Below are 47,810 nucleotides of genomic sequence, written 5' to 3'. Positions count from 1 at the left end.
CGACCGGGCCTTGTTCGTCGTCCTCCACCCTCGGTGGTTTCGCTCCTGGTGGGAGCAGAAGGTCGAGCACCTCAACGCCAAGAAGGTGCGCATCCCCTGGATGAACGACCGCCTCGTCCTCTACTCGCTCGACGCCCCGCTCCCAGAGAGCCCGGAACCGTCAAGTGCTCCCTCGACGGCCCCATCGGACGTTCGGTGCTAGTGGAGTGTCCACGAAGTTTTTCGACATAGTCGCGGAGCGAAGAGTCGGGCTGCTTCCGGGGGCGAACATGAGCAACTGGTCCGATTGTCGGACCAGTCGGAGCATCTCGCGGAGGGAAGGTGTTCCCATCGGGAGTTTTCGGCCTGAGCGCTGAGCGCTCCCCTTGCAGTATCTTCGGAGCGCCGACCTACAAACAGGCCAACACTTCCCGCCTATAGCCCCGCGCGGGATCCTGTTTCGACTATGTCCAAGGACTTCGTGGACAGTCCACTAGTACTACTGTGTCATAAACGTCTGCCTTTCCCTCTGGAACGACCGGCTCCAACAGTTCTACCAGCACGCCCGAGGAGAGGTCCGAGGCGTATGTCCCCTCGTGCGTGGGGGCGTGCGAGCAAAACTAGACGTTTATGACACAGCAGTACTAGGTAGCCATGAAGATTCGATGGGAACCCTACTTGTGGACCGCCCCCCGGGGCTCAGCCCTCACGGTCAATGGTCACCTCGAAGCTCTGGAAAGTATACAGCTCAGCAGCGTTGTTCGCAAAAACGACGAATGAGATAGCCTTGGACCGGTCGATGGGCAGGCTCTCCTGGTGTCGTCCGGCTAGAAGGCCGATGCGGCTGATGAAAAACACCGGCGTATTGGACCCGGCAACCGGTCCCAGTCGAATGAGGATCTCGAAATTCTGGGCATTCTGACCTGGGCCGCCAAGGGGTATTATAGCACGAGAGGCAAGGTTATCGCCATACATCCCCAGCAAGACCCATGCCGCGCCGTCAGCGTTGACCTCATCACCCTTCTGTATTCCAATGAACCTTGTTCCGTCTGTGACTCCGAAACCCGGGTCGTTATCGCTGCTGGCAACCACTTGGTTGACAACGATTCGTACCAAGTAGGTCTCGTCAGGTTTGAAGGTGTTGGGAGGCAACAGCGGGACTGTGAGCAGACGCGTTTGTTCGTTTCCAGTATCAGCGGGGCCGAAAGAAACCTCTGTATCGGTGATATCGAAGACGCGCGCGCTGTGAAAGTCGGCGTTGGCCTGCAGCCACCTCGGAGTCATCAGCCGCGAGTAGAGTCGTGCGGGGCCAGCGAGGTGATCGACGGTGATACCACCGCTCGTGACCTCAAGTGGACTGGCCGCAGTGCCGCTTCCCGAGAGCCCTCCTCCCGCCGCCAGAACCAGCGGCGCTGGCTCGCCCTGAGGGCCCACCGGTCCTCGGGGCCCGGTCTCTCCTTGCGGACCCGCGGGCCCTTGAGGCCCCGGAGGACCAGCAGTCCCCTGTGGACCCTGCTTGCACCCAATCAGAAAGCATACCGCCAACGTGAGCATCCAGTAACGCAAGAGTCTCCCTCCTGTAGTAGTCAGCAACGGCCAGGAAGCATGAGCTTCAATTGCTCCACAGGCAAGCGCTATCTGCGTTAGCGAAAAACGCAAGGAGGCTGCATCTGTTTCGGTGGTTTGCAATTGGGGGACTGCTGGAGGAAATATCATCCCTGGCGAGGGTTTTGATGGCGCTCTGCTCAGGAGATCATCCGTCAGAGGGATACGAACTCGATTCATCTATACTGGCGCTCTGCCTGGGCTCTCTTCCCAATTCAGGCCCCCAATTCGGCGTCCCTCTGGAGGCAGGATTGATTCAAAGTCCGCAGGAGAGGATTTGAAGAGGCGGAGAGCAGGCCCAGACATTCACAGACAAAAAGGGGGCATCCCTCCGGACGGCGCTTGAAAGAAGGGCGCCGTGGAAGGACAGCGGTGAGGAGCACAGGCCGAACAGCCAGGGGAGATGAGGCGCGGGGGACCGTAGAGGCAGTGCCATAGCGTGCCAGCAGGTCCCCGAGCCAGCGCTTGCGGCGCGCATCCCTGGACAGGTCCTGGAGCTGGAGCCGGTACAACCGGCGGAACAGCTCCACGTCTCCGGCGCGCTCGACGTTCTGGAGCCACTGCTCGAAGAGTTCCGCGGAGGGCCCCTTGAAAACGGACTGGGGGCGGCCTTGCGTGTCGAAGGTGAACTGCGGGAACCGGGCGAGGACTGCGGACTCTCCACGCGACCCCTCCCGGTACGAGCGTACCCGAAGGGCTCACGGCGGAGACCAGCAACCTGGACCCGTCCACCCCTCGCGGCCTCCCGCGAGCACCACCTTGCGCCACCCGCCCTCCTCCTCCACCACCTCCAGCCGGCTTCCCGCCGTCAGCCGCTCCAGTACCGGAGCTCCGGTGGTGGCCTCCTCGCGGGCCAGACAGTCCAGGGGCAACACCGCTACCTCGGCGGGCTCCTCGGGCGCCCGCGCCACGGGAGGCGGTGCCAGCTTCACCGGCTCCACCGTGCTCGTCGTGGCCCGGTTCACCAGCCCCACCACGCCGCCCAGCATCACCGCCAGGACCATGGCCAGCAGGACGCGCCGGTCCTCCCACACCGGAGGCTTCAGCGCCGCCTCCACCGTCGGCCGCGCCGCGGGCATTCCCAGCGTGGCCCGCATCACCCCCTGCCGCGCCTCCTCCAGCTTCGCCGCCAGCTCGCCCGAGCGCTTCGTCATCTCCCGCGACCACGTCCGCAGCGGCGCCACCTCCGCCTCCAGCCGCGCGCGCAATGACGCCTTGCGCTGCAGGAAGTGCGACACCAGCGCCCGCCGCTCCGCCTCGCTCACCGCCAGCCCCGGATCGAACCGGAAGCCCTTCTCCACCTCCTTCGCCCAGGCGATCAGCTTCGTCGTCCGCACCTCGCCGAAGCCCGGCACCTGCCTCACGTCTTCCTTCAGCACGTCGTACGCGGACTCGATGCCCCAGCGCACCAGGTTCGCCTTCAGCACCTGCTTGATGCCGTCGATCTCATGGTCCTCGATGAGCGCCGCCCGCAGGAACTGCTCGCGCTGCATCGACTCGCGGTGCTGGAGCTGCCGCCGCTGCTCGGCCTCGAACTCCGGCTGCAGCTTGCCGTACTCCGCGCGCAGCCCGTGCAGCAGCTGGCGCGCCCGATCCGCCATCCGCTGCAGCTCGTCCTTGAAGCGCTCGCCCTCCGTCTGCGCCGCGGCCAGGGCCGCCTCCGCCTGGCGCAACAGCCCCTGCTGCTCGGCCACCTCCACCGGAAGCCGCTGATGCTTCCGGCTCAGCCACCACACGACCGAGGCACTGCCCAGCAGCGTGCAGCCCGGCACCAGCAGCAAGCCGCCCACCTGGAGGGAGGCCAGCATCACCACCCACCAGCCCACCGTGGCCAGCACCCCGCCCACCAGCATGGCCACGCTGGCCTGCCGCACCCGATCCACCTCGGCCTGGAGCTCCGCCGGCAGCCGGTCCGGAAGCGCGGGCATCGGCGGAGGCGTCACGGGCGCGAGGAGGTTCGGCGCCAGCAGCCGTTGCGACTCGGTCCACAGCGGCTCCAGCTCCTGGAAGGTGCAGGTGAAGCCCTGGGGCCCCGGCGCCGTGTTCTGCGGCGCGCCGAAGAAGGCCACCCCGCGCGTGGCCATCATCTGGCACCACGGGCAGGACGGCAGGTGCTGCGGATACTTGTGCGTGGGCTCCTGGGCACAGCTGCGCAGCGAGCGCGCCAACGCCTGCAGGGCCCGGTACCACTCGGTGGCGCTCGGCCGCCCCACCCGTGGCGCATCCGGCGCGAAGGCGTCCTCGAAGAGCCGGGCCAACTCCGGCGTCAGCGTCTCCAGCGGCAGGTGGATGGCCGGCGGCGTCATCTGCAGCGCCCGCGCGTTGCGGCCATACGCGAAGCGGAACTCACGGATGGCCCGCTCCGGCGTCATCTCCCCCTGCCCCGTGAAGACGCCCGTGAAGGGGTGGCGCCCCAGGAACAGCAGGTGGAAGAGCAGCACCCCCAGGCTGAAGCCCTCGTGCGACGGCGTCCGCTCCAGCCCCCGGAAGGGCTGGCCCTGCAGCTCGGGCGGCGTGAAGAGCGGCACGCCCACCTCGCAGCGGTACACCCGGTTGCCCGCGCGAATCTGGAACGAGTCACAGTCGATCAGCCGCACCGTGGCATCCCGCGGCGACACCAGCAGGTTGCTCTCGTTGACGTCCCCCACCAGGTGGCCGACCGCGTGCAACTCCTCGAAGACGCTCGCGCAGTTGAGCGCCGTCTGGACGAGGAAGGACCAGTCCGCGGTGGGGAACTCCTTGCGGCGGCTCGCCGTGGAGTACAGCAGGTGGATGGGCTTGAGGCCGCTCACCCGGGGCATGGTGAAGCCCCGCACCGGACCTCCCGCCCGGCCCTCGTGCAGCACCTCGTGCGGCCAGGCCGCCAGCTTCTCCACGCCCGGCGGAGGATGGGCCGCCATCCACGCCAGCTTCTGGCCCTGCTCGGCCGGCGGCGCCGTCAGGTACACCTTCGCCACGCGCTGGGCGTCCTTCGGCAGCACGTACACCACGCCCTCGCCCCCGCGCCCCACCTCCGGGCCCAGGGCCACCCGCTCACCCCGTGAATTGAAGAGGACGGGCTGGGACACGTGCTACCCGGGTTCTGGCGAGGACTCGCGCCCCGCTCCAGCGCCCACCCTCACGGCGAGCACGAGCGTCTTGTCATCATCCGTGCGCTCGTTCACCGCGGGCGAGTCCAGGAACGAGCGCAGGGGTACCACCAGATCCTCCGGATTCGCCGCCCCGCGCAGCGCGGTGAACAGCGGCTCGAAGAAGGGACGGTGCACCGAGCGCGAGGCGAAGTGCAGCGCCAGCATCTGCAAGCCATCGGTGAACAGGGCCACCTCGTCCACCGGCTCCCGGCCCGCCACCTGCAGCACCTGCTCCAGGTCCGCCGAGGTGACGAACCACGTGGTGTTGGCGTACTCGCCCGCCTGCGGCCAGAAGATGGGCACGTAGCCCTCGCCCTCGCGCACCACGATGGCGCCATCCCCCACCTGCGCGAAGACGGCCGCGTGCTCACCCACCACCGCCGTCAGCAGCGTGCAGGACAGCTCGCGCAAGGGCACCTCCCGCCGGGCGGCCTCCTCCTCCAGCGCCCGCCGCACCTGCCGGTACCAGTCGCGGATGCGCTCCGGATCCTTCACCGCCTCCGCGCCCTCGCGCTCGAGCGCCTCGCAGGCCACCTGCACGAAGCGGCGGCACGCCAGCGCCGAGCCCTCCTGGCTCAGCCCCGCGCTGCCCGCACCGTCCGAACACGCCACCACCAGGAAGGACTCCTGCCCGGGGCTCGTGGCCGTCCCCTCGCAGCTGTCCTGACAGGGCGTGGCCGAGCGCCGGTGCGAGGTCCCCTCCAGGGACTGCTGGAGCAACCTCCACATCGCCATCCCCGTCCTATACGGAAGCCCAGCCGCCGGGTGCCGCCGGGTTGGCCAGCCGCACCTCGTCCGTCGTCTGCGAGCGCGAGACGGCCTTCTGCGAGTTGGACAGCCACTGGAACAGGTCGCGGAAGCGCAGCCCGTCCAGCTTGAGCGGCTCGCGCACGGAGATCTGCTTGAGCACGTCCAGGTTGGCCCCCTCCACGCCCACGGCGAAGAAGGAGAAGGCCTTGCTGGCCTCGCCCTGGCGCACGCGCTCGGCGGCGGCCTGCCACCCGTCCGTGGGGCCTCCATCCGTGATGAGGAAGATCCATGGCCGGTAGAAGAGGATGCCGTTCTGCCGGTAGAGGCTCTTGCGCGCCGCCAGCATGTCCGTGGCGCGGAGGATGGCCTCGCCCATGGGGGTGTTGCCCTCGGCCATCAGCGCGTTGGGGAAGAAGGCCTCGGCGGTGGAGAAGTCGTGCAGCGTCTGCACCTGCCCCCCGAAGGTGACCACCGCCACCTCCACCCGCTTGGACGCCAGGCTGTCGGCGGCCAGCTCGTCACGGTACTGGAGCAGTCCCGCGTTGAGCGCCTCGATGGGGCGCCCATTCATGGAGCCGGACGTGTCCAGCAGCAGCACGCACGGGCAGCGCGGCTCCGGGTTCTCTGCGAACGACAAGGCTCCAAACGGTACTTGCTCGGCCACGAGGCTCCCTCTCGGGTGCGCGGGGCGGGTCTCCCCCCCAAGGTGGACGGTGGATCTACCAGGGCGGCCCCGGGTTGAACAGGCACGGTTCGTCCACACCCCTCACGGGCGGCGCTCCTCCACCGGGGGCCCTCGAAGCAGTTTGAGGCGCAGGTTCGCCGCCGGCAGGCGCACCTCGCCCCGGGCCGCCTGGAACCGCTCGCCCGGCGACAGCTCGTACGCATAGCGCCCCGGCGCCAGCCCATCCACCTCGAAGCTCCCATCCCCCGCCGTCGTGGCGCCGCCCCCGCCCCGTCCGTCGAGCGCGGTCAGCACGATGCGGACCCCTCCCACCCCGCGGCCTCCCGGGTCCACGATGCGCCCCTTCGCGGGTGCCGCGGGCGGAAGGACGGCGTCGGCCGGGAAGGTGTCTCCCGCCTTCAGCTCCCCAGAGAGGGGCTCCGGTGGGGAGACGTGGCCCCGGGCCCTGAGGGAGAGCCGCACCTGGCCCGGCTCCACGCACTCGAAGCGGAAGCGCCCCTCGGTTGAGGTGGTGGCGAGCAACTTCCGCCAGGTGCCCTCGCGGCCGAGCAGCAGCTCCACCTCCGCCCGGGGGATGGGCTCGCCGGTGGGACGCGAGACACGCCCGGACACCTCGGCGCAGGGCTCCAGGGTGAGCCGGACGTCCGTGAGGTCCCGATCCTCGGGGATGAGCACCGTGGCCGTCGCGAGCTCCCGCCCCTCGCGCACCGTCAACGCGTAGGAGCCGGGCGGGAGGCCCGCCAGGTGGAAGTCGCCCTCCTCCCGCGTCTGGATGAGCCCCTGCAATCCCTCCCCCTCGAGCCGGACGCGGAGGCCCGCCCCGCCGTTCCCGCCCGCGCGGAGCACCCGGCCCGAGAGGCTCCGGGGTACATAGAGGTGGAGGGTGGTGCCCTCGGCCCCCACCGGGCCCGCGTCCGCGAGGCGTCCGGGCAGCGAGGCGACCACGTGGTACTCGCCCGTGGGCACCGGAGGGAAGGTGGCCTGTCCTCCGGCATCCGAGACCGTCAGGAAGGCCTGGCCTCCCACCTGGGGCAGCAGTGCGACCCGAGCCCCGGACAGTGGCCGCCCCGAGCCTCCGTCCTCCACGGCCACCTGGATGTTCCTCCCCTTCTCCAGGGACACCCCGACCACGTTGGCCCCGGCGGGAACGGCGGCCAGGAAGGCGGTCCCCTGCGGGCCACTGGCCCAGAGATCGTAAGTGGATGCCCGGAGCTGGGTGAACTCGAACCAACCATCGGGACCCGTCACGGTCCGGGCCATGGGCGCCTTGAGGCCGAGCCACTCCGCGGTCTGCGCCAGCTCGCCCTTCATCGCGCCGCACCCGGGGTCGAGGATCGTCATCCCGGGCACCCCGGAGGAGCAGGCCCGCGCGGACAGGGGCACATCGGCATGGGGGACGGCGCTCACCGTCACGCCGCCCACGGGCTTGCCCTCCCACGTCACCACGCCCCGGAGGACGAGCGGCCCGCTGGGGAGCGGCTCCCGGGGAGGCTCGGCCGGCCCCTGGGAAACGGACTCCCCGGAGGACGGGAGCGCACCGGCCTCGTGCGCACAGCCCGAGGCCCCGAGCACGAGGACTCCCACCACCACTGCTGCCAACAGGCGCGACACACCAGGCTCCCGGACGTTCATGAGACGGCGGGGACTCTACCCTGCCCGCACTCCCTCGGCGTCCAGGAGCCGTTCCCCGTAGGGGGCTGATACCTGCCCCCGAGCAACATGCCACCCGGACCGGGATTGCCCGCGAGGCCTCGACAGGCACCGCCGGAGCGAGCGCTCCGAAGCAGGTAAAAAAAAAGAACCGGCGAGGATTGCTCCCCGCCGGTTCCGGCACTCTCCGCTGGCGGAACCGCCAACGGCCAGTGGCCCTCGACGAGAAGCACTGTAGCATCTTCGTGGCCCCACGTCAGGGTGCCCCCGTACGGCTGTTGTCCTGGGAGGTCGCCCCACGTGGGATGACCTGTCAGGACCAGTCCCAGAGGAGAGACTGTCGCTCGGCGACTCGTCGGACTTGCAACCGCAAAAGTCGTGTGATGGGGACATACTTCCCAGACCCACCATGCTGCGTGGGGTATCCCACCTACTACTCCGAAGGTTGTTTGACCCTACGTGACAATTCACGTAGTCTCCGGAAGTACGCGGCTGGGGAGCCGCTGACGGCTGGTGGCCCTCGACAAGCTTCACCTGCCTTCAAGAGCCCCCCACCGCGTGCATCAAGCGAGGCCGAGAGCCGCCCGGCGGTTTGATGCACCCACGCGGCGGCAGGGAGGGCTCATGCCCATTGAAACACGTGTGCCCGAAGAGGGCTTGAATCGTCGGAGTTGGACAGGGGAGTGCCGTTCAATGGCCAGCAGAGGGGGGCCGCTCGTCCGCGGCAAGTACCGGACAGCCGTGAAGGAGTGAGGGGATGAGCCCCCTCACCTGTGGGAGGTGCGGCGCCGTCGAGCCGCCCCGTCCCCATTTCGGCGGCCAGGTCTGCCGCGCGAGGCGCTTCATTCAAGCGATGGAGCGTCGCGGTTTCGCTCGCGTTCCAGCCCGGCGTTGGACGCGCGCACTCCGGAGAGCGGGAGCCCCGGTGGTCCACGGTCCCGTGTCCGTCGGCCGGACGGGCAACTGGGTACCGGCGGAGTACCTCACCGCGCTCGTTGAGCACCGCCGGAACGACGAGTTCCGGAGACTGCCCTTCCACCTCCAGGTGGCCGCGGTGGTGTGGTGGGTGCGGAGGGGCAGTCGAGCCCTGTACTCCGCTCCCGCCTGAGAAAGCCGGCCACGGCCCGGGCACTGCTTGGGGTGCCCGGGCCGTGGTGTGCCGCTGAAACCGGGGCCGCTCGGGTTCAGCACCCGTCATTCATTCCGGAACCACTCCGCCGGGATGCCCAGCGCGGAGAGAATCCGAGCCGGTGAGCGCTCGCCCTTGATGTCGCTAGCAACTCGCAGACGCGGAAGGTCATCGGCTGGCTGGGCGAACTCTTCGATGCCCTCACCCCCTCGCCTCACGGTCACAAAAAACTCCTTCAGGTCGGGCGAGGCAATCACCGCATACACGGTCGCGTGGGGAATCCGTTCCGACACAGTGATGTCGGCGTACCCTATGTCGCCAGTTCCGCTGGCAATGAGGAGCCCTCGCGGCGTGTCCTCGAGGCGATAGCGCCCCGGAGTGAGTGGCTCGCCAGCCTCCTCCTCCAGAACCCGAATCGCCTCTTGTGCCCGGACTCCTTCCACCAATGCGACGGCCTGCAGTGGTTTCCTCGCGGACGAGTCCGAAGACGCCTCGCTGCCTGGCAGCGGACAACCGAGTGACTTCGCCAGGGATTCTGGATCCTCCTCCAGGACATCCGGACTGCCCTTCCTCCAGGACATAACGGTCCACGGGTCGTTGGCGCGCTCAATCGAGTACACGGGCTCGTCACATTCGAGCGAAAGTTCCTTGGCGATTTGAATCTCGGCGCCTACGTCAACGGGGTTTGCCCCCACGAGGGCGTGGTAGCGGCCACTTCCCAGGCTCATCTCAAAAGGCGGCCCTTCTTCGTCCTCCTCACCTTTTTCCAAACACAATGCATCGTAGGCGCGGCTCTCCAGCCATGCCGGCTCACCTGAAGCCAGGACCGCCCAGAGTGGCCACCGGCTCATGGCGCACCTCCAGACAGATCCTCCGGAAGCTTCATTGCCACCCGCAGCTGCTTCGTCTGCTCCAGTATTTGGGCTTCGTCTATCTCCACGACCTGTGTGCCCCGCGCGTTTCTGCGTAGGAATCTCTCCAGCTTCTCCCTGGTGGGCCCACTCAGCTTGTCTGTAATGACGAGGAACGGCCTCCCTCGGGGCGCCTTCGCCGCATCGGCGAGTTGTTCGAGGAGGTGCTGAAGCTGATTTGCAAGTACGGCTTGCTGTTTGCTGATCGGTTGCGTGCCTTGCCTGGCATCCCATGCATTGAGCGCCATGCGCCACCTGTCTTTATTCCAGCCCTTTGCTTCCACTCCATGTTGAAGTCGCAAACCAAGCATCGCCGTTATCTCATTGTCGATGACGTGCCCCCCTGCCAATGGAACCTGTCGCCCCGTGAGCCGGAAGCCCGGGAAGAGCTTCTGAGCATTGCGCTCTGTCAGCATCTCCACCGCGATGCCTCGGAGTTGCTCACGCGCCCGCCGTTGCACCGCGAAGGTCCACGGTTCCGTCGCCGCCTGCTGGAGCAGTTTCCAAGCCGTCTTCTCGTTCATGCCCATGAAGTTGAGGTACTCGAGATTCAGTTCCGTCGAGCGCAACCACCCCAGGTCAACGCTGCCCCGGCGCGCTTTCCTCGCCAGTTCAGCCACTGCCTCGGCTTCCAGTTCCGGGTGACTGACGAGCCACTCGGCCTCCTTCAGGAATGCAAGCGGGTCCTTCAGGCGCCGTGCTCCTGAGTGCCGCAGCAACTCCGCGAGCGCCGGTTTCACTGCACCGCGCGTGGAGGAGCGCAGCGATTCCACGGCAGCGAGGTACGCCTGGGCCTTGTCAGCCGGCAGTGCCGCCGCGCGCCGCGTCACCGCACCGTAGGCGAGCGCCATCTCCCGGCTCTCAGCGGCCAGCAACTTCAACGCTTCCAGCGTCTTCTCGGCCTCCTCGGCCGAGAGCCCCGCGCCGCGAATGCCGCCGAGGGCTCGTGCAGCCGCCATCTCCCCTCGGATGGCGAAGAAAGCCTGCTTGAAGGTCTCGGCGCCGCCAGGGAGGGAAAACCGCAGGCCGTCCGGTGTCGCAACGGCCTTGCCTTCGGCGAGCGTCCGCTCCAGCGTTTTCACCAGGGCCTGGACGGACTCCACCGACTCACGCAGTCCAGACGAGGCTCGGGCGCCAGCCGCGCTCAACGCCAGCCCTCCCCGGTGCGCCAGCTCGCTTCCCATGCCCGAGTTGGCGAGCTTGTAGATGTCCCGGGCAGCCAGCGCCACCATGGTCGCGTCATGTACTGCGAGAAAGTCCCGTCCCTCTGGCGTCTGCGACAGCTCGTCCCGGTACGTGTCCACCACCGCCAGGGCAGCCACCAGGGAGATGCGGCCCACGAAGAGGCGCACCGCCGCTCCGCGTGCTGCCGCCAGCGTGCCGCCTTGCGCTGCCGTGGCTGGCACTCCTGTCCACAGCGGTGCCTTCGTCAGGGCAGAAACAGCGCCGTACACCATGTGCATCTCGCTGATGCGGCTCACTGCCGACCACACGAGTACCTTGTCCGGCGTGGAAGCGAGCAGGGCCAGTTCCATGGCCGTCATCAGGTGCGTGCGCGGTTGTGGCCCGTGCACTTCCACCCGCACCCATTCCAGTGGGTGCAGAGCCCGGCTGCGCGGCGCCTCGTCCACCGACGACAGGTAGCGGGCCTGGAACTCGTGCCGCACCGGCTTGAAGTACAGGGCCATGCGCCTGGAGGGCCCCAGCGCTTCTCCGGGCAGAGCGGGTTCGGCTCCCAGGCGCACCCCCTGCTGTGCCTCCCACGCCTCCGGCGCCAGCAACACCGTGGACACCTGCCCATGAGGGACGTTGAGCAGGTGGGTCGTCTCTCCCTCTCGCCCCAGGTGGAAGGTGGGCAGGGACTCGAGGAGGTCCAGCACGAGGGGAAACGAGGCGAGTGCCTTCTGGGTGAAGGCTTGTCCCAACAACACCTTGCTGTCCTGCGCGTTGCTGCCGAGCAGCTTCTCCAGCGCCCCACTCGACGTGAGCTTGCGCTCCAGGGGTGGAAACTCCCGGTCAGGCGTGGACAGCAGTACACGCGTGAGCAGGTGCACTGCCTCCTCCTTCATGTCGGAGGTGAGCACAGGGCCTATGAGGAGGGTGTTGATGACGCCCAGTCGCTCGTCCGGAGTGAGTAGGGCAAGCACGTCATGGTCGAGGGAGACAAGGGGCTGGGGCGCTTGCGGTGTCGCCGTGGCGAGGGCTGTCTGGAGGAGCTCTCGTCGCAAGGCCGCCAGCTCGCCCGTACCGGCTCCCAACCCCGGCCGCCAGTCCCCCGGTCGAATGAGGAGCGTGCCTGGGTAGTACCAGTAGGCGTTGCCCTCGGGGTGCTCGAGCGGGTCGGGAGCCGCGGCAACAGTGTTGAATTCGGCGCTGTAGCCCCGCCAGCGCCCGTCCTCCCCGGGGATGATGACGCGCGGGCTTCCACGAGGAGCGTTGCGCACGCGCAGCTCCGCACGCTCCAGGGACGTCTCCTCGGTGAGCAGCAGCAGGGTGCGCACCTGGACGCTGGAGCCATCGGCGAAATAGAAGCGGCCCACCACGCTGCCCGGGGCGAGGACGGGCGAGCCATCCGTGACGCTGTCGCTCGCCTTGTAGCGTTTGGAGCGCAGAGCGATGGCCTTCCGCAGGGGCTCGGCGGCCTCTCCGAGGATGAGCCCGCGCTGCGACTCGTCCCTCAAGGGTTCGAGCGCCTGGAGGTACCGGTCGAAGTAGCTCTGCCCGGCCCCATCCAGAACGTGCGAGCGTTGAGCCCAGCGCAGGCCGCGCTCCACCAGTGCGGAGGCCCCGGCCCTGCTCAGGGATGGCGCCGAAAGCTGGGAGCGGCTCCAAGCGACATCCGCCTCCAGATGCGCATCCAGGGCACGGCGCAGGGTGGCGAGCAACTCCGGCACGAGCGCTGGCGGGTGGCGCACGCGCACGCAGACGTGGAGGCCTTCCACAGCGGTGGAGGGAGGCGCTCGGGGCTCGATGTCGAAAGCACCCGCCTCCGCGGCATCCCCAAAGAGCCGCGAGGCTATTTCCTCGCGCGAGGCATACCCGGCAACCCACAGCAGCTCGGGCCGAGCCGGGTCCACTTGAACGGGGATGGGAGCCAGTTCATGCGAGAGGAGGGCCTGCGTGCCGGCCTCGTCCCCGAGCGTGTCATCCTGCTCGGGCTCGGACGGTTCGTCCTCCAGCCACTCTGGTGGAATCTCCTCCGTGGGGGAGAGGCGCCAGGTGCGCTCCAGGGCGGGCTCCCCCGCGTGCTTCCAGTCCCATTCATAAGTAAGGGTGAGGTGCTCTCCGGCGCCCACTCCCTCTGGAACGTCTACCTGCACCTCCTCCTGTCCGCGCTCGCGGTTGACAACCCGTGGCAGGGTCTCGGGCGGGTAGGCCTCGAGCGGGTCCACCCGCAGCCGCTGGTCCTCACCCCAGCCGAGCGCGCCTGCGGCGATGACTTCCGCACCTGCCTTCACCACCAGGCGGCCGGGGTCCACTATTCGAAGGGAGAGCATGCCCTCCTTCCAGTCCTCCAGGCGGGGGCTGAGGGCTTCGGCTCGTGAATGCGCTTCGGCCGAGAGCGTCACCCTCACCCGTCTCAACTCCGCGCCGGCCGCGCTCATGCTGGCCATGAGACAGCTCGCGAGCAGGAGAGCCTGGAAAACTCCCCAGAGATTCAGGGCTACCAGGACAGTGCCAGGGCCGTCCCCGTCAGGGCGCTTCCGGACGACGATTGCATGGTCCTTCGCCATACGGGGTGCCCCTTGGAACGACAACCGCCCGAGAAGGTACCGGGGATGAAGGGAGATTGCACACGAGGCTTCGACAGTCACCGCCGGTCCGTGCTACCGAGAGGGCGTGAGTGTCTCGGAAACAGTGATCCACGAGGCCGACTCTCCCTTCGGGCCCGTGTACGTCGTGGACGTGGGCGACCAGCGCACGCTCCGCTTCGACAGCCCCGAGGGCACGCTCCAGAGCGCCATCAACAAGAGCGATCCCCTGGCTGTCCCCACCAGCTACGTGCGCGTGGCCACCGCCGGGCTCGCGCTCACCGAGGGCCGCGCTCGCATCCTGGTGGTGGGCCTCGGCGGTGGGGCGTTTCCCATGCTGATGCACCGGCTCCTGCCCCGCCGCTCACAGGTGGAGGTGGTGGAGATCAACCCCGTGGTCGTCGACGTGGCCCGGCGCTTCTTCGGTGTCCGGGAGGATGCCCGGCTCCACATCTCGGTGGAGGACGGGGCCGACTTCATGGCGCGGCAGGGGCCTCGCTACGATCTCATCCTCCTGGATGCCTTCTGGGACTGCGGGACACCGGACCACCTGAAAGAGGCTCTCTTCTTCCAGAACGTCCGGCGAAGACTGGAGCCCGGAGGCGTCGCGGTGCTCAACATCGCGCTCGAGGAGCAGTGGAGCCTGGAGTCGCGAATCAAGACCTTCGCGACGGCCTTCGAGGACTGCGCGATGCTGCGCGGCGCCTCCCGGTACAGCAACCTCATCCTGGTGGGCACCCAGGAGCCCTTGCCCTCCGAATCCCTATTCCGGCAGCAGCTCTGGCGGCTCGCACGCGAGCTGGACTTCCCCGTGCTGATGGAGAGCGTGATGACCTTCGAGCGGGTGACGGACAGCTCGACGACCCGGCCGGGTCAGTAGAAACCGGAGACGGTCCTGGAGCTGACCTCTGGCAACTCACTCTTTCCTCGCAGGAAGATCTTCCCCCACGTCCAGGAGACCTTCTGATTCAACGCCGAGGTGGCGATGAGCGTCTCCTGCTTCCTGTCGCGATCCGCATCGGAGATGACGATGGTGGCTCCCAGGACTTCGTCGCCCTTGAAGGAACCACTTCTCATGTGGAGGAAGTAGGGAATCTCGAACTTCACCTCATATCCATCCTCCATCAGCATGTACTCGCCCCGCAGAGGCTCCTTCGAACCAGGTGAGTTCGCGGGCACGAGCCAGATTTCCTCATTCTCGTAGAAGTACACCAGGTGCTGCCCCCCGCCTTTTGGCAGTCCCCAGAGTTCGACATGGTCCGTGTGGATGTCCTTACCAAAGAGGACGAAATCGTCGCGCACCTTCAACTTGAAATGAATCCGCTCGGCATCCCAGCGCATCATCAACTGGACCGACAGGTCGCTGTCGTCCTTGAGGTTCTTCTCCCCATATACCGGCACGAAATCACGGAAGGCCTGCTGCTCGTCGAAGCTGTTGCCGGCAACGAGCAAGGGCGCCTTGACGTCCGGAAAGGAGTAGCCGGAAGAACCCTTCGTGACCGTCCTCCCAACGAAGTCGACCTCCTCCTCCGTGAACTTGTCAGGGGTACCGTTCAGCAAGTCCTTGGTATCCTGCCGTGATTTCCAGCGCTTGATCCGGAACGCCCCCTCCTTGAATTCCACATCCAGGGAAAGTGTCGTCTTGATGAGTTCATGGCCCGTCCTGGTGGCAAGATCGCTCTCGGACACAACCGTCAACACTGCCTGTTGTCTGGGCTGCTCGTAGATCAGGTCAACACGTTTCTCATCGTCCGCGAAGGGCTTCGAGAGCAGGAGCTTCCCATCTCTGCGAGCGCCCAGATACCACTGTCCAGCCTTGTCACGAGCCAACACGAGCCTCTGTGCCTCGAGTTCTTTCTTGATCTCGAAACCCTGGTCCGCAGATGGCGCTGCTGCTTGCACCTGGGCGCTCGCGGCCTCTCCAGCGTCCTGCGACGCTGGCTGCCCCCCAACAGCGCTGGAGCAACTCCACAAGCCCACCAACACCAAGGCGACATGCCAGCGAGAGTACCACATGAAGAGACTCCGTGAGCGTTTCGACAGGCTCATGCCGTCATCAATGCATACTCGCGATGAATTCGGCGCTGAGCTCTGGCCATTCCTGTTTCCCTTGCAGGTAAATCTTCCCCCACGTCCAGGGTTTCGCATTCACGAGCGAGGTGCCAATGAGGGTCTCCTGCTTTCTGTCCCGATCCGCATCGGAAATGACGATGGTGGCATCAAGGACCTCGTTCCCCTTCAGCGAGTCGCTCATGCTGTAGAGGAAGTAGGGAAGCTCGAACTTCACCTCATATCCATCTTCCATCAGCATGTACTCCCCATTCAGGGGCTGCCTGGATTCAGGTGAGTCGGCGGGCACAAGCCAGATCTCTTCATTCTTGTCGAAGTACACCAACTGCTGCCCCCCACCCTTTGGAAGCCCCCAGAGTTCGAAATGGTCCGTGTGGATGCCCTTGCCAAAAAGGACGAAATCGTCGAGCACCTTCACTTTGAAATGAATCCGCTCGGCATCCCAGCGCATCATCAACTGGGCTGACAGATCGCCGTCGTCCTTGAGGTTCTTCGCCCCATATACCGGCACGAAATCACGGAAGGCTTGCTTCTCGTCGAAACTGTTGCCGACAACGAGCAAAGGCGCTTTGACATCCGACTGGGCCCCGCTGGAAGAGGTCTTCTGGGAGGGGACGCCCTCCCCTTTGATACCTGAAGTTTTCGTGACCATCCTTCCCGCAAGATCGACGGCCACCTCCGTGAACTTCTCCTGGCGAGGATCCGCCGCCATCATGTCTGCGAGGCTCCGATGCACTTTCCAACGGCGTACCACGAACCTATCGGCCAGATGGTCTACATCCAGTGAATATTTCGTCGTAGCGACCACGTGGCTGGTCCTGGTGGCCTTCTCGTCCGTGTATTGGATTGTCAGCACCGCCTGCTGTCTGGTCTCCTCTTCGCTCAGGTCGACAGCCTCATCAGAGCTCGCAAAACTCTTTGAGAGCAGGAGTTTCCCCTCGATGCGGGTGCCTAGATACCAGGATCCGGCCTTGTCACGCGCCAAGAGGAGACCTCGTTTCTCGAGTTCCTTCTCGATCTTGACGTCTTGATTCTTGTTGCCAGAGGCCGAATCAACCAATGATTGACCGCTCACCGCCTGCCCGGCATCACGACCGCTCGCGGCCTGAGAAGTGTGAGGCAGGGATGGTGCCGACTGCCCCCCGGAACTGGAGCAACTCCACAGGAAGAGCGTGATTAAAGCTATGTGCCTGAGAGAGTATCCCATACCGCTTTGACCTCTTGGAAGTTGCTGAACGTCTTGCTGTGGTAACCATTGTTGCGTACTGCGCGCCATTGAGGGCACAAGCCAAAGCACGACACTGATCCGCTCTATTGACCTGGGTCAGTTCCAGCACAGCAACCGCAGCAGACAACGAACGCGATGCCTACGAACGTTCCGGGCGCATGGCGAGCACACGCTCAGGTTCAAAAGCAGCGGCAATTTCGCTGTGCCCGTGCTCGAGGAGCTCCGCCACGGCGCGGCCCGTGAGGGCGCTCGTGAGAATGCCCTGTCCCGCGTGCCCGCTGGCGATCAGCACCGCCTTCGTCCCCGGATAGCGGCCAATCAGCGGCTTGCCCCCCGGTATCACCGAGCGCAGTCCCGCCCACGCCCTTCCGAAGCGCGCCTCGCGCAGCCTCGGCGCCAGCTTCGCCACCGTGGCTCCCAGGTGCATCAGGCCCGTCGGCGTCACGTGGCACGCGAAGCCCGCGTCCTCCTCCGTGGCGCCCACGACGATCTCCCCCGTGCGCCAGGGCGCCAGGTACGTCGGCCCCGACACCACCCGCGTCAGCCTCACCTCCGGGTGGAAGATCGTCAGCATCTGTCCTCGCAGGGGCTTCACCGGCAGCGGCGGCAGTCCCGCGATTCCTCCCGACCACGCCCCCGCGCACACCACCAACCTCCCCGCCCGATGCGTCTCCTGCTCCGTCCGCACCTCCACCCCACCGTCCACCTCGGCCACCGAGCGCGCTCCCTCGCCCAGCCGCACCTTCACGCCCCTCCGGTGCAGGTCGTGCAGCAGCGCGTTGAGGTAGGCCTCCGTGTCCACCATGAAGCCCTGCTCGGTCACGAAGGCCCCGAGGATCGGCGTGCCCTCCAGCGCGGGCTCCAGCTCCACCACGCGCGCCGCGTCCATCCACGTGCCCAGCCACTCGGGGTGGTTCGCCGCCTTCTGCCCCAGCGCATCCCGCCCCTTCGCGTCCATCGCCACCCGGAGCACGCCCTGCCCCCGGCGCAGGCTCGGGCCATCACCCAGGGAGGCCAGTTCCTCGGCCAGTGCTCCGTGCGCCGCCCGCGTGAAGGCGAGCATGTCCGGGTCATCCAGCAGCCGCACCGAGGGAATCGCCACCCCCGCCGCCGCTCGTGAGCCCTGCCCTCCCGGCTCCACCGGATCCAACACCGTCACCCGCGCCCCCGCCGCCGCCAGCCGGCGTGCCACGGACAGCCCCATCACTCCGGCCCCGAGTATGACGACGTCCTGGGTCGCACTCATCGCTCAGCCCCGCTCCTCGCTCCAGCGCACCGCCTGCATCCGCATCTCGCACGTGTAGCGGCCCCGCTCGTCCTTCAGCCACAGCTGCTCCGGGGCCGGGTACATCTCCTCCACCGAGAGCTGCTCCGCCCCTCGCGACAGGTACAGCAGCAGCTCCAGCGCGAACGGCGACGCCGTGTCGATCAGGTACGGCTTGCGCTCCACCGTGCTGCGCATGAACACGAAGCGCGGCCAGCCACTCGCCCGGCGCTCGCGCTCCACCGCGAGCAACAGATCCATCCCGCTCACCTGTGAGAACAAGGTGGTCGGCAGCTCCCACCGCTCCCGCTGGTACACCGCGCCGCCCACGTGGAGTCTCGGCAGGTGCCGGCCCCGGGTGCGCAGCTTCGCGTGCAGCACCTGCGGGTGCGCCAGCGCCGCGAACGGCGCGTACGTGTTGAAGTCGTCCAGCGGCATGTACAGAGACAGCCGCTTCCCCTCCCCGTCCATCAGCACCGGCCCCTCGCGAGTGGGCAGCACCTTCACGTCGTGCGGCTTCAGCGCGCCCTGCTCCACGTCCAGCACGTCCGAGACCGAGTACATCAACTTCCGGCCCGGGTAGACGTAGAAGCCCTTGTTGCGCCGGCGGATGGCCAGTCCCACCAGCCCCTTCGCCGCGGGCTCGCGCTCCAGCCACTGGCCCGCCACCGACTCGTAGCGCGCCCGGTCCGGGTAGAAGGCGCTCAACCAGCTCCACAGCATCAGGTGGTGGTGCACGCGCGCGCACATCACCTCGAAGCCCTGGTCCGTCGCCGCCAGGCACACGTCCGGCAGGGAGTAGCGACCTCCCGGTTGCGAGGTGCCCAGGAAATCCTCCGGCAGCGTCCGGGAGCGCGACAGGTCCTCGTCGAGCAGGATGGGCGGCACCGGTGCGAAGCGGCTCCCCGCCACCTGGTCCGGGCGCAGCCGCACCGCGTACTCCAGGAAGTCCAGCGGGCGCTCCTCCGGGCCCAATGCGTCGCGCACCTGCTCGCGGTAGCTGCGCTGCACGCTGTCCCCGTACGCCGCGGAGAGCTCCAGGGCCCCGGACAGCTTCGCCGCCATCTCCTGGCTGAAGCGCCGCCCCAGCTTCAGCCGGAAGGGCGAGGACGCCTCCTCGTAGAGGATGAGCCGGTCCGAGTACACCTGCCCCTCGCCTCGCCTCGCGGGCTTGCCCGTGTACTCGGTGAAGCGCGTCTCCAGCGTCTGCAGCAGCTCCCGGCGGCGGGCCAGCCCCGCGCCCTCGAACTCGCCGCGCAGGCGCTCCAGCTCGTCCAGCCTCGACAGCCAGCGCTCCCGGGCCTCGGACCCGGGCAGCGCCGCCACCGCCTCGCGCAGGCTCGAGAAGGTGCCGAAGTCATTCGCCACGAAGGGCAGCCCCAGCAGCACCAGCGCCGACTTCATCAGCGGCAACACGAGCCGCTGCACCGCCTCCACTGGCTGGCCCAGTGCGTTCGAGGCCGTGCCCAGTGTCGGTGCCCCAGGCAGCACCTCGAGCAGCCGCTCCGCCTCCGGCGACAGCTGCACCTCCAGCGTCAACGGCTCGCAGCTCGCCCGGCCCGGCTCCACCTTGAACAGGGGGTTGAGCCGCAGCGGCAGGTGCCGGCGGACCTCGGGCTCCCGGGCCACGGCCCTCGCCAGCTCGGTGACGGCCCAGAACGTCAGGAAGGTGCGCCGCCGCGTGCTCCCGCTCGGCACCACCCGCACGTCCTCTGCGCCCTCCCCGCCGCACTCGCCGTAGGAGATGGGGCCGAAGAAGCTCGTCGTCTCGTTCTTCGCACAGAAGCGCTGGAGGTACGTGTAGACCTGCCGCTCCACCCGCCGCGCATCCGAGTTGTCCGGCCGCTGCTCCCCCTCCAGGTAGCGCGACCAGACGTTCTCGTACATCGCCGGGTTGGAGAAGAAGACGGCCTCCTGGATGGCGGGCTCCGCCGCTCGCTCGCGCAGCCGTCTCCGCAGTTGCAGCCGCTCCGCCGTGTACCGGGCCGACAGCGCCACGCGGTGCGCCCGGTAGCGCTCCAGCGCCTGGACGCATTCGGGCCCGTACTTCGCCTTGAGCGCCGGCTCCTTGCCCTTCTCCAGCGCCTCTCGCGCCGTGCGGGCCGCGTCCTCGCCCGCGGCGGTGCGCACGGCCTCCACCAGCGCCCGCTCGTCCTCGAGCAGCGCCGCCACCTCGGAGCGCAGCCCCTCCGAGAAACCCAGGCCCTCCAGCCAGTCGAACGGGAAACCCGCGTGCCGGAGTACGAAGACCTCGCCCAGCGTCCAGCGCTCGCTCATCCGTGCACCCTCTCGAGGACCGCGCGGCCCACCAGCGCCGCTTCCACCTTGCCGCGCTGCGCCTCCGGCAGCGTCGCGAACAGCTCTCCCACCGTCACCGGTTGCTCCGCCCCCGCCACCAGTGGCGCCAGCCGCGCGTCCATGGCCAGCACCCCTCCCGTGCGCAGGTTCGCCGCGTACCAGGAGGGTTTCACCACTCCGTCCAGCGTCGCCGGCAGTTGCACCAGCGCGCAGTCTCCGTCCAACCGGATCCGCTCGCCTCCCGGCGCCACGGGGGCCGGCGGATGGAGCGAGGCCCAGGCAACCCGGCCCGGACTGAGCGGCGCGCGTTGCAGCAGCTTCCCCGCCAGCGAGCCGAGCAACTCCGCCAGCCGAGCGTGGGGCACCGTCCCCGGTGCCTCGAAGGGCACCGTGCGCGCCAGGTCCCGGTCCTCGGGCGGCGCGAGGAAACGCACCGGCACGCCCGCGAAGTCCTCGCCCGAGCGCCCGCGTGTCCAGTGGAACGGCCTCACGCCCGACACCCAATCGAATACGGGCCGCTGGCCGAGCAGCGTGAAGGTCCGCTCGTGCGCGGCCTCGTCCACGCCGGGAGCGCCCACCCACCACTCCGCCACCACGCGTGCTCCAGCGGCGCGCAGCCGCTCCACCGCGGCGACCAGCGGCTCCAGCGGCACGCGGCTCCCGTCACTGCCCACGACCGAGCCCTCATCCACCGCGCAGAACCCCACCACCGCCGTGCGGCAGCCGCTCGACACGAGTGCCTCCGCGTCGAGCAGGGCTCCCAATGGCACGTGCCCCGCCCAAAGCCCTCCGTCGGCCGGGGGACGCGCCCCCTCGGGAACCCAGGTGAGGGACTCCGGCTCCGCCGCGTCCAGGGCCGCTACTCGCCAACGCAGGGGCGCCACGTCCTCGGGAAACGAGGCCCGCTGGAAGGCGGGAAGCGTCGTCAGGACCGCACGGTGGGTGGCCGCGAACGGTCCCGCCACTTCCAGCGGCACCGAGGCCGGACATGCCTCAGCCAGCTTCACCGCCGCGGGAAGTTGCAGGTCCTTCTCCAACCACAGCCGCACCCGCTCGGCATTCGGGAACTGCCCGGCCGCACGGGCCAGGTCCTCGTCATACAGCGCGGGCCGCTGGACGATCCGGAGCACATCGGCCGAGCGTTCGGTGGTGCCCCCCTCCAGCTCGATGTCATCGAGCCGCACGTGAACCCCCATCGGTGCACCCGAGAGCGCCGTGAGCACCGCTCCAAGGGCACGCAGGGGCCGGTGCGCATCCGCCCTTCCCCGCTTCCACAGCACGAGCACGGCGCGCAGGAGCAGCATCTCGCGCATCGTCTGGGTCGTGGCGGGCTCGCGCTCCCGCGTCTCCACCGCTCGCGCCAGGAGCTCCGGCTCCATCACCCGCTGGCAGAAGGCCCGTGCCACGTCGAGCACCCGCCAGCCCTCGGGCGCATCCGGCACGCACGTCACATCCCGGTGGGGAGGCAGGACGAGCAGCTTCATGACGCCGAGCCCCACAGGAAGCAGCAGCGCAGCTCCGCCGTGTGCCGCCCGCCCGAGGCCCCCAGCCACAGCTGTCCGGGCGCGGGGAGCATCTCCGACAGCATCACCTCGCCCTTCTGCTCGAGCAGGTTGACGAAGACGCGCAGCAGCGCCGGGCTGCGCACGTCGACGAGCACCGGCTTGCGCTCGCCCGGGAACTTCGCGAACACGTGGTCCGGCAGCCCCATCCGCGCCCAGATGCCCACCGCCGTCCGGAGCCGCGCCTTGTCGTCCTTGCACGCGACGAGCGCCTCGGCATCCGGGGCCTCCAGCTTCCACTGCTCGCGCTGCAACACCGCGCCTCCCAGCATCACCCGGGGCGTGTGCGCGCCCAGGGACACGCGCAGGGGCCGGATGCGCGGCAGGGCGAAGGCCGTCTGCACCAGGCTCTCGATCTCCCCGTTGTAGAGGCACACCTCCGTGCCCAGCCGCGTGGACACCAGCCGCGCCGTGCGCCCGTCGCTCTCCACCTGGAGGTCATCGAAGGGCAGCCGCCACGCCGAGGCCCGGGCGCTCACTCCGCCCAGCTCGACGACGGGGCCAGGGAACTCCGCGGGCAGCAGGCCCGTGCGCCGCGAGGCCAGCACGGTGACGAAGGGCATCGGCCGCCGCAGCGAGCCGAGCGCCCGCAGCATCTCGCCCTCCACCCGCCTCCGCTCCTCGTGGAACTGCAGCGCCCAGCCCCACACCAGGGCCGTATCGTGCACGTCGCCCACCACCAGCTCGTACTCGCCGCGGCTCCAGGCCTCCACGTCCGGGGCGCCCACGAGCAGATCGATCGAGGTGACGATCGGCAGCTCCGTGTCCGCGCGAGGCACGGGCAGCACCGCCGGATCCAACTCCACGCACCGGGCCGCCGGTTCGGGAATGGCCGCCGCGAGCGCCGAGGCCACGGTGGTGTCGTACGGCACCGGCCTGTCCCCGTACGCCGCCACCACCTTCCAGAAGGGCACCGTGCGAGCCCCCACCAGCGCCGCCACGGCGGACCGGGCCGCCTCGCGCGTGCGCAGCGCCGCCTCGCCCATCAACCCGAGCGCCGGCTCCAGCTTCCGCGTCAGCTCCTCCGCGCGCTCGCCGCCCAGCGTGAGGCGCAGGTCTCCGCCGCACTCCTCCCGCATCGGGAGACGGTCCTGGTAGAAGTTGTGGCTGTCGGACATGGAGGCGGCGGCCACGGGGGCCACACTCCAGCGCTCGCGGACGCGCTTCGCCAGCTCCTCGTTGAGCGCCATCTTCCCCGCCGCGTCCGCCGCGCCGTAACGCGCCATCACCGCCAGCAGGCCCTCCAGCGCGCGCAGGTGCTCACGGGCCACCGGGCCGGGAATGCCGGCGAGCCGCTCGGCCAGGTCCTCCAGCGGGTGGTGCGAGGCCGAGGGCACCTCGAGCGGATGGGTGAACAGGTTGCGCTGCAGGCCGAAGCGGACGGCCTCGAGCAGCAGCGGCCACTCCACCCCGAGCGCCTCGCGCAGCGCCGACAGGGGCCGCGTCCCATCCACCGCCTCCACCAGCCTCGGGAGCACGTCCTCCACACTGGCGGGGTTGGGCGCCGCGCCCTTGCGCGGAGGCATCGAGGCGAAGGCCTTGCGGCGCAGCACGAGCCAGGGCGCCACCTCCGGGTCGGCGGCAATGGCGCGCACCAGCCCGAGCACCAGCCACGAGGCGGCGAAGGTATTGCGCCCCACCAGCACCTCGGGGCCGGACCAGCGCACCGAAACACCCGTGGGCGCGCCAGGCTCCACCCGCCCGTAGTTGATGGGGCCGAAGAAGCTCATCGTCTCGTTCTTCGCGCACAGCCGCTGCAGGTAGCTGGCCACCTGCCGCTTCAGCCGCGCCCCGTCCCGGCCGGCGCTCAAGTCCCTCGCCACCGGAGGGCTGGAGCTGGCCACCGCCTCCAGGAAGCGCGGCTCGGTGCGCAGCGCCGCGAGCGCCTCCTCCACCCGGGCCGACTCGCGGGTGAAGGCCTCCTCGAAGGCCGCACCGGCCTCCTGCGCGGCGCGGGCGTGGACGTTGTACGTGGCGAAGAACTCGGGGGACTCCAGCCCCTCCACGTCCACCGGGCGCCCCGCCTTCAGTGCGGCCAGCACCGCGGACGGAGGCCGCCGCAACCGTGGGCCCCGGGCCTTCAGTGCCTCCAGCTCACGCCGCTCGGCCCACAGCCTCCGGGCGCTCTCCGCCGACTCGGGACAGCGCAGCCGCTCCAGCCGCTCGAAGGGAAAGCCGGTGGTGCGGACGACGAGGTGAGGAAACAGCTTCCAGCCCTTCATACGCGACGCACCCTGGCCCGAGGGCCTCCGAGAGGCCTACTTCTTCGGCAATGGAACGACCTTCAGTTCCTGCCCGGGCACCGCCATCACCCAGCGCGACCACACCGGCTGGTTGGGACAGGTGACGATGACCTGCAACTCCACTCCCGCCTCGATGGGGGCCGACACGGGCGTGGCACCGGGGAGCATGTCCGGGCCCAGCTTGACGAAGCAGCCCGGCGATCCTTCCACGCGCAGCGTGCCCTTGCTGCCCGGCTCCGGCCGGGCCTCGGGCAGGGTGCGCACATCGATGACGTCCTGGCTCACCGGAATCCCGAAGCGATGCAGGCGGCCCTCCTTCGCCGTGGAGACGACGAGCTGGCTGACGCCCTCCAGGCTGAGGTCCTGGGAATCCTCCACCCGGAGGCCCGCGATGTAGATCTGCTCGCCCGGCTCGCGGTTGACCACGTCGACGCCCTGATTCGAGAGCAGCCTGGGAGCCAACACGGCGCCGCCGCCCACGACCAGGAGCCCGGCGACACCGAGGACGGCCCACTTGACCGCGGACGAGCGGGGCGCGGGGGGCCTGGCCGCGGACATGGCGGCAGGGGCCTGCGGGGCCGGGGCCTTGGGAGGCGCACCCACCGGAGCAACACCCACCGGGGCTGGCGCGGGAGCCACCTGGGTGGCCGTGCGGGCGGACACCGGAACCGCGGGCTGCAACGCGGGCCGGGAGCCGGTACCGGGCGTGCCGGACAGGGACGCGCGGGGCGGCACCGCGGGTGTGGGCCCGGAGGCCCGAGGCGGCACCGCGGGCACGCCGGTCATGGAGGCACGGGCCTGTCCCCCGGGACGGGACGCCACGGTCGGCGGCGGGGGCGGCACGACAGGCACCCCGGACAGGGACGGACGCGCGGGGACGGGAGCCGACGCCTGTGCCGCTACCGCGTCCGTGGGAGGCTCGGGAGGCAGGGCGTTGGGGGCGATGAGACCCTGCTGCGCGGGCCGGTAGACCTCGGTGCGCTCGTCCGGAGCCTGCGTACCGGGCGCAGGAGGAGCCGGAGGAGGACGCGAGGACTGCGCCGGAGGAGGCGGGGGCTGCGGCACGGCGCCGTACTGCCCGGTGCTGGAGCCGAGCGCGGGCCGGGAGCCGGTGCCGGGGGGCGCCACCATCTCCCCCGTTGCGCCGGTGGGAACGCGCGTCGCGTTGCCCGAGCCCGTGCCCGAGACGCTCGGATGCGAGCCGGTGGAGCCCGCCGAAGCGTTGTTCGTGGTGGGCCCGAACTCGGCGAGCCGGTCTCCCAGGGTGGCCTTGAAGAACTGGGCCACCGCCGCCGGCGACGAGTTGAGCCGGTGGTGGGCCATCACCGCTTCGATCTCCTCGCGCATGGCGGCGGCGGAGGGCGTGCGGCGCGCCGGATCCTTCACCAGGGCGCGGAGGATGAGATCCGACACATCCTGGGGGATGTTCGGCTTGAGCTGGGAGGGCACGGGCGCCGGCTCGCGCACGATGGCGTTGAGCGTGGCGGCGTCGTGGTCCCGCTTGAAGGGCAGCGTGCCGGTGAGCAGCTCGAAGAGCACCACGCCCAGGGCGAACACGTCGTTGCGCGCGTCCAGGGCGCGGCCCGCGGCGGCCTCGGGGGAGATATAGGAGATCTTCCCCTTGAGCACGCCGGCCTGGGTGTTCTCCTCGCCCTGCACCTTGGCGATGCCGAAGTCGCTCAGCTTGATGGCGCCATCCAGCGAGATGAGGACGTTGTGGGGGCTGACGTCGCGGTGCACCACCGGGTGGGGCACGCCGGCCGGGTCCACGTAGCTGTGCGCGTAGTGCAGGCCCGCGGCCGTCTCGGCGACGATGCGCAGCGCGTGCTCCAGCGGCAGGGCCAGGCCCTTGCGCCGCAGCTCGTTCATCAACTTCTTGAGATCCGGGCCGCGCACGTACTCCATGAGGATGTACGCCACGCCGTCGTTCATGCCCACGTCGAACGTCTGCACGACGTTGGGGTGCGTGAGGCGCGCGTTGGCCCGCGCCTCGGCGAAGAGCATGTCGACGAACTCGGCATTCTCCGCGAACTGCGGGAGAATCTTCTTCATCACCACGAACTTCTCGAACCCCTTCACGCCCACCTGCTTGGCGAGGAACACCTCGGCCATGCCGCCCTGGCCCAGCCGGCGGATGATCTGCAGCTTGGTGGCGCTGATGGAGTTGCTGATGTCCGAGCCGCCGCCCTTGTTGGCGTTCGGATCCACGTTGGTGGAGCCGAAGAGGTACTGGCTGAGGGCGCGGGGCTCGAGCGCCTCGATGTCGTCCAGCGGCTTGTCCACCAGCGACGAGCGGCTGAGCAGCGGCACGAGCTGGGGGATGGCGGGAAGGCGCGCGGAGCCGCCGCAGATGGGGCACTCGCGCTCGGGGCTGGCGTTGGCGCGCAGCTTGGCGAGGTACTCGGAGGCCAGGGCGCGCTGCTGGTGCTCATGGCCGCAGTTGCGGCACTCGCAGGGCAGCCACAGGGTGCCGATCTGCGCGGTGAGCTGCCTGGTGAAGCGGTTGAGCGCTTGGAGCACCGGCGGGGGCACGCGGCACAGCACCACCTTGGCGCCCTGCGCGGCCGTGGCCAGCACCTGCTCCAGCTTCGCGACGGCCTCGGGCTCCACCTTGCTGACGTGGGAGAAGTCGAAGGCGACGCGCCCCTCCAGGCCCGAGGCCAGCCGGCGCACGTTCAGGTCCGCCTTCAGCTCGCTGGCCAGGGAAACGTACGTGATGTCGTCCTGGACGATCTTCAGGTGCGTGGTGAGCGCGCTGGGGGCGCTGGGCGTGGTGGCGCGCAGGTAGCGCATCACCACCGGATCCACCGTGCCGAACTGCTGGCGCTGCGCGTAGTCGAAGAACTCGCTCGGCAGATCCGCGAACTCCAGCTTGCCGGCGCACACCGGGCAGGAGTGCTCGGGGGCGCGGCCCTCGGCGATGATGGGCGCTTCCGACTGCAGGTCCACCAGGCGCAGCCGGTCCTCTCCGCAGGCGCGGCACGTGTAGGGCGCCAGCACGGACAGCACCCGCGCCACGCCGGAGAAGCCCTCCACCATGTTGAGCTGGTCCACCATCACCGGTGGCGCGTTGACCACGTACAGCGCGATGCCGCCCGCGGGCAGCTTGCTGGCGAACTCGATCCACCGCCGCACGCCGAAGGAGCTGATGCGCTCCACCTGGCCGAGGTCGACGATGAGCAGCCCGCCCATGTCGGGGGACGAGGACGTCAGCGGGAACGTCTCGTCGATGATGCCGGCGATGCGGACGTGGTGGATGGTACCCACGCGCACGCGGCTGATAGTGGCATTGGAACCCTGCGTCTCCACCGTCCCGCTCCTCATTCCGACTGGAAGTACAGCAACGACTTGGGAAGCGCGGCCCGGCGGCGCGCCTCGCCCAACCCGACCACGCCCAGCATCCGCGTCTCCTTGCCGGGAGCCACGCGGACGGCGATCAAATCACACGCCTCCAGGATGCGCCGCATGCCCAGGCCCGCCCCACCGCCCGAGGCATTCACCTGCATGCGCCCACCCAGCGAGGCCAGTGCCCGCGCGATGGGCCCGGGCGTCAGCCGCCCGAAGAGATCCACCGCCTCCAGGAAGATGCCGCCCTCCCCCACCGCCAGGGACACCTGGCACACGTGCTCGGGCGCCACCGCCTGCACCGACTCGCGCCGGTGGGCGTACAGCGGCGTGCCCCGGGCATCCACGGGCGCGTCCAACAGCGCGTTGGCGGCCAGCTCGTGCATCACCTCGGCCGCGAGGTTCGCCGCGCTCCGGCTGCCCTTGGAGGCCTCCACCAGCGCGGCGGCCTCGGACGAGGCGCCCTTCAAGTCCACCACCCGCTCCAGCCACAGCTTCGCGACCGCGGCCCCCGGGGGCATCAACGGCTCACCCCGCAGGAGCGAGCCCAGCACCCGCATCTCCCACGCGGACGGGAGGCCACCCGGCTCGCGCGTGGCCAGCAGCAGCGCTGGAGGCTGACGCTCCAGCATCGCCGCGTGGGCAGGCCCCAGACGGCCGTCGAAGAGGACCAGCTCGCGGGCCGGGGCTCGCGCGGTGCCCCCTCGCGCCACCACCGGCAGGCCACTGCGCACGAGCGCGGGGGTGGCCTGCTCCAACGTGGCGGGAGCCAGGGAGGCATCTGCGATGAGATGGAGGCCAGTGGTGGCCCCCGCGTGGTGGGCGGCTCTCACGATGACGGCTCAGTACTGGAACTTGATCTCGCTGAAGAGGCTCAGCGGAGGCGCGGGGAAGCCAAAGGACTCGTCGTACTTCGCGTTGAAGAGGTTGGAGCCGACCACGGACACCGTGAGGCCCTTGGTGACGTTGGCCCCCACGCGCGCGGTGGCGGTGAAGTAGCCCGGCAGCTTCACCTGCTCGAACTTTCCGGTGGCCGGGTTCTCCAGGGAGCCCGAGTCGAGACGCTCGCCCACGTACAGCGCGTAGAGCTCGGCGAAGCCGAACTTGCCGAAGTTCGTCCGGCCGCGCGCGTAGATGCGGTGCTGGGGCGCGTAGTCGAGCGGCCGCTCCGGCCGGTTCTCGAAGGCGAGCGCCCGCGCGTCCAGGAACTGGTACGACACGTCGAAGGAGGAGTTGATGGCCGCCACCTGCGCCGCCGCCTCCGCCTCGAAGCCCAGCACGCGCGCATCCCCCACGTTCTTGAACTGCGAGGTGGCGCCGAAGAGGAGCTCCTGGTTGATGAAGTTCCTGGCCAGGTTGTAGAAGCCCGTGCCCGTCAGGCGCACCGTGCGATCGAAGGGCCAGAAGTCCACCGAGGCCTCGACGGTGTCCAGCGTCTCGGCGCGCAGGGTGCTGTTGCCCAGCAGCGTGGACGCGTACATCTGCTGGTTGATGGCCAGCTCCGCCAGCGTGGGCGCGCGGAAGGCGCGGCCGTAGTTGGCGCGGAAGGTCAGCTCGGGACGGGCGTGGAACACCACGCTGGCGCGCGGGGAGATCTGATCCGTGCGCGTCTGCCAGACCTTCTCCGGGATCATGTACTTGTCGTAGCGGGCGCCCGCGCTCAGCACGAGCTGGCTGAAGGGCCGGTACTCCGCGTCGAGGAAGCCGCCGAGGATGTCCTGGGTGGTGTCCTCCATGGTCAGGCCGGGGAGGATGTTGGGGTTGTTGACCAGGTCGTTCTTGTAGTCACCGCCGAAGGTGACGGTGAGATCGCCGAGGGTGAGCAGGCCGCGGGCCTCACCGCCGATCCGGCGGCGCTTGCCCAGGGGCATCTGGGGGCTCTCCTCGTCGAAGGCGTTCTCCATCTCCACCTGGCGGCGCTTGAAGAAGGTGTACGCCTGGGCGAACACGCGCAGGTTGTCCGTCACCTGCTGGTCCAGCTGCGCGCTCGCGTTGAAGTTCTGCACGCGCTCCACGTCGTTGGGCGTGTAGTGGCACTTGCCGCAGTTGCCCACGGTGGCGAGCTGGTGGCCTCCGGGGCGGCCGATCTCTCCGCTGGTGAAGCTGGCATCCAGCGTCACGCTCTTGATGTTCACCCGGCCGGTCACCTGGTGCACCAGCGAGTCCTCGTTGGTGTCCACGCGGCCGATCTTCGGATCATTGAAGAGCTGGGGGCCGTCCGAGCCGAAGCCGTAGTAGCTGACGAGCGCCTCCACCGGGCCGCCGCGTCCGGCCGCGGTGGCCTGCGCGCGCCACGTCCGGTCCTGGCCCAGCAGCAGCCGCATGTCCGAGCCCCAGTCACGCCCGTCCTGCATCAGGTCCTTGGGCTGGCGGGAGATCATGTTGATGACGCCGCTGAAGGCGTTGGAGCCGTACAGCGTGGAGCCGGGGCCCCGGATGACTTCGATCTGCTTGAGGTTGGTGAGCGGCGTGGTCTCGTCCGCGTAGAACTGGCCCGTCCAGGGGTCGGTCAGCGGGCGGCCGTCCTGCAGCAGCAGGAGCCGGTTGGAGAGGTAGTTGGAGCCCAGGCCGCGCGCGCTCACCGCCGCCTTGCGCATGGCGCCCCGGCGGCACTCCATGCCGGGGAAGTACTGGATGGCCTCGCACAGGGAGAACTGGCCGGTGCCCTCCAGCTCCTCGGCGGGAATCCAGGAGATGGTCATCGGCACGTCGGCGATGCGCTGGCTGCGCTTGGAGGCCGTGGACACCACCGCCTCGCTCAGCAGCTGCTGCACGGAGTCCTCCAGCGAGGAGGCCTCGGGCGTGGCGAGCGGATCCGGGATGTCCACACCGGCCAGGGCCGAGGGCGGAGGCAGCGGCCGCGAGGCCGCCGGGCCGGTGAAGGGCGCGCGCTGCGGCACGTTGGAGGACGAAGCGGGCGGAGGCAGCGGCAGCGGCTTGCGCGCCTTGGGGGCATCCGAGGCCGTCGTGCCAGTGCCCGTGCCAGCGCTGGTGCCAGTGCTGGTGGTGCTGCTGGGCGCCGGCAGGGTGGACTTCGTCTGCGGCGTTCCAGCGTGGGCGGTGAGGCCGCACATGAGCCCGACGAGCGCCGGGAGCCAAGCCATTCGAGTCGAGTGCATCGTTCTCTACGTCCCGCGATTTGGAGAAGGAGTGTAGCGGTTCCAGGAGGAGAAAGTCGCCCCCGCTCTGTCAGTCATCCGGCTGCTCGGCGGACACATCCAGTGCGTCCGCGAAGGACGGGAGCACCGGCTGGAGGACGGCGGGCTCCAGGAAGGCCCGGGTGTCCACGCGCAGTGCGGGTACCTCCACCAGCACGGGCTGGCGGCGGGGAGGGCCGCTCTGCAGCAGCTTGCGCAGGTCCTCCAGCTCCTTGCCCTGGATGGCGACGAAGGCACCGAAGGGAGCCACCGGCTCGAGCTTCTTGAGGTTCTCCGTCAGGTCATCCGCGTCGCCGCGCATGCCCACCAGGACGGCGCCGGGCACCTTGCTGCTGCGGTAGAGGACGCGCACGCCTTCGGGCACGTGGGCCAGCGGCACCAGCGCGGCCTCGGCGCCCTTGGCCTCCAGCATCTTCAGGGCGGACTCCACGTTGGGCACCGGGGTGAGCTTGAAGTGCTTCCTGGCGTCCAGGTCACCGGCGAGCACCACGTTGGTGACGAACTTGGGGTCCGCCGCGCCCGCGCCCTTGACGATGGCGAGCCGCTTGCCCGCCAGGTCCTTCACGGAGCCGCGCGAGGTGGAGACGATGGCCCAGCGCTGGGCCGTCTCACCGGACAGCGGCGCGAGCGCCACCGGGGTGGCCTTGTTGCCGAGCTGCACGGCGGCCCAGGAGTCCAGGACGGCGAAGTCGACGATGCCCTCGCCCACGGCCTTCGAGAAGTCCTCGTAGCGGGCGAAGCTCTTGGCGGCGGTGGGCCGGCCGGTGGCCGCGGTCAGCTTCGCGGCGAGCGCCTCGGCGTACTGGAAGCGCTGCTGGCCATCGGTGAGCGTGGTGGGCAGGAAGACGCCCAGGGTGGCCTTCTTGGGGGCGGCCGCGCCGGCGGCGGGCACCCACGCGCACAGCAGCGCGAGGCCCAGGAGGAGCGAGCGGGGGGAAATCATGGCGTGGTATCCGAAGCGGTGGCGCTGGAGGGCTCGGGGTTGGAGGTCGGGGCGGTGGCGGGCTCGGCCAGGCCGTAGATCATCTGCAGGCGATCCTTCCACTCGCGGACGGCGGCGGCGCGAGGCGCGGCGCCCGAGGCGAGGTAGCGGCGGTAGGAGTCGACGGCCTGAGACATGTCGCGGCGGCGCTCCTGGGCGTCGATGCCGAGGTTGAGCGAGGCCTGGGGCACGGTGCCCTCGAGCTTCTTCCAGGTGGCCACGGCGTCGTTGGCCTTCTTGCCGCGCCAGGCCACGCAGGCGAGGTTGTGCTGCAGGGCGGCGCTGTCCGGCGCGAGGGCGAGGGCGGCCTTGAAGGACTTCTCGGCGGCGCGCATGTTGCCGGAGGTGTAGGCGCGCTCGGCCTCGCGGCGGTGGAGGGCGCTGGTGAAGGTGGCGGTGAACGGGGCCTGCTCGGGGATGGGCCGTTTGGCGGCGGCGGTGAGCGCCTTGCGCGCCTGGGCCAGCTTGTCGTTGCGGTAGAGCAGGAAGGCGTCCACGAGCTGGCGGGTGTTGGGACGGGCCCAGCCAGGCGTCGGGGTGAGCGCGCGCTTGAAGAGGTTGCCCGCGTCACCGAAGCGGCCCTCCTCCACCTGGGCGAGCCCCTTGGCGAAGGCGGACAGGCGGGCCAGCTCGGACTGGTTGCCACCGAGGCCGGCGCGCTCGGCGGACTCCACGTCCTGGCGGGCGCCCGCGCCGTCTCCAGACTCCAGGCGGGAGAAGGCGCGGCGCAGGTAGACGCGCGAGAGGTTGGCGCGCGTCACCTCGAGGGCGCGCTTGGAGGTGCCCGGGTCGGTCAGCCGCTCGAGGGCGGCATCCACCTGGCCCAGCTCCATCTCCGCGAGCGCCGAGCCGGCGGACACGTCCGACACGGCGGCGAGGTCCGGGGCCATCTGCCCGGCCTTCTCGAAGGCCTCGAGCGCCTCCTTGGGAGCGCCGGAGCCCAGCCGCGCGTAGCCGAGCACCAGGTGCTCGCGCCAGGCGGCCTCGGGCAGCTGCACGCCCAGCTCCATCACCTTGCGGGCCTCGGCGTGGGAGCCCTGCTGGAGCAGGACGGCGCCCAGGCGGCGGGCCATGGCCGAGGTGCGCTCCAGGTCGAAGGCACGGCGCAGATCGCGCACGGCGTCGTCCACGCGGCCGTTGCTGGCACGGTCCCGGGCGCGGTGGGCCAGCGCGCGGGCCAGCCACTTCTTCGCGTCGGCGTGCTCCGGCTCCAGCTTGAGGGCCTGGGTGTAGTCCTCGATGGTCAGGTCCCACTGGCCGGTGGCGAAGTGGTCCGCGCCCAGCAGCACGTGGCCCAGGGCCTGCTTGGGGGACATCTCCACCACGCGCCGGTGCACCTCGACGGCGCGCGCGTAGCGGCCGGCGCGGCGGTTGACGCTGCCCAGGGTGGACCACAGCTCCAGGCTGTCGGCGCCCGACTGCACGGCGCCCTCCAGGAAGGAGATGGCCTCCTCGTTGCGGCCCTGCTTCTGCAGCGCCATGCCCACGGCGATCTGCGCGGCCACGTCGCCGGGGGCCAGCTCCAGCACCTTGCGGTACTCCGTCTCCGCCTCGGCGGGCCGGGCCTGGGCCATGCGCACGTCACCCAGCAGCATGTGCGCGGCCGGCGTGGCTCCCAGCTTCACCAGGGCGAGCGCCTGCACCTCGGCGCGCGGCACGTCGTTGGACTCCAGCAGCAGCCGGCCCAGACGCTCCTTGGCCTCGGGCACCTGCGGGAAGCGCACGGTCAGGCCCTCGAGCAGGGCCATGGCCTCCGCCATCTTCCCTTCCATCTCCAGCACCGCGCCCAGGCCCATCTGGATGGAGACGGACTCGGTGCGGCCCACCTGGGCGCGCTCGAAGGACAGGCGCGCCGCCGCCGCGTCGTTGCGCAGCAGGTGGCCGCGGCCGAGCAGCTCGTGGATTTGATAGTCGTTGCCGGCGAGCTTGTCCGGGCGCTGGGCCAGGTAGGCCTGGAGCTCGGCCACGGTGGCCTCGCCGTCCTGGAGCACGAGGGCGTAGTAGTTGCCCAGGTAGTAGTGGACGAGCAGGTGCTCGGGCTGGTTGGCCACGGACACCTGCTGGAGCACGGGGAGGGCCTCCTCGTAGCGCTTGAGCTTGAAGAGCGAGATGCCCAGCGGGTAGGCCAGCTCCAGCGACTGGGGGTTGGCGGCGTAGACGGGGGCCAGGCGGGTGGCCACGCGCTCATGCTCCTGGAGGGCCAGGCCCACGGCGCCCAGGCCGGCGGCGGCGGGCACGGAGGTGGCCTCGGCGTCGAGCGCCTTCTCGAAGAGCTCCAGGGCCTTGCGGTACTTCGTCTCGGCGCGCTTCTTGTCACCGGAGGTGGCCGCGGTGCTGGCATCCACCTGGGCCGTCTCACCCTCGCGGACGAGCCGCTGGGACTCCGTCATGGGAGGTGGACGGTACTGGGCGAACGCGGCCGTGCCGCTGAGCGAATGGGCGAGGACGAGGGCCGCGACGAGGCGGCGGACGGGAGGACGGGGAGAGCGCATGCGACTCATGGGGAGGCGGGGCTGAACTCGGCGACGACCACGGTGATGTCATCCTGCGCCGGGAGGCCGGCGCTGAAGGCGCGCGCATCGGCCAGGATGGCGTCACGCAGCGCTTCGGCGGACAGGTGGGCGTTGGCCTGGATGGCGGCGGCGAGACGCTGGGTGCCGTACTGCTTCTGGCTGGCGTCGCGGGACTCGGTGACGCCGTCGGTGTACCAGACGATGAGATCTCCAGGCCGCAGCTGGGCCTGGCGCGAGGCGTACTGGGAGGACGCGGAGGCGCCGAGCAGCGCGCCACGGGCGGGCAGCGAGGCCACCTGACGGGTCGAGCGGCTGTAGACGATGGGGCTGGGGTGGCCGCCGCTCGCGTAGTCGATGACGCCCGTCTGCGTGTCGAGCACGGCCAGCGCGCTGGACATCTGGTGCTCGCCGCGGCCCACGTGGGCCATGGTGAGGTTGAGCGAGGAGATGAGGAGCTGGGCGTTGATCTCCTCGGGCGGGCGCATCGTCATCGCGGCGGTGAAGCCGCTGGTGGCGCTGGTGGCCACCAGGGCGGTGGCGAGGCCGTGGCCGGTGACGTCGCCGATGCCCACCACCACGCGGCGCTCGTCCAGGGCGGCGCGCATCCACCAGTCGCCGCCGCACGCGTCCGCGGTGACGACGAGGCCGGCGATGCGCAGCGGGCCCGCCTGGAAGCCCTCGCGGCCGGGCAGCAGCGTCTCCTGCACGGTGCGCGCGAGCGACACGTCGCGCTCCAGCTGGGCCTTGGCGCGCACGTCCTCGAGCAGCACGTTGATGCGCTCGGCCATGTGGTTGAACACCACCCCGAGCGTGGTCACCTCGCGGCCGGCGCCCCGCACCTCCTCGGCGCGGGCGTTGAGGTCTCCCGCGGCCAGCTGCATCACCTTGCCGGTGAGCACGCCCAGGGGCCGGGTGATGCGGCGGCTCTGGATGGCCACCAGCACGCCGGCCAGCACCAGGAAGCCCAGACCCAGGCCCGCCATGGTGGTGGCGTTGCGGCGCAGCGACTCGCGCTTGGCGGCCTCCAGCTCGTGCAGCTGCTTCTGCAGCCCCTCGAGCGAGTAGCTGATGAGCACCACGCCCTTGCCGCTCTGGGAGCCATAGTCGATGGGCTCCTGGTACTCGATGATGGGCTTGCCCTGGTAGAGGGCCGTCACCCAGCGGCGCTCCGGCTTGCGCTCGGTGGTGGTGCCCAGCTTCGCGTCCTCCGCCGAATCCGCGGCGAGCTGGCTGTCCGCGTCATATATCTGCACGCGGAGGATGTTGGGGTTGTCGGAGATGATGGAGCGCGCCACCTCGCTGAGGAAGGCGTAGTTATTGTCGCGCAGGGAGGTGGCCGAGGTGAGCGACAGGGTGTGGCTGAGCGTCTGGCCCAGCTCGATGGCCTGGTTGCGCACGTGCTCGTTGAAGCGGGTGGACGTCTCCTCGAACTGGGCCCGGGCGGAGACCCACGCCACGGAGGCCAGCAGGCCCACGACGATCGCCAGCAGCACGCCGGTGGTGACGAAGAGGAGCTGATCCAACCGCATGCCGCGGATGGCGGCCACATCGGGCAGCTCACCGGCCTCCAGCGGGGCGACGATGGTGCCCGTCATCTCCGGATGGAACGGAGAGAGCCTCGTGGAGGTATTGCCCGCCGCACGGGTGGCGGTCCCGGTGAGGGTGGGCTCCTGGTGCTCGAACGACCCGTCGGGAGGGGGCTGGGAAGGCAGGGGGGCGTTGGACAAGGCGGGACTCTGAATCGGCGCTGGGGAGGCGCGACGGCTATCGGATTCTTGGAAGCCGGACGACTCTAGCGCAGTTTTCCGCTTATGCGAGTCCCCCCTGCCGCGGGGGGCCCCACCCCTCAGGCCCTCCCGAGTAGGATTTCGCTGACAGTGCGGTGGGTGCTCACGTCGGGCGTCCGCCCGGGGGGGCGGAGCGCGGCAACCGGACCGTGAAGGTCGTCCCCGACGTGGCGGTGGAGGGCGGTGGGCGCCTGCATGAACACCGCATGCAGCGAGGCCCGCTGGCGCTCGACCTCCGCCTGGGAGCGGGCGGCCAGGGCGAGCGACTCGTCGCGGAGCCGCACCGCCTCGCGCAGTTCCGTGTTGGTGGCCTGGAGGAAGGACTGGCCCCGCCGCAGGGCGTCCTGCTCCATGTCCGGGCCCTGCTCGCCCCGGAGGGACAGGCGCACGAAGTCCGTCACGTCCTCCGTGCGGTGGACGAGGTAGCGCAGCTCGCCCTCGGCGGAGAACACGGGGGTGTTGAGGGTGATTCAATACCGCTCGTCGAAACCACCGCCCTCGGACTGGGGACGCGGGATGCCGTACTTGAGCACGGGCATGGAGTCCGGCGCGCGCGTGGCCATGGCCCGCTCGAGCGAGGCGCGCACGGTGCGCGTGCTGGTGGCCTTCGGATCCGCCGGGTTGTCGGGGAACACCTCGAAGAGCGGGCGGCCGAGGAGGCGCTCGCGCGTCGTCCGGGTGACCCGCAGGTAGGCGTCGCTCACCGCCACGATGGTGAAGTCCGCGTCCGGCGCGAGGACGAGGAGGGAGCCCGGACTCCGCTCGAAGAGCAGCTGGAAGTCTGGAAGTGACGGTGGAGACATGGCGGAGACGTGTGTACTCAATGTCCGATAAAAGTGTTCCGTGCTCCTGCCCCGGCACGTCCTGAAGGAGGCGGTTGACGCACGGCCGCTCGCCCACCGGGCAAGGGGCTTCAATGGGATTGGGCGCTGAGTAAACACACCCATGGCTGACTGGAATGGTCGCGCCCACACTCGAAACCCGGCGCACAGACAGGCGGCCCTTGAGGCGTGCACGCCTGGCGGCACTGGAACAAGAAACAAGCCGTTCCCTCGGGGCAAGGTGGGTCCTCCGTGCCGCCACAGTCGCGCAGGCACTCCATCGCGATTCTTCCCGGGCTCCGCACGGAAGGAACACGACTACAGGAGAGTCCCTGGGGGCAGGGCGTCCGCTCGCAATCCTGGCCGTACACCTTCATACACATGGACCCGATGCCACCGAGCAACCCCATGATGCACCTCTGCCCTTCCGGGCAAGCACGGCCCTCGCACGAGGGAACGCACGCGGGCCCATCTTCATCCGCCTTGCAATTGAAGCCCTCGGGACAACTGGAGGGCTCACCCAAGCGGCACGGCCGGCCGCAAAACCCCGTACAAATCAGCCCCCTCTCACAGCCCTCCTCGGGAATGGATGGAAAACTTTCGCAAATCTCCCCTTCCTTGCGCACTCCGATACGTGAGCACCTTCGCATCCAAGCATTGCCACTGAAGGAGCTTTCGAGCCGACAGACGTATTCCTCGGGGCAATCACTGTCCGTATTGCACCCGCTGTCAATGCAGTAGAGGTGCCCGACTTCATCCTCGTTGCAGCGGAGATGAGGTCCACAGTCCGCATCGCTCTGGCAATCCTGCCCGTAGGTGGAAAGGGCCCCGCGCTGCTCCGGCAAGAGCATGGGAACGACGAATCTGCCCTGAATCACGGACGTGTTCACGCCGTCCCCCTGCATGGCGAGACGAAACAGCCACATCAGGGGCAACGGCAGGAGCACGACGAGCAAGGCGACAGGCACGATACGCCACTTCATGGATGAACCCACATTCACCATCGTTCTCTAGATGGCCGGCACTCTTTTGGGCATTGCTTCTTCTCGGCATCGGGCTTGCTCCAGAAGTTCTTGCCACATACCGCCATCCAGTATTCCTTTTCCATCCAGCACCCCGGCCTGCGCCAGGAGTCTTCAATCTGTTTGCGCACGGCCATGTCGATGGTACCGCCCCTACCGAAAGCATGCGGGCATCCCGTCTCCACGGCGAGCAACAGCACCAGCATCAGCAACCGTCCCGCATCAGTCACTTCCCTCCCGGACACGACGGTACCACCGGCCACCGGACCAACTAGCGCGGTGAATCCCACGGGAAGGTCATGCCGCCCAGGGGCTCCAACAGGGCTGTCTCCACCACGACCCAGCACCACTTCAACCGCTCTCCGCTCCGCGGGTCCGCCGGCAACGGCCGTGAAGCCGCGTGCTCCCACCGGCACCTCCAAGAACCGCTCGCGTGACCGCACCTCCGCACCTCCACACCGTCCGGTAGCTGGGCGGAGTCGAAGACGAACAGGCCCCCCGAGTCCTGGAGCATGCACGGCCTGGTGAACCTGCTAAGTTGAGGTTCCACGAGGTAGGCTCCGCATGTCCACACCCGCTCCTTCCCCCCTGCCCCACCCTCCCGTTCCCCCGTACGCAGGGGGCGCCCCGAACCCATGGGACGCGCCGCCACTGCCCGTGGGCACCCGGATTGGCGGGGACGTGGTGGAGGGGGTACTGGGCCGCGGCGGCTTCGCCACGGTGTACCGGGTGCGCAGCCCCGAAGGCTACGTGTCCGCCCTCAAGCTGCTGCCCCTGGACGAGGGCCCCGAGCGCGCCGCACGGGCCTGGCGCGAGGTGTCGCTGGGCACGCGTCTGTGCCATCCCAACCTGGCGCGCCAGCTGGGCGCCGGCCAGTGGCCTCACGACAAGCCACGCTTCGTCTGGGTGAAGTTCGAGCGGGTGGACGGCCCCACCCTGGAGGAGTGGGTGCCGGGACGCCGCCTGGACGAGGTGGTGGAGCGGGTGCTGGAGGTGGCGCGCGGCCTGGCGGTGTCACACGAGGCGGGCGTGGTGCACCGCGACGTGAAGGAGGCCAACATCCTGGTGAGCGCGAGCACCGGGCAGGCGGTGCTGGTGGACTTCGGGGTGGGCTGGCACCCGGCCTGCCCCACGCTGACGAAGGGGATGTTTCCCCCGGGCACGCTGCCCTACCGGGCCCCCGAGGCGTGGGCCTATGGCCGTGCACACGCGGGCGAGCCGGGCGCGCACTACCGGGCCGGGCCGGGAGATGACCTGTACGCGCTGGGGGTGGTGCTCTACCGCTCGCTGACGGGCCGCTTCCCCTTCTTGCCGGCCGAGCACGGGGGTGAGGACGTGGAGGCGGTGCTGCACCGCGAGCCGCTGCCGCCCCACCTCGTCAACCCGCGGGTACCGCTGGCGGTGGAGGCGGTGTGTCTGCGGTTGCTGGCCAAGACGCCCGAGGCGCGCTACCCGGGCGCCGTGGTGTTGTGCCGGGTGCTGGAGGAGTTGCGGGCCCGGACGGACGTGGACTGGACGCAGGTGCCGCGCCCGCGGCGGCGGCCCGCCGGGAAGTCGTGGCCAGGCAGGGCCAGGGTGCTGGCGGTGGGGGCGGTGGGGTTGGCCGCGGCGCTGGGGGCCTGGTGGCTCACTCCTGGCCAGGAAGTGGCGCCGGGCGGGCGCGCGCCGGAACCTGTGCGAGCCGTGGCCGCGCCTCCTTCCGGGGCGCCTCCTGCCCCGTCCACGGCGCCCCGAAAGGACAGTGCCCCCATGAAGCAGCCGCAGACGTCTGGCTCCCCGCCCGAAACCGCCTCCAAGCGCCGGGCCGCCGTGCGCAATGCGTGCCTGGGCCTCACCGGTGCCGCCCTCCAGGCCTGCCTGGGCGCCCCGCGGCAGGTGCCGCCCGACAGCCCCGCCCCGCCGCCCCAGGCCTGCCCCGCCGGGGCCGTGGAGACCATGACGCGCACGCTGGGCTTCCGCCTGGGGGAAACGACGAGCGTGGAGTGGTCCAGTGTGCGCGGCAGGCCCGTGCACGTGCAGGAGGACACTCCCGTGTACGTGGCTGGCAACTGGAACGCGGGATCGGATCGCTTCGGCGTGGGAGGCCGCTTCGCGCTGCCGGGTGACACCCGGCTCTCCGGGCGGCTCTACGTCAAGCAGGGGCGGGTGTACGGGCGCTTCACCGAGGCGCGCACGCCCGAGGGAGTGGTGTACCCGGTGTGCCTGGAGTTGTTTGATATTGGCTCCAGCACAAGCGTCGGGCTTCCCCTGGAGCCCGGCAGCGCACCGGGGAAGATGCTGGTCTCTCCCGTCGTGGGGGTGCGGGTGGTGGACCACTTCCCATAGGAGCGTCCCGGAGGCGGGACGGTGGCGGGCCGGACACGACCGGGCAGGAGCTGTGGTAGAGCCCCACTTCTCCGGTCCCGTCGACATTGCCGGGAGACTCCCGCCCCATGCCCCTGCTCCCCTCCGCCACCCTGTTGAGACTCGTATGGCTCGCTTCTCCCCTGGAGGCCGCCGTGCCGTCCACGCCGCCGGGCTGTGAGGCGGGGACGCGCCACCTGGAGCTGACGGAGGACACACCCCGCGAGGCGCTCGCGGTGTGCGTCCACCCGGGACTCCCCACCAACTTCTTCTTCGACACGAAACCGCGGCGTGTGGAGTTGGCCGGGCGGGAGTGGTTCCGGGTGATGGAGGCCGAGACGGGCCTGGTGCTCGTGCCCACGGTGGCACTGGGAGACGGGGAGCGCGTGCCGTTGACGGTGTATTTCCAGGATGGCATGGCCCCGGCGAGCGCCCGTTTCGTCCTGGTCGTGCACCCGTCCGAGGCCGCGCGCCTGGTGGAGGTGACACGCCAGCCGCGCACGCTCGCCTCCTACCGGGAGGGCGAGCGACAGGCCCTGGCGGAAGCACGGCAATGCCGGGAGGACAAGGCGAGGCTGGAGACGCGGTGCGGCGGGCAGGTGGGGCTCCTGGGCCTGGTCGCCCAGGGAATGCTGGGCGAAGGCGGTATCAGCAGCAAGGACATCACCAGGAGCGTCACCTCGCGCCCGGGCAACACGCTCACCAGCACCCAGGCACTCAGCTACCGCTCCGCTACCACGCGCAGGGAGGACGGACGCAAGCGGGTGCGGTTGGTGGTGGAGCAGGAATTGCGGAACACCGGGAGCACGCCCTGGACGCTGGCGGGGGCGGTGCTGGTGGGGCCCCAGGGCGTGGAGTGGGAGGTGCTTGGCGTGTGGCAGCCGGAGCCCATTGCCCCGGGAGAAAAACGCTTCATCGGGGTGGAACTGGAGATGGAGGAGGCGGCGGCGCGCGGCACCTTCACCCTGAAGCTGTGGGGCCAGGAGGCGGGTGGTGGAGGCCAGTTCTTCGACGGCGTGAGCTTTCCGTGAATCGGCCAGGCGCTCGCTCCCGGAGGAGCGGGGAAACCATCACCTGCGCCAGGCACCGGTCATCAACCCCTGCTATTCGGACCGGGAAGTCGGCAGGCACACCCAGGGTTGGCTCGAGTGCCTGCGACCACAGGCGAAGCCCGGGGCACAGACCGGTGGCCCTCCGGGGTCGCAGGCCTTGCGGCACCGGAACAGATAGCAGGCGGTCCCCTCGGGACAAGGAGCGTCCTCCGTGCCACCACAATCGCGCAGGCACTCCATCCACACCTGATCGGCGGGCGGGAGGTCGCCATAGACTTCGCATTGCTGGCCTTCGGGGCAGGGGGTCCGCTCGCAATCCGGGCCATGGATCCTGGCGCAAATCGAGACATCCGCTGCAATCCCCACACATCGCTGCCCTTCAGGGCAGACAAGTCCCTCGCAGTTCGGCAGGCAAGAGGGTCCATCGGGGCCGTCAGCACAAAAGAAACCCGTGGGGCAACTCGCGGGGTCCTCCAACCGGCAAGGGCGGCCACATCGGGTTTGACACAACAGGCCGCGCTCGCAACCCTGCTCGCGCGTGTTGGGGAGCCTCTGGCACGACTCTCCTTCTTTTCGGACTCCCACCAGTGCGCAGCCACGAATCCGGTCCTTCCCATTACCCACATCAAAGGTGCGGCAGGCGAATTCCTCGGAGCACTGGAGATCCGTCATGCACCTGCTGTCGGCACAGAAGCTTCGTCCAACGCGCTCATTGAAGAAGCAGCGAAGAACCGGGTCGCAGTCCTCGTCCGTGTTGCAGTCACGTTCGTAGGTAGGCAACCCGTGGCGCTCCTCACGCGTGAGCATGGGAACGAGGCTCTTTGCTTTGGCTGGTAGGGGGCCCTTCACGGAAATCATCATGGGAGCCGTGAGCAGCCACACGAGCGGCAAGGGAATGAGCAACCCCAGCACAAGGGCCAGGAGCGTGCGCCATTTCATGACCTGCACATGACCTCCCCATCACCCAGGTTTTCACTCAACAGGTTGGCACGCCTTTGGGCACCGGAGTCTTTCTTCGCGCGTCTTGTCTTTGAAGTCCCTACACTTCTCGTTCCACTCCTGAAGATCCATCCGACAGGATGACTTCCATGCGCCGGCGCCCTCCCACATGTTCTTCTCTATCTCCCCGGGTCCTGAAGCGGCACCGCCACGGCCACACGCACCACCTTCTCACCGTCCTCCTTGCGTCAAAGGTACCGGAGCAGGCCCGGGACGCCATGCTCCCGCCAGGAGCCCCACGGCCAGCACCAGGCCCCCCACCAGGAGCGCCACCACCGCCGCGCGGCGCAGCACTTCCGGCAACGGGCGCCCCATGGGAAACAGGGCCCGCGTGGTGGTGGCGGTATCCATCGAGCGCGGCCTGGCCGCCGCCGGCCGGCCCGCCTCCTCCAGTCCGCTGGCATGCAGCGGTACCCGCCAGGAGTCTCCCGCGCCGGCCATCAACCGCTTCAGCTCCTCGCAGAACGCCTCGGCGCTGGCGGGGCGTGCCTCCGGCGTCTTCTCCAGCAGCTTCATGCACAGGGCCGCCAGGTCCCGGGGCACGCGGGGGTTGAGGATCCGCGGTGGCAGGGGCTGGCGGTGGATGACGGCCTGGACGAAGTCCTCCCCTTCCTCGTGCTCGAAGGGATGGCGGCGCGTGAGCTGCCGGTAGAGCATCACCCCCACCGCGTACAGGTCATCCCCCACGCCCGCCCGGTAGCTCGCCCCCTTCTGGTGGCCATGCGCCCGGGCGTGGCGCCAGGCCTCGGGACTGCGGTAGGCGGGCGTGCCCGGGGGAAACACGTCCCGGGTGGCGGAGGGAGCGTGGGGGTAATCGGCCGCGCCGAAGTCCAGCAGCACCGCCTCCCCATCGCTGTCGCGGATCATCACGTTGGAGTCCTTGACGTCGCGGTGCAGCACTCCGGCCGCGTGGGACACCGCCAGCGCACGCCCCACGCCCAGCAGCTTGTCCCCGAGTCCCAGGGCGTCCACGTCGTCGCGCCGGCCCCACATGTCCAGCGGCTTGCCCTGGATGAAGGACAGCTTCAGCCACAGCCACTCGTGTCCGTCCTCCCGCCAGTGGCCCGAGCCCCACAGCTCCACCACGTTGGGGTGATGCGGCCCCATGCGAGCCAGGGCCCCGAGCTCACGCCAGCCCCACTCCGCGGTGGGCTCCAGCGAGATGAACTTGAGGGCGAAGCAGCGGCCGCTCCGCGCATCCCGCGCCCGATACACCACGCCGTAGCCCCCCGCGCCCACGAGCTCCTCCACCACCAGCCCGCCCACCTCCGCGCGCGGCGGCAGCTCGGGCATCCTCCACTCCTCCATGACGACTCCTCCGCGAGTCCGCGAGTCCGCGGCGCTCGTGCGAGCGGGGCGGACGCGGCGCTCAACCTATCAGGTCATCGCGCCACTCCCACCGGCGAGGTGGGGCACGAGCCGTCCGTCCCGCCAGGCCATCCCCGCGAGATGGGGGGCTCGGGACGCATCACTCGTTGACGTCAACGAGCGGAATCACACATGAACACACCTATTCACACGGCACTCATTGACGTCAACGAGTGCGGGCGATGTGCCATCGGGTACGAGCGAAGACGGTTATAACGGCCCCCCCGGGCGCCAGTCCGCGAGGGCCATCCTTGGGAGACGAGTGGTGAGTCTGGACAAGCGCGCACGTTCCTTCGGCCAGTGGCTCGTGCTCGGCTCCGTGGTAGGCGCGGTGTGCGGCGTGGCATCGGCGGTGTTCCTCTACCTGCTGGACGTGGCCACGGACGTCCGCACCCGGCACGAGGTGCTCGTCTACACCCTGCCCCTGGCGGGCCTGGCCATTGGAGCGCTGTACGGCCGGTGGGGCACACCCATCCGGGGCGGCAACAACCTCGTCATCGACACGGTGCACGAGGGCGACAAGCAGATTCCCCTGCGCATGGCGCCCATGGTGTTGCTGGGCACGGTGCTCACGCATCTCTTCGGAGGCAGCGCGGGGCGCGAGGGCACCGCCGTGCAGATGGGGGCGAGCCTCGCCGATGCCGTGGCCCACCGCTTCCGCGTGTCACCCGCCACGCGCCGCGAGCTGCTCGCCGCCGGCATCGCCGGGGGGTTCGGCTCCGTCTTCGGCACGCCCATCGCGGGCACCGTCTTCGGGCTCGAGGTCGTCTGCGTGGGGCGCATGAGCTACGAGGCGCTCGTGCCCGCGCTGGTGGCCGCGGTGGTGGGAGATCTCGTCACGCGCGCGCTCGGCATCCACCACACGCTCTACCCCACCCCGGCGGCACTGCCCCTCTCGCCGCAGGTGCTCGGCAAGTGGCTCGTCTTCGGCGCCGTGGTGGCGCTGGTGGCCGTGGTGTTCGTGGAGGGCGTGCACTTCCTCAAGAAGCGGCTGGAGAAGTCCGTACCGTCGCTGCCCCTGCGCATGGCGCTCGGCGGGGCCATGGTGGTGGTCCTGTGGAAGCTGGTGGGCACGAGCGCGTACCTCGGCCTGGGGGTGCCCACCATCGAGCGGGCCTTCGTGGACCCTACCCTGCCCTCCAGCGCCTTCGCCCTCAAGCTGCTCTTCACCGCCGTCACGCTGGGCGCGGGCTTCCTCGGCGGCGAGGTGACTCCCCTCTTCTTCGTGGGCGCGGCGCTCGGCAACGTGCTGGCGCGGGTGCTCGGCCTGCCGTTGGACCTGGCCGCGGGCGTGGGGCTCGCCGCGCTCTTCGGGGCCGCGGCCAACACCCCGCTGGCGCTGTCCCTCATGGCGGTGGAGCTGCTCGGCGCGGGCGTGCTGCCCCACGTCGTCATCGTCACCGTCACCGCCTACCTCCTCACGGGACAGCGGAGCATCTACCCGTCGCAGCGGATTGCCCGCCTCAAGCACGGCGGGCCCCTGCTCTCGCGGCTGGTGCCCCTGCGGGACGTGGAGTCTCCTCCAGACAGGTCGCCACCCGGCACCCCGCCGGAGGAGTGAGCCGGCCCTGGCTGCGTTCGCTCCCCACCGCCGTGGGCGATTCCACCTGGTGGGAAGCCTGCTTCCGCACCTCGGGAGCGCCCTTCCCTGGCTCGTCCCGCCCCCTGCGCCGCCCTCATCCCCCAGGGCAGTTGCGCATCCAGAAGGCCTCACTCCACCTGGGCACATCCGGTGCACGCCCTCACGCAACCTCTTGGGTGAAAGGCGTGGCATGCGGCGGAGACTCGGGTGGAGCGGGCGATGGGCAATGGGACTGGTGGGGCTGACGCTGCTGACCCACTGTGGCGGTGCTCCGGAGGTGGAGGAGCGGACCACCGGAGAGCCCGCGCGAGGGGCCTCCACCCAGACCCAGGGCCTCTCCACGACACTCACCTTCGGGGCGAGCGCGGATGCCCGGGTGGAGGCGGACTCGCCCGCGAGGAACTTCGGGAGCTCGAGCAGCCTGGGCGCGGACCTCTCGCCAGACGTGATGGAGAGCTACCTGCGCTTCCGCCTCAGCGGGGTGACGGGGACGGTGACGCGGGCGGCGCTGCGGCTGTACGCCTTCGACGGCACCCCGGACGGGCCGCGGGTGTTCCGCTCCGGGGGGAGCTGGACGGAGGGCGGCCTCACCTGGAACAACCGCCCCGCCCCGCTGGAGGGCCCGCTGGATGACAAGGGCGCCATCTCCAGTGGCACCTGGGTGGAATTCGACGTCACGCGGGCCGTGCGCGGCGATGGCGAGGTGAACCTGGCCGTCATCGCCACCTCGGGCAACGGGACGGACTTCTCCTCCCGGGAGAGCAGCCGGACGCAGCTGCGGCCGCGGCTCGTCGTCACCGTGGAGCCCACTCCCCAGGTGCCGCCCGAGTGCCTGCCGCGCCTGGACACCTTCCTGTTCGGCGCCAGCCCCATGGAGGACGGCTTCGTCTCCAGGAACGAGCCGGACCGGAGCTTCGGCGACGAGCCGGAGCTGCTGGTGGATGGCTCGCCCCGGCTGGAGTCCTACCTCGAGTTCTCCGTCACCACCGAGGGCCTGCGCGTGCGGGAGGCGAGGCTGGAGCTCTCCGCCTTCGACTTCACGCCGGATGGGCCGGTGCTCTACCGCGCCAGCAACGGGTGGAACGAGGACCTCACCTGGAACACGCGGCCGGGCCTCCTGGAGGGCCCGCTCGGCGACCTGGGGGAGATCAACGCCGGCACCCGGGTGGCGTACGACGTGACGGGGGTGGTGGACGCCGACGGCACCTACAGCTTCGGCCTCCTGCCCGGGTCGGGCAACGGCGTGGACTTCTACTCGCGGGAGGAGCCCCGGAGCGAGCTGCGCCCGAGGCTGAGCCTCACCCTGGAGACGCCCCTCTTCTGCTCCTACCGCGGAGCGGGAGGCGGCAGCACCCGGTGGGTGCGTCACTACGGGGGCCAGGGCAACGAGCGCCTCCATGCGCTGGCCACCGCGCCGGAGGGGGGCTTCGCCGCGGCGGGCCTCTTTGGAGGGTCGCCCTTCCCGGATTGAGAGGGCCTCGCGCTCGCTCTTGTTCGCGGGCCGGGCGAGCCCCCGGACGGACCTCGGAGATGGCGCCCTCGGCGAGAACGCCCCGTTCATCGCGAAGTACAGCCCCTCGGGGAGCCTGCTGTGGAAGCGGGTATTCAGCGGCGCCGGGGGCGCCATCTCCGGGGTGCGGCCCCAGGGCGCGGACCGGGTTGTCTTCGCTGGCAACCTCGCGGGCACCTTCACCTTCGCGGGGGAGAGCTTCTCCAGTCCCCCGTCCCAGCCCGGTGGCTTCCTGGGTGCACTCACCCAGACGGGAGCGGACCTCTGGATAGGGGACCTGGGGATGGACGTGCGGCTGCGCGAGCTCGCCGTGGGGGCAGACGGAGCGCTCACGGTCCGGGGCCTGGGCCTGGAGGAGTTCGATGCCGGAGGGGGTCCGCTGGGCGTCGGCCAGAGGGTCAGCCTGCTGCCCTTCGTGGCGCGCTACTCGCCGGAGGGCGAGCACCGCTGGTCCCGAGCCTTCGACCGGGGGCTCTCACCCCACCTGGGGCTGCATCCGGAGGGAGCCGTGCTGCTGGGCAGCGACTTTTCGTTTTGGTCCTTTCTTGGTCCCCTTGGACCCCTCGCCGGGCGAAAAGTGGCGAGTCCTTCGCCCCTCGTTCTGTAGTGTCAAGTGGGTCTTTCCAATGGAACCACCTCCTGGAGTCGTTGCATGCCATGCCGGTTGGCGCTGCTGACATGCCTGTTGCTCGTGGGGTGTGGCGGCGCCACGCAAGCAGTCCGCCCCGCCACCGTCCAGAAGAGGTTCTGCGTCTACCTACCGCACCGGGGTGCCGCGACGGCATTCGATGAAGGTGACGGCAACCAGACCGCCACGCTCGCGCCGGAAATGCACGGGGTGGGCTCACCGACGGTGCCGCTCACCCCACCGCCGCCCCCGCCGCTACAAGGACTCGCTGGCGAGGGCCTGGGCAGTGGCATACCCCGCGGCGCTCTCCGGCTGGTGCCACAAGGGGGTATCGCTACCGCAGAGGCGGGAACCGGCGCCGTGGCGGGAGAGGCGCTCGTGACGGGGGGCGCGGCCCTCGCCGCCGCCGGCAGTGTGCTCCTGGTCTGCTTGACGGTCACGGC

The 47,810-nt window shown here is 69.7% G+C and carries 32 protein-coding genes (1 of these 32 only partly in view); 9 read left to right on the top strand and 23 right to left on the bottom strand.

The window, feature by feature from the left end; translation table 11 throughout:
• Window positions 1–202, top strand: a 202-nt coding sequence (locus tag VFZ09_RS17230; RefSeq protein WP_329728669.1) for a hypothetical protein, incomplete at its 5' end; no start/stop codon positions are given.
• Window positions 203–678: 476 nt separating this feature from the next.
• Here VFZ09_RS17230 and VFZ09_RS17225 read toward each other — a convergent pair.
• The 5 genes from VFZ09_RS17225 to VFZ09_RS17205 all read right to left on the bottom strand — a co-directional run bounded on the left by VFZ09_RS17225 (window position 679) and on the right by VFZ09_RS17205 (window position 7,761).
• A complete protein-coding gene (locus VFZ09_RS17225; protein ID WP_329728668.1) occupies window positions 679–1,413 on the bottom strand; it encodes a hypothetical protein in 735 nt (244 codons plus the stop codon).
• Window positions 1,414–2,282: 869 nt separating this feature from the next.
• Entirely contained in the window at window positions 2,283–4,652 is a 2,370-nt protein-coding gene (locus VFZ09_RS17220; protein WP_329728667.1) for an SH3 domain-containing protein, read from the bottom strand.
• 3 nt (window positions 4,653–4,655) lie between these two features.
• The gene (locus VFZ09_RS17215) at window positions 4,656–5,444 is read right to left on the bottom strand and encodes a PP2C family serine/threonine-protein phosphatase (RefSeq protein ID WP_329728666.1); all 789 of its coding nucleotides are present in this window, start codon (window positions 5,442–5,444) and stop codon (window positions 4,656–4,658) included.
• 13 nt (window positions 5,445–5,457) lie between these two features.
• A complete protein-coding gene (locus VFZ09_RS17210; RefSeq protein WP_329728665.1) occupies window positions 5,458–6,102 on the bottom strand; it encodes a vWA domain-containing protein in 645 nt (214 codons plus the stop codon).
• A gap of 129 nt (window positions 6,103–6,231) precedes the next feature.
• The gene (locus VFZ09_RS17205) at window positions 6,232–7,761 is read right to left on the bottom strand and encodes a carboxypeptidase-like regulatory domain-containing protein (protein ID WP_329728664.1); all 1,530 of its coding nucleotides are present in this window, start codon (window positions 7,759–7,761) and stop codon (window positions 6,232–6,234) included.
• 964 nt (window positions 7,762–8,725) lie between these two features.
• Here VFZ09_RS17205 and VFZ09_RS17200 point away from each other — a divergent pair.
• Complete coding sequence (locus tag VFZ09_RS17200) at window positions 8,726–8,908, top strand: hypothetical protein (protein WP_329728663.1); 183 nt, start codon at window positions 8,726–8,728, stop codon at window positions 8,906–8,908.
• A gap of 86 nt (window positions 8,909–8,994) precedes the next feature.
• Here VFZ09_RS17200 and VFZ09_RS17195 read toward each other — a convergent pair whose 3' ends face one another.
• Both VFZ09_RS17195 and VFZ09_RS17190 read right to left on the bottom strand, forming a co-directional pair.
• A complete protein-coding gene (locus tag VFZ09_RS17195; protein WP_329728662.1) occupies window positions 8,995–9,780 on the bottom strand; it encodes a hypothetical protein in 786 nt (261 codons plus the stop codon).
• Entirely contained in the window at window positions 9,777–13,454 is a 3,678-nt protein-coding gene (locus VFZ09_RS17190) for a hypothetical protein (RefSeq protein WP_329728661.1), read from the bottom strand. Before VFZ09_RS17190 ends, VFZ09_RS17195 begins: the two co-directional genes overlap by 4 nt.
• A 226-nt stretch (window positions 13,455–13,680) precedes the next feature.
• Between VFZ09_RS17190 and VFZ09_RS17185 the strand changes: the two genes are divergently transcribed.
• Window positions 13,681–14,472 (top strand): fused MFS/spermidine synthase, encoded by a 792-nt coding sequence (locus VFZ09_RS17185; RefSeq protein ID WP_329728660.1) that lies wholly within the window; start codon window positions 13,681–13,683, stop codon window positions 14,470–14,472.
• Here the strand turns inward: VFZ09_RS17185 and VFZ09_RS17180 are convergent.
• The 15 genes from VFZ09_RS17180 to VFZ09_RS17110 all read right to left on the bottom strand — a co-directional run bounded on the left by VFZ09_RS17180 (window position 14,466) and on the right by VFZ09_RS17110 (window position 38,175).
• Window positions 14,466–15,608, bottom strand: a complete 1,143-nt coding sequence (locus VFZ09_RS17180) for a hypothetical protein (RefSeq protein WP_329728659.1) — start codon at window positions 15,606–15,608, stop codon at window positions 14,466–14,468. The two genes, VFZ09_RS17185 and VFZ09_RS17180, sit on opposite strands and share 7 nt — an antisense overlap.
• A gap of 40 nt (window positions 15,609–15,648) precedes the next feature.
• Window positions 15,649–16,869 carry a hypothetical protein gene (locus tag VFZ09_RS17175; protein WP_329728658.1) on the bottom strand — a complete coding sequence of 407 codons (1,221 nt, stop codon included), beginning with the start codon at window positions 16,867–16,869 and terminating at the stop codon, window positions 15,649–15,651.
• A 160-nt stretch (window positions 16,870–17,029) separates the two neighbouring features.
• On the bottom strand, window positions 17,030–18,136 hold the full coding sequence (locus tag VFZ09_RS17170; RefSeq protein ID WP_329728657.1) for an FAD-dependent oxidoreductase: 1,107 nt from the start codon (window positions 18,134–18,136) through the stop codon (window positions 17,030–17,032).
• Window positions 18,137–18,139: 3 nt separating this feature from the next.
• Window positions 18,140–20,431, bottom strand: a complete 2,292-nt coding sequence (locus VFZ09_RS17165; protein WP_329728656.1) for a lantibiotic dehydratase — start codon at window positions 20,429–20,431, stop codon at window positions 18,140–18,142.
• The gene (locus VFZ09_RS17160; RefSeq protein WP_329728655.1) at window positions 20,428–21,936 is read right to left on the bottom strand and encodes a hypothetical protein; all 1,509 of its coding nucleotides are present in this window, start codon (window positions 21,934–21,936) and stop codon (window positions 20,428–20,430) included. Before VFZ09_RS17160 ends, VFZ09_RS17165 begins: the two co-directional genes overlap by 4 nt.
• On the bottom strand, window positions 21,933–24,236 hold the full coding sequence (locus tag VFZ09_RS17155) for a lantibiotic dehydratase (RefSeq protein ID WP_329728654.1): 2,304 nt from the start codon (window positions 24,234–24,236) through the stop codon (window positions 21,933–21,935). Before VFZ09_RS17155 ends, VFZ09_RS17160 begins: the two co-directional genes overlap by 4 nt.
• A 36-nt stretch (window positions 24,237–24,272) precedes the next feature.
• On the bottom strand, window positions 24,273–27,566 hold the full coding sequence (locus VFZ09_RS17150; RefSeq protein WP_329728653.1) for a protein kinase domain-containing protein: 3,294 nt from the start codon (window positions 27,564–27,566) through the stop codon (window positions 24,273–24,275).
• Between the two features lie 11 nt (window positions 27,567–27,577).
• On the bottom strand, window positions 27,578–28,435 hold the full coding sequence (locus VFZ09_RS17145; RefSeq protein WP_329728652.1) for a hypothetical protein: 858 nt from the start codon (window positions 28,433–28,435) through the stop codon (window positions 27,578–27,580).
• A 9-nt stretch (window positions 28,436–28,444) separates the two neighbouring features.
• On the bottom strand, window positions 28,445–30,706 hold the full coding sequence (locus VFZ09_RS17140) for a TonB-dependent receptor (protein ID WP_329728651.1): 2,262 nt from the start codon (window positions 30,704–30,706) through the stop codon (window positions 28,445–28,447).
• 85 nt (window positions 30,707–30,791) lie between these two features.
• Window positions 30,792–31,703, bottom strand: a complete 912-nt coding sequence (locus VFZ09_RS17135; RefSeq protein WP_329728650.1) for a PhnD/SsuA/transferrin family substrate-binding protein — start codon at window positions 31,701–31,703, stop codon at window positions 30,792–30,794.
• Entirely contained in the window at window positions 31,700–34,234 is a 2,535-nt protein-coding gene (locus tag VFZ09_RS17130) for a tetratricopeptide repeat protein (protein WP_329728649.1), read from the bottom strand. The genes VFZ09_RS17135 and VFZ09_RS17130 overlap by 4 nt, the downstream gene beginning before the upstream one ends.
• A gap of 5 nt (window positions 34,235–34,239) precedes the next feature.
• Complete coding sequence (locus VFZ09_RS17125) at window positions 34,240–35,850, bottom strand: SpoIIE family protein phosphatase (RefSeq protein WP_329728676.1); 1,611 nt, start codon at window positions 35,848–35,850, stop codon at window positions 34,240–34,242.
• 251 nt (window positions 35,851–36,101) lie between these two features.
• The gene (locus VFZ09_RS17120) at window positions 36,102–36,494 is read right to left on the bottom strand and encodes a hypothetical protein (protein WP_329728648.1); all 393 of its coding nucleotides are present in this window, start codon (window positions 36,492–36,494) and stop codon (window positions 36,102–36,104) included.
• Window positions 36,495–36,512: 18 nt separating this feature from the next.
• The gene (locus tag VFZ09_RS17115; RefSeq protein WP_329728647.1) at window positions 36,513–36,845 is read right to left on the bottom strand and encodes a PAS domain-containing protein; all 333 of its coding nucleotides are present in this window, start codon (window positions 36,843–36,845) and stop codon (window positions 36,513–36,515) included.
• 1,015 nt (window positions 36,846–37,860) lie between these two features.
• A complete protein-coding gene (locus VFZ09_RS17110; protein ID WP_329728646.1) occupies window positions 37,861–38,175 on the bottom strand; it encodes a hypothetical protein in 315 nt (104 codons plus the stop codon).
• 367 nt (window positions 38,176–38,542) lie between these two features.
• On the opposite strand from VFZ09_RS17110, the gene VFZ09_RS17105 reads away from it, so the two are divergent.
• Window positions 38,543–40,210 (top strand): serine/threonine-protein kinase, encoded by a 1,668-nt coding sequence (locus VFZ09_RS17105; protein WP_329728645.1) that lies wholly within the window; start codon window positions 38,543–38,545, stop codon window positions 40,208–40,210.
• 107 nt (window positions 40,211–40,317) lie between these two features.
• Entirely contained in the window at window positions 40,318–41,259 is a 942-nt protein-coding gene (locus VFZ09_RS17100; protein ID WP_329728644.1) for a DUF2381 family protein, read from the top strand.
• A 1,191-nt stretch (window positions 41,260–42,450) separates the two neighbouring features.
• On the opposite strand, the gene VFZ09_RS17095 is transcribed toward VFZ09_RS17100, so the two are convergent.
• The gene (locus VFZ09_RS17095; RefSeq protein WP_329728643.1) at window positions 42,451–43,587 is read right to left on the bottom strand and encodes a serine/threonine-protein kinase; all 1,137 of its coding nucleotides are present in this window, start codon (window positions 43,585–43,587) and stop codon (window positions 42,451–42,453) included.
• 325 nt (window positions 43,588–43,912) lie between these two features.
• Here VFZ09_RS17095 and VFZ09_RS17090 point away from each other — a divergent pair, with 325 nt between their 5' ends.
• The 4 genes from VFZ09_RS17090 to VFZ09_RS17075 form a co-directional block, all read left to right on the top strand.
• Entirely contained in the window at window positions 43,913–45,208 is a 1,296-nt protein-coding gene (locus VFZ09_RS17090) for a chloride channel protein (protein ID WP_329728642.1), read from the top strand.
• 247 nt (window positions 45,209–45,455) lie between these two features.
• A complete protein-coding gene (locus VFZ09_RS17085) occupies window positions 45,456–46,700 on the top strand; it encodes a DUF7594 domain-containing protein (RefSeq protein WP_329728641.1) in 1,245 nt (414 codons plus the stop codon).
• A gap of 19 nt (window positions 46,701–46,719) precedes the next feature.
• Window positions 46,720–47,346, top strand: coding sequence for a hypothetical protein (locus tag VFZ09_RS17080; RefSeq protein ID WP_329728640.1), 627 nt, complete (start codon window positions 46,720–46,722; stop codon window positions 47,344–47,346).
• 45 nt (window positions 47,347–47,391) lie between these two features.
• Window positions 47,392–47,810: the 5' end (the start) of a hypothetical protein gene (locus VFZ09_RS17075; protein WP_329728639.1), read on the top strand. The gene runs 721 nt beyond the window's last position; 419 of the gene's 1,140 nt are visible here — the first part of the coding sequence; its start codon is at window positions 47,392–47,394; its stop codon lies beyond the right edge, outside the window.

The sequence above is a fragment of the Archangium sp. genome (genome assembly GCF_036277355.1).
Lineage (GTDB): Bacteria > Myxococcota > Myxococcia > Myxococcales > Myxococcaceae > Archangium.
Note: the sequence above shows the minus strand (reverse complement) of the source record. Positions and strands in the feature narration are given on the sequence as shown.

What these genes read in the sequence shown, in the direction of transcription:
- VFZ09_RS17215 (WP_329728666.1), bottom strand. Translation starts at nt 5,444, where the DNA reads ATGTGGAGGTTGCTCCAGCAGTCCCTGGAGGGGACCTCGCACCGGCGC.
- VFZ09_RS17195 (WP_329728662.1), bottom strand. Translation starts at nt 9,780, where the DNA reads ATGAGCCGGTGGCCACTCTGGGCGGTCCTGGCTTCAGGTGAGCCGGCA.
- VFZ09_RS17190 (WP_329728661.1), bottom strand. Translation starts at nt 13,454, where the DNA reads ATGGCCAGCATGAGCGCGGCCGGCGCGGAGTTGAGACGGGTGAGGGTG.
- VFZ09_RS17180 (WP_329728659.1), bottom strand. Translation starts at nt 15,608, where the DNA reads ATGTGGTACTCTCGCTGGCATGTCGCCTTGGTGTTGGTGGGCTTGTGG.
- VFZ09_RS17175 (WP_329728658.1), bottom strand. Translation starts at nt 16,869, where the DNA reads ATGGGATACTCTCTCAGGCACATAGCTTTAATCACGCTCTTCCTGTGG.
- VFZ09_RS17170 (WP_329728657.1), bottom strand. Translation starts at nt 18,136, where the DNA reads ATGAGTGCGACCCAGGACGTCGTCATACTCGGGGCCGGAGTGATGGGG.
- VFZ09_RS17165 (WP_329728656.1), bottom strand. Translation starts at nt 20,431, where the DNA reads ATGAGCGAGCGCTGGACGCTGGGCGAGGTCTTCGTACTCCGGCACGCG.
- VFZ09_RS17160 (WP_329728655.1), bottom strand. Translation starts at nt 21,936, where the DNA reads ATGAAGCTGCTCGTCCTGCCTCCCCACCGGGATGTGACGTGCGTGCCG.
- VFZ09_RS17155 (WP_329728654.1), bottom strand. Translation starts at nt 24,236, where the DNA reads ATGAAGGGCTGGAAGCTGTTTCCTCACCTCGTCGTCCGCACCACCGGC.
- VFZ09_RS17140 (WP_329728651.1), bottom strand. Translation starts at nt 30,706, where the DNA reads ATGGCTTGGCTCCCGGCGCTCGTCGGGCTCATGTGCGGCCTCACCGCC.
- VFZ09_RS17135 (WP_329728650.1), bottom strand. Translation starts at nt 31,703, where the DNA reads ATGATTTCCCCCCGCTCGCTCCTCCTGGGCCTCGCGCTGCTGTGCGCG.
- VFZ09_RS17130 (WP_329728649.1), bottom strand. Translation starts at nt 34,234, where the DNA reads ATGCGCTCTCCCCGTCCTCCCGTCCGCCGCCTCGTCGCGGCCCTCGTC.
- VFZ09_RS17125 (WP_329728676.1), bottom strand. Translation starts at nt 35,850, where the DNA reads ATGACGGGCACCATCGTCGCCCCGCTGGAGGCCGGTGAGCTGCCCGAT.
- VFZ09_RS17115 (WP_329728647.1), bottom strand. Translation starts at nt 36,845, where the DNA reads ATGTCTCCACCGTCACTTCCAGACTTCCAGCTGCTCTTCGAGCGGAGT.
- VFZ09_RS17100 (WP_329728644.1), top strand. Translation starts at nt 40,318, where the DNA reads ATGCCCCTGCTCCCCTCCGCCACCCTGTTGAGACTCGTATGGCTCGCT.
- VFZ09_RS17095 (WP_329728643.1), bottom strand. Translation starts at nt 43,587, where the DNA reads ATGGAGGAGTGGAGGATGCCCGAGCTGCCGCCGCGCGCGGAGGTGGGC.
- VFZ09_RS17085 (WP_329728641.1), top strand. Translation starts at nt 45,456, where the DNA reads ATGGGACTGGTGGGGCTGACGCTGCTGACCCACTGTGGCGGTGCTCCG.